A 43468-nucleotide genomic window follows, 5' to 3' on the forward strand; every position below is an offset into this window, starting at 1 on the left:
GCCGCCGCGCGGGCCGCGCGAAGCCCGCCCGCCGCGCGAACCGCGTGAGCCCCGCGAGCCCCGGCCTGGCGCCGCGCCGCGCCCGGCCACGCCCATTCCGCCCATCACCTTCCCGGAGAGCCTGCCCGTCAGCGCCCGGCGCGACGAGATCGCGCGCGCGCTGCGCGAGCACCAGGTGATCATCGTCAGCGGCGAGACCGGCTCGGGCAAGACGACGCAATTGCCCAAGATCGCGCTGGCCCTGGGCCGCGGCCGCGGCAACGGCGGGCGCCTGATCGGCCACACCCAGCCGCGGCGCATCGCCGCCTCCAGCGTGGCCAAGCGCATCGCGCAGGAGCTGAACTCGCCGCTGGGCGACGTGGTGGGCTACAAGGTCCGCTTCCAGGACCGCCTGCAGCCCGGCGCGTCGGTGAAGCTGATGACCGACGGCATCCTGCTGGCCGAGACCCAGGGCGACCCCGAGCTGCGCGCCTACGACACCATCATCATCGACGAGGCCCACGAGCGCAGCCTCAACATCGACTTCCTGCTGGGCTACCTGCGCCAGCTCCTGCCGCGGCGGCCGGACCTCAAGATCATCGTCACCTCGGCCACGATCGACGCCGACCGCTTCGCCAAGCACTTCGAGTCCGCCAAGGGCCCGGCGCCGGTCATCCACGTCAGCGGCCGCCTCTACCCGGTGGAGCAGCGCTGGCGGCCCTTCGAGGACGGCAAGGAGTTCGACCTCAACGACGCCATCGTCGATGCCGTCGATGAGCTCTGGCGCCAGGGCCCGGGCGACGTGCTGGTCTTCCTGCCCGGCGAGCGCGAGATCCGCGAGGCCGCCGAGCAGCTGCGCGGCCACCACCCGCCCGGCGTGGAAATCCTGCCCCTGTTCGCCCGGCTGTCGCAGCAGGAGCAGGACCGCGTGTTCGAGACCGGCGCGCGCCCGCGCATCGTGCTGGCGACCAACGTCGCCGAGACCTCGCTCACCGTGCCCGGCATCCGCTACGTGGTGGACTCCGGCCTCGCCCGCGTCAAGCGCTACAGCTACCGCAACAAGGTCGAGCAACTGCAGATCGAGCCGGTGAGCCAGGCGGCGGCCAACCAGCGCGCCGGCCGCTGCGGCCGCGTCTCCAACGGCGTGTGCATCCGCCTGTACGACGAGACCGACTTCGCCGGCCGCACGCGCTTCACCGACCCGGAGATCCTGCGCTCGTCGCTGGCCGGCGTGATCCTGCGCATGAAGAGCCTGCACCTGGGCACGGTGGAAGACTTTCCCTTCCTGGAGCCGCCGCCCCGCAAGGCCATTGCCGACGGCTACGCGCTGCTGGCCGAGCTGGGCGCGGTGGACGACCTCAACGAGCTGACGCCCATCGGCCACGAGCTGTCCAAGCTGCCGCTGGACCCGCGCATCGGCCGCATGATCATCGAGGCCCGCCAGCGCCATGCGCTCACCGAAGTGCTGGTCATCGCCAGCGCCCTGAGCGTGCAGGACGTGCGCGACCGTCCCCTGGAGCAGCAGCAGGCCGCGGACCAAAGGCACAAGCCCTTCGACGACGAGAAGTCCGAGTTCAGCGGCTATTTGAAGCTGTGGAAATGGCTGGACACCTCCCGCGGCGGCGACGGCCAGGCCCACAAGCTCTCGGCGCGCAAGCACGAGGCGCTGCTGCGCGAGAACTTCATCAGCCCGCGCCGCGTGCGCGAGTGGCGCGACATCCACTCGCAGCTCCACACCGTGGTGGCCGAACATGGTTGGCGGCTCAACGACGCGCCGGCAACCTACGAGCAGGTGCACCTGTCCATGCTGGCGGGCCTGCTGGGCAACATCGGCTTGAAGAGCGACGAAGACGACTGGTACCTGGGTGCACGCGGCATCAAGTTCTGGCGCCATCCCGGCGCGCACCTCTCCAAGAAGCCCGGGCGCTGGATCGTCACCGCGGAGCTGGTGGAGACCACGCGGCTCTTCGGCCGCGGCATTGCCGCCATCGAGCCGCAGTGGCTGCCCGGCATTGCCGGCCACCTGATCAAGACGCAGTTGCTGGACCCGCACTGGGAGAAGAAGGCGGCCGAGGTGGTGGCGCTGGAGCGGGCCACGCTCTACGGCATCGTCATCTACAACAACCGCCGCGTGAACTACGCCAAGCTGGACCCGATGGGGGCGCGCGAGATCTTCATTCGCCAGGCCCTGGTGGCCGGCGAGTGGGACACCAAGCTCCCGTTCCTGGCCCACAACCAGAAGATGGTGCGCCAGGTGCAGGAGCTGGAGCACAAGTCGCGGCGCCAGGACGTGCTGGTGGACGACGAGCTGATCTTCGCCTACTACGACCGCCACATCCCCGCCGACGTGCACAGCGGCGCCAGCCTGGAGCGCTGGTTCCGCTATGCCGCCAAGGCCGATGCGCGGCTGCTGCAGCTCAGCAAGGAAGAGCTGATGCGCCACGAGGCCGCGGGCGTCACCAGCGAGGCCTTCCCCAAGACCATCCGCCTGGGCGGCATCGACTGCGCCGCGGCCTACCTGCACGAGCCCGGCGACCAGCGCGACGGCGTCACCGTCACCGTGCCCATTTACGCGCTCAACCAGGTGAGCGACGACCGCTGCGAATGGCTCGTGCCCGGCATGGTGGCGGCCAAGGTGCAGGCGCTGATGAAAAGCCTGCCTCAGCGTCCGCGTTCGCGGCTGGTGCCGCTGCCCGACACCGCGGCCGAGTTCGTGGAACTGGTGCCGTTCGGCGACGGCGGGCTGACTGATGCCGTCTTGAAATTCGTTCGCGAGCGCACCCAGTTGGCCGTGCAGCGCAACGACTTCAAGCTGGACATGCTCAGCCCGCACCTGTTCATGAACTTCAAGGTCGTGGACGAGCACGGGCGCCAGCTCGGCATGGGCCGCCACCTGCCCACGCTCAAGGCCGAGCTGGGCAGCCAGGCGCGCTCGGCCTTCCAGGCGCTGGCGGCGCTCAAGGTCAAGCAATCCGCCGCCGCGCCTGAAGCCGCACCGGCGCCCGCGCCGGGGAGTGGCGGCGGTGCGAAGGCCCAGCGCGTGCCGGCGCCCACGCCGGCGCCCGCCGCGCCGGTGGAGCCCGCGAAATACACCGCCTGGACCTTCGGCGAGCTGCCGGAGCTCATGGAGCTGCGCAAGGGCGCGCAGACGCTGGTGGGCTTCCCGGCGCTGATCGACAAGGGCACGCACGTCGAGATCGAGGTGTTCGACGAGCCGGAGGTGGCCGCCGCGAAGCACCGCGCCGGTCTGCGCCGCCTCATCGCGCTGCAGATCCGCGAGCCGCTGAAATACCTGGAGAAGAACATCCCCGACCTGCAGAAGATGGCCGTGGCCTACATGCCGCTGGGCACGCAGGAGGAGTTGCGGGCGCAAATCATCGACGTGGCGCTGGACCGCGCCTTCCTGGGCGAGCCGCTGCCCACCGACGAGCTCGCCTTCAAGGCGCGCATCGAGGAGGGCCGCAGCCGCTTGAACCTCATCGCGCAGGAGGTGGCGCGCCAGGCCGGCCTGGTGCTGGCCGAGTACGCCGCGGCGGCGCGCAAGCTCAAGGACACGCGCAACCTGCCCAAGGAGGCGGTGGACGACATCCAGGCCCAGCTTCAGCGGCTGGTGGACAAGCGCTTCATCGCCCGCACGCCCTGGGCCGCGCTGCAGCACCTGCCGCGCTACTTGAAAGCCGTGGTGATGCGGCTGGACAAGTGGCGTGCGGACCCCGCGCGCGACGCGCAGCGCCTGGCCGAGCTGCGCCCGCTGGAGCAGCGCTACCTGCGCCGCGTCGCGGAGCTCAAGGGCCAGCACGACGCGCGGCTGGACGAATACCGCTGGCTGCTGGAGGAGCTGCGCGTGAGCTTCTTCGCCCAGGAGCTGCGCACGCCGCAGCCGGTGAGCGTCAAGCGGCTGGACAAGGCCTGGGCGCAGATGTCGAGCTGAGCAGGGAGGGCGGCAGGCCTGCTCCTTGCCGCGCCGCCCCGAAACAGCCTGACACCGCTGCGCCTCCCCCTATAACCCTTAAAGCCTTAGGGTGCGCGCCTGCGGCACCGGCCGCGTCCAACCTCCGCATCCCGGCGACAGCCGGCACGCGGAAACCCCTCGCTACACTTTCAGGTTTGCCCGCTTCAGCCGCTACCGGAACACCGCCTTGATAGACCGCCTCACCGTCCTTGCCCAATACCTGTTGCCCAAGCGGGCGCTGACCGAGTTTGCCGGCAAGGTCGCCTCATGGCAGGGCGGGGCAACGACCACGCGCATCATCCGCTGGTTCGTCAAGCGCTACGCGGTGAACATGAGCGAGGCGCTCAACCCTGACGTCACCAGCTACGCCAGCTTCAACGAGTTTTTTACTCGCCCCCTGAAGCCCGGCGCGCGGCCCCTGGCGGTGGCCGACCTCATCTGCCCCGTGGACGGCGCGGTGAGCCAGTTCGGCGACGTCAACGCCGGGCGCATCTTCCAGGCCAAGGGCCACGACTACACGGCCACCACGCTGGTGGGCGGCGACGCCGCGCTGGCCGCCACCTTCAACGGCGGCAGCTTCGCCACGCTCTACCTCAGCCCGCGCGACTACCACCGCGTGCACATGCCCTGCGACGGGCGGCTGCTGCGCATGATCCACGTGCCCGGCGAGCTGTTCTCGGTGAACCCCGTCACCGCCCGCAACGTGCCCGGCCTCTTCGCCCGCAACGAGCGCGTGGTGTGCGTGTTCGAAGGCGCGCACGGCCCCTGGGTGCTGGTGCTGGTGGGCGCCACCATCGTGGGCAGCATGGCCACCGTGTGGCACGGGATGGTCAACCCTCCGCGCCCGGCCGGCGTGCGCGAGTGGACTTACACCGACGGCCCGCCTATAGAGCTCAAGCAGGGGGACGAAATGGGCCGCTTCCTGCTCGGCTCCACGGTGGTGATGCTCTTCCCGCAGCGCGGGCTGAAGTGGAACCCGGCCTGGGAGCCGCTGCGCCTGATCAAGCTCGGCGAGCCCATGGCCGTGCGGAGCTGATCCGCAGCACGTCAGGAGCGCCGCCGTGGATGACGCCCTCTGGTGGCCCGCGCCGCATCCTGCCCTGGGCGTGTGGCGTGACGCCGGCGGGGCGCTGCGCTGGCGCTGCAACCCGGCCGCCCAACATTGGGCCCGCCGCCTGGGTGTGGGCGAGGACCTCTGGCCGCGTTGGGCGCAGGCCTGCGCCGAGGCGGCGCCACCGCTTGCACCACCGTCTGCGCCGGCGTCCTCCTTGCCCGCCGCTCAGGGTGATGCCGGCGAAGCCGCCGCCCCTCTGCTGCGCCTGCCCGGTGCGCCGGCCGTGGACGCCACGCTGTGCCCGCAGGGCGAAGGCGTGCTGGCCTGGCTGGTGGCGGAGTCCGAGGCGCACAGCCGCCACGAGCTGGAGCGGCTGGCGCTAGCCGTGCAGGCCGCGGGGCTGGGCGTGTGGGAGTCCGACCTGGACGGCCGCACCCTCTACTGGAACGAGGCCATGTACCGCCTGCGCGGGCTGGACCCCGGCGATCCGCGCCCCGTGTGGCAGCTCTCGCGCCTGACCAACCACCCCGACGACCAGCGCGTGCTCAGCGAGCTGCCGCGCCGCCACGTCGAGGCCGGCGAGCCCTACGCCATGGACCTGCGCGTGCGCTGGCCGGACGGCAGCGAGCACTGGCTGGCGACGCGGGGGCGGGCCCTGTCCGGCGGCCCGGGCCAGCCCGTGCGCATGGTGGGCGTCAACGGCGACATCACCGACCGCATGCGTGCCCAAGCCGCCGAGCTGGAGCGCGAGCGCGCCGAGCAGGCCAGCCGCGCCAAGAGCGCGCTGCTGGCGCGCGTGAGCCACGAGCTGCGCACCCCGCTGAACGCCGTGCTGGGCTTTGCGCAGTTGCTGCAGTTGCGCGCCGGCCAGGTGCCGGGCCCGCAGCAGGCCGAGTGGGCGCGCCACATCGCCGAGGCCGGCCAGCACCTGCTGCTGCTCATAGACGACCTGCTGGAGCTGGCCGGCGCCGGCGAGCGCGGCCAGGCCGCGCCGCAGGCCCGCCCCGTGGCGCTGGCGCCGCTGGTGGAGGAGGCCCTGCACTGGAGCGCGGCCCAAGCCCGCCAGGCCGGCGTGCACGTGCTGCCGCCGCAGCAGCCCGTGGAGGGCAGCGTGTTGGGCGACGCGCGCCGCGTGCGCCAAGTGCTTCTGAACCTGCTGTCCAACGCCATCAAGTACAACCGCGCCGGCGGCGAGGTGCGCTTGAGCAGCTGCGGCCCGGACGACGGCGCGCTGCGCGGCCTGTGCGTGGCCGACACCGGTCCCGGCCTGGCGCCGGAGCAAATGCAGCAGTTGGGCGAGCCCTTCAACCGCTTGGGCGCCGAGCAGCGCGGCATTCCCGGCACCGGCATAGGCCTGGCCATCAGCCGTGAGCTGCTGCAGCGCATGGGCGGGCGGCTGGAGGTGCAAAGCACGGTCGGCCAGGGCAGCCGCTTCACCATGTGGCTGCCCGCGGCGCAGCCCTGAGCCCTGGAGAGCGCGGCTGGCGCGCCTGCCGCTGCGGTCAGCCGAAAGTGGAAGTGGCGCCGTTGCGCCGCGCAGTGCGGGCGCTGCTGCCGTGGCCGGCGCCGCGGTGGGAGGCCTTTTTCATCAGCTGGCGCACCGCGCGCACCGCCAGCACCAGGCCCATGAGCACCTCGGCGCAAATGGTGGCGTTGGCCCCCAGCGTGTGCTCGCTCCAGAAGCCCTGGGCGTAATGGCTCAGGCTGGTCAGGCCCAGCAGGCCGTACAGCGCCAGGCACAGCGTGGCGAGCACGCCCAGGTCCAATATGGCCAGCACCGCCGCCACCAGCGCCACGGCGTTCACGGCCAGCCAAGCCAGGTACATCGCCTCCTTGGTCGCGTCTTCCGGTGTGCCCGGATAAAACACCATGTATTCGGCGTTGTGGACCAAATGGATAAAGCCGGCCGCGCCATAAATCAGCGCCAAACCCCAAACACGTTTGGGCAGGTGCAGGCTTCTGGTCAAAAAGGGGCGGGATCTGCGTGTCATGAAAGTAAATCGCGTCCGTGCCCAACCCGCTTAGCAAAGGTCAAGCTTTCGAAGGTTTCCACATCATGCACCACCGCGTGATGACGGAATTCACGAAACCCACTGTCCATCCCGGCGCGCTGTCCGCTCGGTCATTTCCGCGCGGCGATTTCCGCGGCCATCAACAAACTCCAGCTCCCTGAAGAACCCAAAAAAGGCGCCGGCACTGGGCAGGCGGGCGGGCCGCCGCGCCCCGTCCCTGCGCATGCACGGGCGCAGTGCCGGGGCGGTGTGCATGCGTCGCCTTGGTGCGCCGTATCCGGCCTTGGTGCACACAAACCGGGGATTCACCGGTGGACGGCCGGCGAATCTTGCTGGCACAGGGCTTGCGAAGAGTTGAGCACTCTCAATGCAATGCCCCGGGGTGCGGCGCGAAAAGCGTTCAACACCCCCAGGCCACAACGACGTGGGCCTGCCTGAGTCACCGCAGACGCCAGGCATTGCAACGCTCCCCACCCACTCTTCATCCGTGAAAGCCGGCAAAGCCCGGTTGAGCCGCCGCATGGGCGCAACGGATTGAGGCGGTCCGGGGGCGATACCCGAATTCCTGTTTGACCCCATTCCGGACGCCGGCGCAGCCCAGGGCTTGCCGGCGCACTCGAAACCCCCGCATGGAGAAGCCCATGAAAATCCTCGTTATCGGCCACGGCATGGTGGGACAGAAGTTCCTGGAAAGCCTGTACGACGCCGGCATTCACCACGCCGAAGTCACCGTGTTGAGCGAGGAATCGCGCCCGGCCTACGACCGGGTGCACCTCTCCGAGTATTTTGCCGGCAAGTCGGCCGACGATTTGTCGCTGGTGCCTGCAGGTTTCTTCGAGCGCGACAACCTGCTGCTGAAACTCAATGCGCGCGCCACCATCATCGATCTGGAAAACAAGTGGGTCACCGCCTCCACGGGCGAAACGCTGACCTACGACAAACTGGTGATCGCCACCGGCTCTTACCCCTTCGTCCCGCCCATTCCCGGCAAGGACCGCACCGACTGCTTCGTTTATCGCACGATAGAAGATTTGGAAGGGATGGCCGAATGCGGCCGCCGCTCGCAAAGCGGTGTGGTGGTGGGCGGCGGTTTGCTGGGCCTGGAATGCGCCAAGGCGCTGCGCGACATGAAATTGCAGACCCATGTCGTGGAATTTGCGCCGCGTCTGATGGCGGTGCAAATGGACGAGGGCGGCGGCCGCATGCTGCGCACCAAGATTGAAGAATTGGGCGTGGGCGTGCACTTGCAGAAGAACACGGTGGAAATCGTCACCGGCGAAACCGCGCGCCACCGCATGGTATTTGCCGACGGTACGCATCTGGAAACCGACATGATCGTGTTTTCCGCCGGCATCCGCCCCCGCGACGACCTGGCCCGCCAGTGCGGTTTGAAAGTCGGCCCGCGCGGCGGCATCGTGATCGACAACCAGTGCCGCACCAGCCACCCGGACGTGTTTGCCATCGGCGAATGCGCATCCTGGAACGGCCAGCTTTTCGGCTTGGTGGCGCCGGGTTACGACATGGCCCGCGTGGTGGCCAAAACCCTGGCCAAACAGGCGGCGGATTTCAACGGTGCCGACCTCAGCACCAAGCTGAAACTCATGGGCGTGGACGTGGCCAGCATTGGCGACGCCATGGGCAATACCCCGCGAAGCCGCTCCTACCAATTCGTGGACGAGCGCAAGAAGGTCTACAAGAAACTCGTGGTCTCCGAGGACGGCAAGCAATTGCTGGGCGCCGTGCTGGTGGGGGATGCCAGCGAATATGGCAGCCTGCTGCAGCTGATGCTCAACCGCATCGACTTGCCGGAGTCTCCTGAATTCCTGATATTGCCGCAGTCGGACGGGCAGAGTAAGCCGGGCCTGGGCGCCGATGCCCTGCCGGACACCGCGCAAATCTGCTCCTGCAACAGCGTCACCAAGGCGCAGTTGTGCCAGGCCGTGGCCGGTGGCGTGAATACGATCGGCGAACTGAAGGCCTGCACCAAGGCCGGCATGACCTGCGGCGGCTGCGTGCCGCTGGTGACCCAGGTGATGAAGGCCGAGATGAAGAAACTCGGCGTCGCGGTCAACAACCACCTGTGCGAGCATTTTTCCTACTCGCGCCAGGAACTGTTCCACCTCGTCAAGGTCGGCAAGATCAAATCCTTCGATGAATTGCTGTCCAAGCACGGCCAGGGGCTGGGCTGCGACATTTGCAAGCCCACGGCGGCCAATATCCTGGCCTCGGTGTGGAACGATTTCGTGCTCAAGAAGGAGCATGCCAGCCTGCAGGATTCCAATGACTATTTTCTGGGCAACATTCAAAAGGATGGCACCTATTCCGTCGTGCCGCGCATGGCCGGTGGCGAGGTCACGCCGGACGGACTGATTGCCGTGGGCCAGGTCGCCAAGAAATACGGCCTCTACACCAAGATCACCGGCGGCCAGCGCGTGGACATGTTTGGTGCCCGCGTCGAGCAATTGCCGCTGATCTGGGAAGAGCTGATTGCCGCAGGTTTCGAATCCGGCCACGCCTATGGCAAATCGCTGCGCACGGTGAAATCCTGCGTGGGCTCCACCTGGTGCCGTTATGGCGTGGACGACAGCGTCGGCCTGGCCGTGGAGCTGGAAAATCGCTACAAGGGCCTGCGCGCGCCGCACAAAATCAAGTTTGGGGTTTCCGGCTGCACGCGGGAATGCGCCGAAGCCCAGGGCAAGGACGTGGGCGTGATTGCCACGGACAAGGGCTGGAATTTGTACGTCTGCGGCAACGGCGGCATGAAGCCCCGCCACGCGGAATTGCTGGCCTCAGATTTGTCCAAGGCCGATCTGCTCCGCTTCATCGACCGTTTCCTCATGTTCTACGTGCGCACCGCCGACCGGCTGCAGCGCACCAGCGTGTGGCGCGACAACCTGGAAGGCGGGCTGGACTATCTCAAGCAGGTCGTGGTCAACGACAAGCTGGGGATTGCCGCCGAATTGGAAGCCGACATGCAGCACGTGGTGAACACCTACCAGTGCGAATGGAAGAGCGCCGTCACCACGCCGGAAACCCGCAAGCGCTTCCGCCAATTCGTCAACAGCGAGCAGGGCGACCGCAACGTGATTTTCATCCAGGAGCGCGGGCAAATCCGGCCGGCCACCGTGGAGGAGAAAAGGGCGCAATTGGAAGGTGCTTCCGAAACCGCGGTTGAAAACGAGACGGCCTGAAACCAGGACATTGAGGACAAGGATTCAAACCATGGACAACACCACCTGGACCCCCGTGTGTGCCGTCGAGGACATCGTGCCCAATACCGGCGTTTGCGCCCTGGTGCAGGAAAGGCATGTGGCGGTATTTCGCGTCGAGGACGACGTGCAGCGCCTGTATGCCATAGACAATTTCGACCCCAATGCCCAGGCCAGCGTGTTGTCGCGCGGCCTGGTGGGTAACCTGGGTGCGCGCATCGTCGTGGCCTCGCCCATCTACAAGCACCATTTCGATTTGAGCAATGGCGAATGTCTGGAGGTGCCGGGAAACTCCGTCAAGGCTTATGCCGTGCGCGTGCAGGACGGCCTGGTGAGCGTCGCCGTCTGAGCCCAAGATAAAACACTGCAGGCAAAAACCAATATCCAGCCAAAGGAATTGTCGTGGCTTATCTCGTCCCTTCTGAATTCGTGACCAAAATGGTCGATGCCGGTGAATCCAAGATTCACATGGCCACGCGCGACGCGCTGATTCGCGCTTACATGGCCGGTGCCATCCTGGCCCTGGCTGCCGTGTTCGCGGTGACGGTATCGGTGCAGACCGGCATGCCCATCGTCGGCGCCATTTTGTTCCCCGTGGGTTTTTGCATGCTCTACCTGCTGGGTTTTGACCTGCTCACCGGGGTGTTCGTGCTCACGCCGCTGGCACTGATTGACAAGCGCCCGGGCGTCACCGTCCAGGCCGTGTTGAAAAACTGGGGAATTGTCTTTCTCGGCAATTTCCTGGGCGCGCTGACCGTGGCCGTGCTCATGGCCATCGTCTTCACCAACGGTTTCCAGACCGAGCCCAGCAAGGTGGGCCATGCCATTGGCGTGATTGGTGAAAGCCGTACCCTGGGTTATGCGCAATATGGTTTCTACGGCATGCTGACCCTTTTCGTGCGCGGCATGCTGTGCAATTGGATGGTGTCCACCGGCGTGGTCGGTGCCATGATTTCCACCACCGTGGGTGGCAAGGTGATTGCCATGTGGATGCCCATCATGCTGTTTTTCGGCATGGCTTTTGAACATTCCGTGGTGAACATGTTCCTGTTTCCCTCCGGCCTGCTCATGGGCGGCAATTTCTCGCTGCTGGATTATCTGATCTGGAACGAGATTCCCACCGTGCTGGGCAACCTGGTCGGCGGCCTGGCCTTCACCGGCCTGACCCTGTACGCCACCCATATCAAGACCGCTCCCAAGCGCAAGCTGGCCTGATGTTCACACATTAAAATAAAGAGAAACACGCACCCCCATGTTGCCAGCCCCAGCCCTTCCAGGGTCGGGGCTGTTTTTTTATGCCCAAACAAAAACAGCTCCAGGTCAGCACAGGCCAGTATTCGGACAAGGGCCGCAAGGACGGCAACCAGGATTTCCACGGCATTTGCCTGCCGCGCGAGCCGCAATTGAGCAGCAAGGGCATCGCGGTGGCGATTGCCGACGGCATCAGCAGCAGCGAATTCGGCTTGGTGGCCAGCCAGTCGGCGGTGCGCAGCTTGCTGGAGGACTATTACTGCACCTCGGACGCCTGGAGCGTGAAAACCTCGGTGGAGCGGGTTTTGACAGCCACCAATTCCTGGCTGTATTCGCAAACCCAGCAGGGGCAAGGCCGTTATGACAAGGACCGCGGCCATGTCTGCACCTTGAGCGCGCTGGTGCTCAAGTCCACCACCGCCCACATTTTCCACGTGGGCGATTGCCGCATTTACCAGGTGCAGGGCCAGGCGCTGGAGCAGCTGACGCAGGACCACCGCGTCCGCATGTCCTCGGCCGAGAGTTATCTGGGCCGTGCCCTGGGTATCAGCGGCCGGCTGGAAATCGACTACCGCACTTTCAGCATCGCCCCTGGCGATACTTTTATTCTGGCCACCGATGGGGTGTACGAGCATGTCTCGCCGGAATTCATGCTGGGTGCGATGGCCAGGCACCAGGATGATCTGGACACGGCGTCCAAACTCATTGCGGCCGAAGCCTTCAGGGCCGGCAGCGCCGACAACCTGACCGTGCAGATCGTGCGCGTCGATCAATTGCCGGCGGCGCAAGCGGGTGATATCCAGCAGCAGGCCGCGGAATTGTCAGCGCCGCCGCTTTTGGAGCCGCGCATGGTGCTGGACGGTTACCGCATCGTCCGCGAAATCCACGCCAGCAACCGCAGCCATGTCTACCTGGCCGTGGACGAGGCGTCCGGCCAGTCCGTGGCGCTGAAAACGCCGTCCATAGACCTGCAATCCGACCCGGCCTACCGCGAACGTTTTCTCATGGAGGAGTGGATTGCCCGCCGCATCCACAGCGCGCACGTCTTGAAACCCTGTCCGGCCACCCGGCCACGGCAATACCTGGCCGTGGCCATGGAATATGTGGAAGGGCAAACGCTGGCGCAGTGGATGCGCGACCACCCCCATCCCGGCCTGGACGCGGTGCGCGGCCTGGTGTCGCAAATCGCCAAGGGTTTAAGGGCCTTTCACCGGCTGGAAATGCTGCACCAGGATTTAAGGCCGGAAAACATACTCATCGATGCGACGGGCACGGCCAAGATCATCGATTTCGGCGCCGTGCGCGTGGCCGGCTTGATGGACGGGGCACCGGGGCAGGGCCACGAAATCTTGGGCACGGCGCAGTACGCGGCGCCGGAGTATTTCGTGGGCGAGGAGGGGACGGCGCAGTCGGACTTGTTTTCGCTGGCGGTGCTGGCTTATCAAATGCTCACCGGCCAGCTGCCTTATGGGCTGGAAGTCGCCAAGACGCGCACGCGGGCGGCGCAGCGGAAACTGAGTTATGCGCCGCTGTCCGAAACCCGGCGCGATGTGCCGGGCTGGGTGGACGAGGCCTTGTGCAAGGCTTTGCAGGCGCAACCGCAGGAGCGGCAGGCGGACGTGGCGGAATTCGTGCACGAGTTGCACCACCCCAGTCCGGACTATTTGAAGCGCCGCCGGCCGCCCTTGATCGAGCGGCATCCGGTGGTGTTTTGGAAAGGGGTATCGCTGGTGCTCTTTGTGCTGCTGATAGGGGGGCTGACCGCTTACTGCACCACTTTCATCTCATCCCGCTGATCCAATAACTCCTCAATATCCTTTTTCATGAATATTCCGGTGTGGGGATCCAGGCTTTCCAGCGGCAATTCGCACCAGAACTCCGAGCCCTGGCCCGGCGTGCTGCGGGCGTGGACGGTGCCGCCCAACAGCAGCACCAGGCTCTGCACCGTGGACAGGCCCAAGGTGCTGCGCGGCTCGCCCAGGGCCGCGTCGGACCGGGGCGCGGCGCCGTCCGGCGCGTTGGGCTCGAACAGGGTCTCGTGCTGCCGCCGCGTCAGGCCGGTGCCGGTGTCATGCACGCTCAGCCGCCACAGGCCCGCGCCGGTGTGGGCGATGCGCAGCGTCACGCCGCCCGCGGACGTGAACTTCACGGCGTTGGACAGCAGCAGGTTCACCACCTGGCTCAGCCGCAACGGATCGGCGCTGACCAGGCTGCCGCGGCCGCCATCGTCCATGTCCAGGTGCAGCACCACGCCCTTGAGGCGGGCCTGCGGCTCGAACAGGGCGATGCAGTCGCGCCCAAGCCGCGCCAGGTCCACGGGCACGGGCTCCAGCGCGGGCTGGCCGGCGGCGGCGTGGGAGAAGTCCAGCACCTCGTCGATGGAGCCCAAAACCAGCCGCCCGGTGCGCTCGATGATCTGCGCCTGCTGGCGTTGCGCCGGCTGCAGCGGCGACTGCAGCATGCGCTGCGCCATGCCCAGCAGCCCGTGCAGCGGCGTGCGTACCTCGTGGCTGAGGTTGGCCAGGAAGCGCGACTTCTCGGCCGCTGCGGCCTCGGCGGCGGCGCGCGCGGCGTCGAGTTGCCGCAGCGCGGCGTGGCGCCGGCGCAGCAGCAGGTACAGCTTGATCGTCATGCCGGCAATGGCGGCGTCCAGCAGCAGCACGCCCAGCGCGCATAGCCAGGCCGTGCGCCGCCACGGGGCGAGCATCAGTTGCTCGCGCGTGGTGATGCTGACGGCCAGCGGGAAGCCCTCCACCCCATGCGCCGTGACCATGCGGGGCAGGGTGTCGCTGGGGTCTATGGTGCGCGGCGCCGAGGTTTGGACGGTGGCGGCACTGCGGCCCTCGGCGCGCGCCTGCGTGAGCGCGCGCATGGAGGGCGCCTCGCGGTAGGACTGGCCCAGCGCCTGCGGGCGCGGCGGGTGGCGCGCCAGCAGCGTGCCGTCGCTGCGCAGCAGCAGGATGGCGGTGTCGTCCTCGCTGAGGTTGATGGAGCGGTAAAAGCGCTCGAAGTAGCTGGACTGGATGCCCGCCAGCGCCAGCCCAATGGTCTGCCCCGCGGGCGTGCGTATCTTGCGGGCCAGGTAGAAAGTCCAGCGCCCGGTGCCGCGGTTCTTCACCGGCGAGGAGACGAAGAGGGTGAGCGCGGGGTCGGACAGATGGGCCTGGAGGTAGTCGCGGTCGGCCAGGTTGATGGCCGGCGCCGGGAAGGTGCGGCTGAAATTGAGCACCTCGCCGTCCAGGGCCACGATGGCGGCCACGTCCAGCAGCGGCAGCTCGGCGGCGCGCTCGCGTATGAACTCGAACACGGGCCGGGTGCGCGCCACCTCGCGCAGCCGCTCGGGGCTGTCCACGCCCAGGGACTGCACGTGGTCCACGACGCTGCCCAGCGCGTAGTCGGCGCTGCGCAGGGTCTGCGAGGCGTGCTCGGCGGCGGTGGCGGAGAAGTTCTCCATGTACAGCCGCCAGGTGTCCAGGCTGTCCTCGCGGGCGCGCCACAGCACGAGCGCCGCCGCCACGGTGAGCGCCACGATGAGCAGCGCGCCAAAGGCCAGCACCATCGGCTCGCGCCGGGACCCGTGCAGGGGCGTGTCGTGCTCGGTGGCCGGGGAAACGGCGGTGGACATGGGGGTACGGCAGGGATGTCCGCCACGGTGGCCGGCGGGAAGGCGGGCCATCGTAACGAGGCGTGCCTCCCCGCCCCCGGAAAAAGTGGCGCCGCGGCCGGCGTTGCAAACGCCTGCGTGCCGGCACCGTGAACAAGGTCACGGTGCCGCGGATGCAAGCGGCTCAAGAAGTCCGCTGGCCTGCCGAACGACCGCCCGCACCGTGCACGCCGCGCACGCCACGGGCGCCGGGGTGTTCAGGCGTGCAGCACTTCCAGCAGCCGGTCCAGGCCGCCTTGCTCGATGGAGACCATGGCCTGCTCGCGCACCTTGGGCTTGGCGTGGTAGGCCACCGAGAGGCCCGCGGCGCCCATCATGGGCAGGTCGTTGGCGCCGTCGCCCATGGCGATGGCCTGCTCGGGGCGCAGGCCGAGCCGCTCGCAGGTGGCCAGCAGCATGCGGCGCTTCTCGGCGCCGTCGCAGATGTCGCCCCAGTCCTGGTCCACCAGGCGGCCGGTGAGGTGGCCGTCCACGATCTCCAGCACGTTGGAGCGGGCGTAGTCGATGCCCAGGACCTGGCAGACGCGCTCGGCGAAGAAGGTGAAGCCGCCGGAGACCAGCAGCGTCTTGAGGCCGGCGGCGCGGCAGGCGTCTATCAGCGCCTTGGCGCCGGGGTTGGGTTTCAGGCGCTGCTCGAACACCTCGTGCAGGAACTGCTCCGGCACGCCCTGGAGCATGGCGACGCGCCGGCGCAGGCTTTCCTTGAAGTCGGTGATCTCGCCGCGCATGGACGCTTCGGTGATGGCCGCCACCTCGGCCTTGCGCCCGGCGGCGTCGGCGACTTCGTCGATGCACTCGATGTTGATGAGGGTCGAGTCCATGTCGAAGGCGATGAGGCCGAAGTCCCCCAGGCGCAGCGGCGGCGTGAAGCCGCGAAGGGTCAGGCCGGGGGCAAAGGCGATGGCGGGGGCGGTGGACATGGGCGGGACGGTTCAGCGGCAAAACCCGTGATTATCCGGGGCGGCTCGGCCCCCGGTTTCTGGCCTCACGCCTCCTCCTTCACCGGCGTCCCCAGCGACCTCAGCACGTCGCGTATGAACTGCGCGCGGTCGCGCGGCTCCGGCGTGCTGCGCTCTATGCGCAGCTTGTCGTTGCCCGCCAGCTTGATGTGCCGGTTCTTCTGCACCAGCTCGATGATGCGCATCGGGTCCACCGGCGCGTTGGGCCGGAACGTGATCACCATGGCCGCCGGCGCCGCATCGATCTTGAGCACCCCATAGGGCTTGGCCAGCACGCGCAGCCGGTGCGTGTCGAACAGGGTCTGGCCTTGCGCGGGCAGCTTGCCGAAGCGGTCCGTCACCTCCTCCAGCAGCTTGTCGATCTCGTCGCCGCGCTCGGCGCAGGCCAGCCGCTTGTACAGGTTCAGGCGCACGTGCACGTCGCCGCAGTAGCTGTCGGGCAGCAGCGCCGGGGCGTGCAAGTTGATCTCGGTGGTGGCGCCGAAGGGGCTGAGCAGATCCGGCTCGCGCCCGGCCTTGAGCGCCTTCACGGCCTCGGAGAGCATGTCGTTGTAGAGCTGGAAGCCCACCTCCTGCATGTTCCCGCTCTGGTTCTCGCCCAGCACCTCGCCCGCGCCGCGAATCTCCAGGTCGTGCATGGCGAGGTAGAAGCCGCTGCCCAGTTCCTCCATGGCCTGGATGGCCTCCAGCCGCTGGCCGGCCTGTTTGGTGAGCCCTTCCACGTCCGGCACCAGCAGGTAGGCGTAGGCCTGGTGGTGGCTGCGGCCCACGCGGCCGCGCAACTGGTGCAACTGCGCCAGGCCGAACTTGTCGGCGCGGCTGATGACGATGGTGTTGGCGCTGGGCACGTCGATGCCGGTCTCGATGATGGTCGAGCACAGCAGCAGGTTGTGGCGCTGGGCCACGAAGTCGCGCATCACGCGCTCCAGCTCGCGCTCCGGCATCTGGCCGTGTGCCACGGCAATGCGCGCCTCCGGCAGCAGCTCGGCCAGCTTGGCCCGGCGCGCCTCGATGGTCTCGACCTCGTTGTGCAGGAAGTACACCTGCCCGCCGCGCTTCAATTCGCGCAGCACCGCCTCGCGGATCACGCCCTGGTTCTCGCTCCTCACGAAGGTCTTGATGGCCAGCCGCCGCTGCGGCGCGGTGGCGATCACCGAGAGGTCGCGCAGGCCTTCGAGCGCCATGCCCAGCGTGCGCGGGATGGGCGTGGCGGTGAGGGTGAGCACGTCCACCTCGGCGCGCATGGCCTTCATCGCCTCCTTGTGGCGCACGCCGAAGCGGTGCTCCTCATCGATGATCAGCAGGCCCAGGCGCTTGAACTTGACGTCCGAGCTCAGCAGCTTGTGGGTGCCGATGACGATGTCTATCGTGCCGTCGGCCAGCCCGGCCATGGCGGCCTTGATCTCCTTGGCCGAGCGGAAGCGGCTCATCTCCGCCACGCGCACCGGCCACTTGCCGAAGCGGTCGCTGATGTTCTGGTAGTGCTGCTCGGCCAGCAGCGTGGTGGGCGCCAGCAGGGCCACCTGCTTGCCGCCGGTGACGGCGACGAACGCGGCGCGCAGCGCCACCTCCGTCTTGCCGAAGCCCACGTCGCCGCACACCAGCCGGTCCATGGGCTTTGGCGAAATCAGGTCCTGGATGACGGCATGGATGGCGGCGCGCTGGTCCGGCGTTTCCTCGAAGCCGAAGCTGGCGGCAAACGCCTCGTAGTCGTGCGGCGAGAAGCGGAAGGCGTGGCCCTCGCGCGCGGCGCGGTGGGCGTAGAGGTTGAGCAGCTCGGCCGCGGTGTCGCGCACCTGCTCGGCGGCCTTGCGCCTGGCCTTGTCCCACTGGTTGGAGCCCAGCTTGTGCAGCGGCGCCTCGTCGGGGCTCACGCCGGTGTAGCGGCTGATGAGCTGCAACTGCGACACGGGCACGTACAGCGTGGCCTTGTCGGCGTACTCCAGGTGCAGGAACTCCGAGGGGCCGTCGCCCAGGTCGATGTTCAAGAGGCCCTGGTAGCGGCCGATGCCGTGATTGGCATGCACCACGGGGTCGCCGACCTTCAGCTCGGACAAATCCTTGATCAGCGCATCGACGTTGCTGACCTGCTCCTGCTTGCGCCGCCGCCGCGCGCCGCCGCCCGCGGCGGCGAACAGCTCGGTTTCGGTCAGGAACTCCAGCAGGCGCTGGTCGGCCGGCTCGCTCCAGGTGAAACCGGCGGCCAGCGGCGCGGCGGTGATGGCGACCTTCTCGTCGCTGGCGAGGAATTCGGCCAGCGTGGCGACGCTGGGCACGTCGATGCGGTGGTCGCGCAGCAGGTCCAGCAGGCTTTCGCGGCGGCCTTCGCTCTCCGCCACCAGCAGCACGCGCGCGGCGGTGTCGCGCAGGTGGGCTTCCAGCCGGGCCAGGGGTTCCGTGGCGCCGCGGTCCACGCTCACGTCCGGCGCCGGCCGCGCCCACTCCAGCTCGCCCGCGCCGCGCAGCGACAGCGTGGCGTGGGTGTTGGCGCGGGCATAGAAATCGTCGACGCGCAGGAAGAGGGCTTCCGGCGGCAGCAGCGGGCGTTCGGCGTCGTGCTGCAGGAAGCGGTGGCGCTCGCGCGTGTCGGTCCAGAAGCGCTGCAGCGCCTCGTCCACCTCGCCGTGCAGCACCACGGCAGCGGCGTCGCCCAGGTATTCGAAGATGTCGGCGACCTCGTCGAAGAAGAGGGGCAGCCAGTACTCGATGCCCGCGCTGGCCACGCCCGCGGCCATGTCCTTGTAGATGCGCGAGCGGGTCGGGTCGCCTTCCATGCGCTCGCGCCAGCGGGCGCGGAAGGCCGTGCGCGAGGCCTCGTCCATGGGGAACTCGCGCCCGGGCAGCAGCCGCACTTCCGGCACGGGGTAGAGGCTGCGCTGGCTGTCGGGGTCGAAGGTGCGGATGGAGTCCACCTCGTCGCCGAACAGGTCCACGCGGTAGGGCACGGCCGAGCCCATGGGGTAGAGGTCTATCAATCCGCCGCGCACGGCGTACTCGCCGGGCGAGACGACCTGGCTCACGTGCGTGTAGCCGGCCAGCGTCAGTTGCGCCTTGAGCGAGGCCTCGTCGAGCTGTTGCTTTTGCTGGAAGTGGAAGGTGTAGGCGGCCAGGAAGCTCGGCGGCGCCAGGCGCGCCAGCGCCGTGGTGGCGGGCAGCAGGACGACGTCCACGTCTTTCTGCAGCACGCGCCACAGCGTGGCCAGGCGCTCGGAGATCAGGTCCTGGTGCGGGCTGAAGCTGTCGTAGGGCAGCGTTTCCCAGTCGGGGAAGACGGCCACGCGAAGGTCGGGCTCGAAGAAGGCGAGCTCGTCGGCCAGGCGCGGGGCGTCGGCGGGGTCGGCGGTCACGATGGCCGTGAGGCGCTTGGCGTCGGCGTGGCGGCGGGCGTCGCGGGCCAGCAGCAGCGCGTCGGCCGAGCCCGGCGGGCGCGGCAAGGTGAATCGTTTGCCGGGGGCGATGGCGGGCAGTTGCATCGTGAGGAGGCTTGCAGCAGGAGGCACGCCCAGGGAGGGCGGAGGCCAAATTCTAGAATCCGGCTCCGATGACCACCCTCGTTCATGGGCCTGTGCCACGCTGCTACGCGCTGGTCCCTTGCGCCGGAACCGGCAGCCGTGCCGGGGCCGACCGCCCAAAGCAGTACGTTCCACTGGCGGGCCGTCCGCTGGTGGCCCACACCCTGGCCGCCCTTGGGCGCGTGCCGCGGCTGCAGGCCACGCTGGTCGTCCTGTCGCCGGACGACACGCTGTTCGACGCCGCCCTGCCCAACGCCGCCGCCGACTCCCGGCTGTGGACGGCCCGCAGCGGCGGCGCCACGCGTGCCGCCACCGTCACGGCGGGTTTGGAGGAGTTGCTCTCGCGCGGCGCTGCCGAGGACGACTGGGTGCTGGTACACGACGCGGCGCGCTGCCTGGTCCGCCCCGAGTGGGTGACGCAGCTGATTGAAACCTGCGAGCACGACGCCGTGGGCGGGCTGCTGGCGCTGCCGGTGGCCGACACGCTCAAGCAGGCCGAGGGCGGCTGCGTGGCGGCCACGGTGGACCGCAATGGCAAATGGGCGGCGCAGACGCCGCAGATGTTCCGCATCGGATTGCTGCGGCGCGCGCTGCGCGAGGCGGGCGACGCCGTCACCGACGAGTCCAGCGCGGTCGAAGCCCTGGGCCTGCGCCCGCGGCTGGTGCCCGGCTCCCTGGAAAATTTCAAACTGACCTGGCCCGGCGATTTCAGCCTGGCGGAAAGGCTGCTCATGGTTCCCGTGTCCAACCCGTCTTCGTCCCAAGGGAGCGCGACGTGATCCCGGCGCTGCGCATCGGCGAGGGCTGGGACGTGCATCAGCTCGTGGAAGGGCGGCCGCTGGTGCTGGGCGGGGTGGCCATCCCGCACACCCACGGGCTGCTGGGCCATTCGGACGCGGATGTACTGCTGCATGCGCTCACCGACGCGCTCCTGGGCGCGGCGGGCTTGGGCGACATCGGCCGCCACTTCCCGGACACGGACGCGGCCTTCAAGGGCGCCGACTCCGCCGTGCTGCTGGCCGAGGCCATGCGCCGCGTGCGCGCGGCGGGTTGGGAGGTGGTGAACGTGGACTCCACCATCGTGGCGCAGGCGCCCAAGCTCGCGCCGCACATCCCGGCCATGCGCGAGCGCATCGCGCAGGTGCTGGGCGTGGCGCCGGAGCAGGTGAACGTGAAGGCCAAGACGGCCGAGAAGCTGGGGCCCGTGGGCGAGAAGCGGGCAATGGAGGCGCGGGCGGTGTGCCTGCTGTACAGGGGCACGGCCGCCGGCTGAGCGGACGCGGGCTACGGGCGCCCGCGTCCTCTCACGGGGCCCGCTTGAGCCTCACGTGCGCGACCAGCCCGCCGTCCGGCGCGTTGGCCAGCTCCAGCCGGCCGCCCATGCGCTGCAGCGACTTGTCGACGATGGCCAGGCCCAGCCCCGCGCCCGTGGCCGCGGTGCGGGCGGTGTCGCCGCGGTAGAAGGGCGTGGTCAGTTGCGCCAGGCGTGCCGGGGGCACGCCGGGGCCGTGGTCGCGCACGCTCACCACCACCCAGGGGCCGCTGCGCGTGTAGCTCACCAGCACCAGCGCGGGGCCGCTGCTCTCGGTGCGGCCGTAGCGGCGGGCGTTCTCGAACAGGTTGGCGAAGACGCGGCCCAGCTCCGTGTCGTCGGCCAGCACCATCAGGTCTATGGCGATGCGGGCACTGATGCGGATCTGCGTCGGGTCGCGGAAGGCCGAGGCCTCGCGTTCGATCAGCGCCGACAGGTTCACGGGCACCAGCGGCGCGTCGCCCGGGCGGGCGTAGTCCATGAACTTGTCGATGATGGCGTCGAGCTGGTCGATGTCCATGGCCATGTTGCGGCGGGCTTCCTCGTCCTGCACGCTCATCTCGGCCTCCAGCCGCAGCCGTGCCAGCGGCGTGCGCAGGTCGTGCGAGATGCCGGCCAGCATCACGGCGCGGTCCTCCTCCACCTTGGCCAGCTCGCGCGCCATGCGGTTGAACCCCATGTTCACCTCGCGGATCTCGCTGGTGAGGGTGTTCTCGTCGAGCTGCGATTCGTACTCGCCCTCGCGGATGCGGCTGGCGGCAAACGAGAGGTCGCGCAGCGGCTGGTTGATCAGCCGGGCGATCGCCGCGGAGCCCAGCAGCGTGGCGATGAGCGCGATGCCCACCCAGACGAACCAGGTGCCGCTGGTGAGCGGGTACACGCGCGTGGCCTCGGCCTGCAGCCAGTAGGCGTCGCGCTCGATGGTGAAGCCCACCCACAGGCCGTCCACGCCGTTGACGCTGCGGGCGAGGATGGTGTCCTCGTCCAGCCGCGCGCGTAGCTCGCGGCCTATGCGGCGCGTGAAGCGGTCGGTCTCGAAGGGCTCCCAGCGGTGGCCGGGCTCGCGCGGCAGCACCTTGACGGCTTCCTCCTCGCTCATCGTCTTGACGACGGAGACGCGGTGGATGCTGTCCGAGAAGCGCAGCGCCGCGCGCGAGAGGTTGACCAGGCTGGCGATCTGCTGCGCGGACTGCACCGCGCGCGGTTCCAGCTCCAGCGCGCGCAGCGTCTGCACCCACGCGAAGATGCCACCGCCCAGGAGCAGGGCGAGCAGGAAGAAGGTGCGCCAGAACAGGCTCAGCGCCAGCGACTGCCGCGGCCGGCTGTTGGCCTTGCGCGGCAGCAGCCGGCGCAGCCGTCGGCGCAGGCCGCGCAGCTTGCCGGGTGCGGGAGACTGCCGCGTGGCGTCGTCCTCGCCCGTGGGCGTAGGCACGCCGATCTCAGCTTGCGCCATCGGGTACGAACACGTAGCCCACGCCCCACACCGTCTGGATGTAGCGCGGCTGCGCGGGGTCGGGCTCGATCATCTTGCGCAGGCGCGAGATCTGCACGTCCAGGCTGCGGTCGAAGGGCTCGAACTCGCGGCCGCGCGCCAGTTGCGCGAGCTTGTCGCGCGACAGCGGCTGGCGCGGGTGGCGCACCAGGGCCTTGAGCATGGAGAACTCGCCCGTGGTCAGCGCCATCTGCTCGCCGTCCTTGGTCAGGCGGCGCAGCGACAGGTCGAACTCGAAGGGGCCGAAGTTCACGACCTGCGGCTCCTTGGACGGCGCGCCCGGCGCCTCCAGCGCGGGGCGGCGGCGCAGCACGGCGTGGATGCGCGCCAGCAGCTCGCGCGGGTTGAAGGGCTTGGGCAGGTAGTCGTCGGCGCCGACTTCCAGGCCCACGATGCGGTCCACGTCCTCCACCTTGGCGGTGAGCATGATGATGGGCGTGGAGTCGTTGGCCGCGCGCAGGCGGCGGCAGATCGACAGGCCGTCCTCGCCCGGGAGCATCAGGTCCAGGACGATCAGGTCAATGGTTTCCCGCGTGAGCACGCGGTTGAGCGCCTTGGCGTCTTCGGCCAAGAGCACTTCGAAGCCCTCCTGCGTCAGGTAGCGGCGCAGCAGGTCGCGGATGCGGGCGTCGTCGTCAACGACGACAACGCGGTCGGGGCGGGGATTTGCAGGGGTGTTCATAGCGAGCTCCCTATTTGTAACGGCGGCATTGTGAACATGTTGGCAAGATGGTTCTGGCGCGATCGGCACCTCTGTTACATCTCTTTCGGCATCCGGACTGGCGCTTAAAGCGTTACAGAGTGTCTCTCGGTGACCCGTGTTCGCGGCCCGCACCCCCCCTTTTTGGAGTGTTCCCATGAGAGCTTTCACCTTCGTGCCCTGTTTGACGCTGGCCGCGTGGCTGGGCGCCGTACAGGCGCAAACCCTGCCGGCGCCGCCACAGCGCGTGGTTCAGCTGAGCGCCAGCGCCAGCATGGACGTACCCAATGACTGGCTGACGCTGGCCTTCAGCACCACGCGCGAAGGCGCGGACGCCGGCGCGGTGCAGTCGGCACTGCGCCAGGCGCTGGATGCGGCGCTGGTGGAAGCTCGCAAGGTGGCCAAGCCGGGGCAGGTGGAAGTGCGGGCAGGCAACCTGTCGGTGTACCCGCGCTACACCGCCAAGGGCGCCATAGGCGGTTGGCAGGGCAGCACGGAGTTGCTGGTCGAGGGCCGAGACATGGGGGCGATTTCGCAGCTCGTCCCTCGCATCAACAGCATGAGTATCGCCCGGGTGGCTTATTCCTTGTCTCGGGAGGCCCGGGAGCAGGTCGAATCCGAGGTCGGCGCGCGCGCCATCGAGCGCTACAAGGGCCGCGCCGGCGAGATCACGCGGCAGTTCGGCTTCAGCCGCTGGAGCCTGCGCGAGGTGCAGGTGCAGACCGATACGCCGCCCGTGGGCATGCCGGTGCTCATGCGGGCCAAGGCGATGGCAGCACCGGCCGACGAGTCGCTGCCCGTGGAGCCCGGCCGTGGGCAGGTGACGGCCACGATCAGCGGCTCCGTCCAGATGGAATGAGCCGCGCGGCCCTCTAATTAATAAATAGAGGGCCCGCGCCGCAGCGGCCTTTCTCTTTTTTTATTGGGCGACCCAGCCGCCGTCCACGTTGAAGGCCGCGCCGCGGATGTTGTCGGCCGCGCCGGAGCACAGGAACACCGCCAGCTCGCCCAACTGCTCGGCCGTGGTGAACTGCATGGAAGGCTGCTTGTCGCCGAGCAGCCGGCGCTTGGCTTCTTCGAGCTCGATGCCGTCGGCCTGTGCGCGGGCCTGCACCTGTTTTTCCACCAGCGGCGTGAGCACCCAGCCCGGGCAGATGGCGTTGACGGTCACGGGCGTGGTGGCCGTCTCCAGCGCCACGCTCTTGGTGAAGCCCACCAGGCCGTGCTTGGCCGCGACGTAGGCCGACTTCTGCGCCGAGGCCACCAGGCCGTGCACGGAGGCGAGGTTGATGATGCGGCCCCAGCCGCGCTGCTTCATGCCCGGCAGCGCCAGCCGCGTGGTGTGGAAAGCCGAGCTGAGGTTGATGGCGATGATGGCGTCCCACTTCTCGGCCGGGAAATCCTCCACCGCCGCCACGTGCTGGATGCCGGCGTTGTTGACCAGGATGTCCACCGCGCCGAACTCGGCTTCGGCGGCTTGCATCATCTGTTCGATCTCCGCGGGCTTGCTCATGTCGGCGCCGTGGTAGGCCACGCGCACGCCCAGTTCACGCACCTCGGCCAGTGCCGCTTCGCTGTCGCCGAAGCCGTTGAGCATGATGTTGGCGCCCTGGCGCGCGAGGCATTTGGCGATGCCCAGCCCGATGCCGCTGGTGGATCCGGTGACGAGCGCAGTCTTTGCCTTGAGCATGAATGGCCTCCTTAGGTTGATACGATGGTCCAAAGACAAACGGGAGCCATCATGAACGATTCGCCGAGGCTGATTCACGTCCCGTGCCTGCGCCCCGGCGCCATGTACCGCATGGCGTGCTGGGAATGGGGTGATCCGGCCAACGACCGCGTGCTCATTTGCGTGCACGGCCTCACGCGCCAGGGGCGCGACTTCTCCACGCTGGCTCGTGCCATGAGCAGCGAATACCGCGTGGTCTGCCCGGACGTGCTCGGCCGCGGGCACTCCGACTGGCTGCACGACTCCGCCGGCTACAACGTGCCGTTCTACGTGTCGGACATGGTCAACCTGCTGGCGCGGCTGAACGCACGCGAGGTGGACTGGGTCGGCACGTCCATGGGCGGGCTCATAGGCCTGAGCCTGGGTGCGCTGGCCAACGCGCCGCTGCGCCGCATGGTGCTCAACGACGTTGGTCCGACCATTGAAGGCGAGGGCCTGCAGCGCATTGCCGACTACGTGGGCGTGCCGCGCCACTGGGCCAACGAGCAGGAGGCCGCGGCCTTCCTGCACGACATCTCCGAGAGCTTCGGCCCGCACACGGACGAGCAGTGGATGGAGATTTGCCGTCCGCAACTGCGCCCCGACGGCGAAGGCGTCACGCTGCACTACGACCTGCACATTGCCGACGTTTTCAAACAGCTCACACCCGCAGTGGCCCAGGCCGGCAGCGCCGCGCTGTGGCAGGCCTACGACGCGCTGCGCTGTCAGGTGCTGCTGCTGCGCGGCGCGCAGTCCGATTTGCTGTCGCGCGAAACCGCGCAGGCCATGACGCAGCGCGGCCCGCGCGCGCGCGTGGTGGAGTTCGAAGGCGTGGGCCACGCGCCCATGCTGGTGCAACTTGATCAGGTGCAGGCGGTGAGGGAGTTCTTGTTGTCGCCATGAGAAGCCTGCAATCCGAATGGGTCACCGCACGGCCCGCCACCATCGTTGAACTGGCCGAGCTGCCTTCTTCCCCAGGCGAAGGCGCTCTTTCTCCCGAGGATGCCGGCTTGCTCGCCCTGCAGCGCGCGCGGGCCTTTGCCGAGCCGCTGCTGTGGCAGCGCGAGCTCGACACCGGCGAGGACGCACTCGCCCACGCCGACGGCGTCTGCGCCGTGCTGCGCAGCATCGGCGCGGCGCCGGCCATGCAGGCCGCGGCCTACCTGGTCTACGCCGGGGACTTCCTACAAAAGCCCGAGGAGGTGGTCGCCAAGGCGTTTGGCGAGTCCTACGCCAGTCTGGTGAGCCACACGCGGCAACTGGTGCAGATACAGCGCGCGGCGCGCCAGGCCCGCGTCGAGGAGCCCGCGCGCGCGCAGCAGACCGAGCGCGTACGCAAGATGCTGCTGGCCTTCTCGCGCGACCTGCGCGTGGTGCTGCTGCGCCTGGCCTCGCGTCTGCAGACGCTGCGCTGGTACGCCGCGAGCAAGCTGCCCTGTCCGCAGGACCTGGCGCTGGAGTCGCAGCACGTCTTTGCGCCGCTGGCCAACCGGCTGGGCATCTGGCAGATCAAGTGGGAGCTCGAAGACCTGTCCTTCCGTTTCCTGCAGCCGCAGGAATACAAGCGCATCGCCACGCTGCTGCACGAAAAGCGCAGCGAGCGCGAGCAGGGCGTGGAGCGTTTCCGGGCCGAGCTGGCGCAGGAGCTGGCCGAGGTGGGCATTCAGGCCACCGTGCAGGGGCGGCCCAAGCACATCTACAGCATCTACAAGAAGATGCAGGGCAAGCGCCTGGGCTTCGAGCGCGTGCTGGACCTGCGGGCGCTGCGCGTCATCGTCGAGGACGTGCCGCAGTGCTATGCGGCGCTGGCGCGTGTGCACGAGCGCTACCGGCCGCTGGAAGGCGAGTTCGACGACTACATCGCCAAGCCAAAGCCCAACGGCTACCAGTCGCTGCACACCGTGGTGCTGGACGACGAGGACCGTCCCGTGGAAGTGCAGATCCGCACCCGTCCCATGCACGAGCACGCCGAGTACGGCGTGGCCGCGCATTGGGCCTACAAGGAGGCGGGCGCGCGCGGCTATGCCGGCGTGAGCGCCGCGGGCGCTTTCGAGGAGCGCGTGGCCGAGGCCCGCAAGGCCGTGCTGCGCCAGCTGCTCGAATGGGAGCGCGACTACGTGCAAGGCGGCGACAACGCCGCCTTCGACGACCGCATCTACGTCTTCACGCCGCAGGCCACGGTGGTGGAACTGCCCGCCGGCGCCACGCCCGTGGACTTCGCCTACAACGTGCACACCGACTTGGGCCACCGTTGCCGCGGTGCCCGCGTGGACGGTGCGCTGGTGCCGCTGAACACGCCGCTGCGCAGCGGACAGACGGTGGAGGTCAACACCTGCAAGGAGGGCGGACCGTCGCTGGACTGGCTCAACCCCGAGCTGGGCTATCTGGCCAGCGCGCGGGCACGCTCCAAGGTCCGCGCCTGGTTCAACGCACTGGCGCAGCGCGACACCATTGCGCGTGGCCGCGATGCGGTGGAAAAGCTGCTGCAGCGAGAAGGGCGCACGGCGCTCAAGCTCGACGACCTGGCCGCACGGCTGGGCTTCAAGAGCGCGGACGCACTCTTCGAGGTGGTCGGCAAGGACGAGTACTCCCTGCGCAACATCGAGCAGCTGCTGCGCCCGGCCGAGCCCGCGCCGCCGCTGGACGAACTGGTCACCAAGCGTGCCACGGCGCCGGAGGGCGGACCGCGCGGGGGCATCCTGGTGGTGGGCGTGGAATCGCTGCTCACCAGCTTGGCGCGCTGCTGCCGCCCGGCGCCGCCGGATGCCATAGGCGGCTTCGTCACCCGTGGCAAGGGCGTGGCCGTGCACCGCGTGGACTGCACCAACTTCCGCCACGCGGCGCAGCAGTCGCCGGAGCGCGTCATTCCCGTCACCTGGGGACGGCCGCGCAGCGACCGGGACGCGCTCTATCCCGTGGACGTGACTGTCGAGGCCGCCGACCGCCCCGGACTGCTGCGCGACATCTCCGAGCTCTTTGCCAAGGAGAAGATGAAGGTCACGGACATGAAGATGCAGTCCGTGAAGGACGCGCACGGTGGCAGCACGCGCATGAACTTCACCATCGAGGTCCATGACGCGGCGCGGCTGTCGCAGGTGCTGGGCCAGGTGCAGCGCATCGGCGGCGTGAGGCGTGCGGCGCGGCGCTGATGCGCTGCCGGGGCAGGGCGCCATGGCGGCGTTCTGCCCGCCTCATGGGCTGGCGCCAAGGCCCGTGGCGCCAGGGCAAATGACCGTCCAAAAGCCCGCGCAGCACTTTCTTCAAATTTTTCGAGAGAACCGCTTGCGCAACTGAAAAAACTGCTGCTAGAATGGCGTTCTTCGCAAGCAAGCAAACGCTTTCAAGCGAAGACAACAGGCGCGTAGCTCAGCTGGTTAGAGCACCACCTTGACATGGTGGGGGTCGTTGGTTCGAGTCCAATCGCGCCTACCAATCGCAAGCCCCTGACGGGTGATCTCGTCAGGGGCTCTTTGCTTTTGGGGTGCACGAAAAGGCCGCGTGTCGCCATGACGTGCGAGGAGCGAACGCTTGGCTTGCGATGTCCGGCGCTGCCCAATGAGAAACGGCGGCCGGGCTGCCGTTGCAGCCGGACCGCCGTCGTGTGGCGGGGAAGAGGCGAAGCGGTTTCAGCGCACGGCGACGGCCTGCGTGTCCGGCTCGGCAGCGGCCACAGGTGCGGAGCGCGGCTGAATCACGGGCATGGGCGCGTTGGTGGGCACGCCGCGGCCATTGGCCACTTGGCGCAGGTAGCCCTGCTCAGCCAGCACCTTCACGGCGTAGCCGCCGTCCTCGTCCAGGTTGGCCGCACCGACGTAGTAGCGCAGCCCGGCTTCCAGGCCACCGGCGCGCTGAATGCATTCCTTGAGCACCTGCACGCCCACGCGCAGGTTGGTGACCGGGTCGAAGGCCGCCAGCGTGCCGCCGAAGCGCTCGTACTTGTCGTCGTGCACACGCGTCATCACCTGCATCAGCCCCTGGGCGCCGACGGCGCTTTGGGCGAACGGGTTGAAGCTGGACTCCACGGCCATGATGGCCAGGATGAGCGTGGGCTCCAGCCCCGCGCGCTGGCCGACCTGCCACGCTTCCTGCACCAGGCGGCTGATGGGCTCCGGCGCCACGCGGTAGCGGCGCGAGAGCCATTTGGCGACGGCAGCCTGCTGGCGGTCGAGCTCGCGCGGGTCCGCCGCCGTGGCGCGGGCCACGCCTTGCGGGTCCGACAAGGCCACGAGCATGTTGCCTTCGCGCTCGGCGCGGGCCTCGTAGCGGGATTGCAGCCATCCGAAGGCCGCACGCTCGGCCTGATGGCGCAGATCGGCATGGCTGCCGGCAAAGGCCAGCAATGCCACGACGGTGAGGCCCACCAGGGCCAGCGTGTTGTGGCTGACCTGGAACAGGCCGGCAACGACGTCGCGCACAAAGACCGCGACTGAAGCGCGCACCGCGCGCACCATGACAAACGCTGTCATTGCTCTCCTTTCGTCCACCGGCGCGGCAATCCAGCGCCTCCCTCGGGAAGCGTTGAAAGTGCCACGCAAGGCGGCGGCGATAATGGTTCGGCAGCAGGCCCGCATGAATCGGACCCTTTCCGCAGCGTCCCCGACGCGACGGGCTGCAAGGCAGCGGTACCCTGTTGAGGGATCGGATCAACCCTGGTCTACGCCAGGTGAACCCATTCTAGGAAGGGTTCAAATAACCGGTCAAGAATATCAAATCCACTCTACATAGCTATTGGTAATGAAATACCGCGACCTGCGGGACTTTGCCGTGCAACTTGAACGACTTGGCGAGCTGCGGCGCATCAGCGAGCCAGTGTCACCAAAGCTTGAAATGACGGCCCTGAGCGACCGCGTGCTGCAGGCCGGCGGCCCGGCGCTGTGGTTCGAGAAGCCCACGGGCCACGACATGCCGGTGCTGGCCAACCTGTTCGGCACCCCGCGCCGCGTGGCGCTGGGCATGGGCGCGCAGGACACCTCGGAGCTGCGCGACATCGGCCGCCTGCTGGCCAGCCTCAAGGAGCCCGAGCCCCCGCGCGGCTTGAAGGACGCCGGGCGGCTGCTGCAAATGGGCAAGGCGCTGTGGGACATGAAGCCCGCGCGCGTTTCCTCGCCCGCCTGCCAGCAGCAGGTGCTTCAGGGCGACGAGGTGAACCTGCACCGGTTGCCCATTCAACTGTGCTGGCCCGGCGATGCCGGCCCGCTGCTGACCTGGGGCCTGGTGATCACGCGCGGCCCGCAGTCCGTGGCGCAGCCGCGCACGCGGCAGAACCTGGGCATCTACCGCCAGCAGCTCATCGGCCGGCGCGAGCTGATCATGCGCTGGCTGGCGCACCGCGGCGGCGCGCTGGACTTCCGCGAGTTCGCGCGCGCCAACCCGGGCCAGCCGTTTCCCATCGCCGTGGCGCTGGGGGCCGATCCGGCCACGCTGTTGGGCGCGGTCACGCCGGTGCCGGATTCGCTGTCGGAGTACCAGTTCGCCGGCCTGCTGCGCGGCAGCCGCACGGAGCTGGCCGACACCTCGGTGGGCGAGGGCCCTCAGAAGCTGCAGGCGCCGGCCAGTGCCGAGATCGTGCTGGAAGGCCACATCCCCGTGGCTGCGCCCGGCTACGAAGGCGTGAGCGAGGACGGCGTGCCGCTCAAGGAGCGCGGCGGCTACCTGCACGCGCTCGAAGGGCCTTTTGGCGACCACACCGGCTACTACAACGAGCAGGACTGGTTCCCGGTGTTCCGCGTCGATCGCCTCACGCAGCGGCGCGACCCCGTGTACCACTCCACCTACACCGGCAAGCCACCGGACGAGCCCGCGGTGCTGGGCGTGGCGCTCAACGAAGTGTTCGTCCCCATCCTGCAGAAGCAGTTCCCGGAGATCGTGGACTTCTACCTGCCGCCGGAAGGCTGCAGCTACCGCATGGCCGTCATCTCCATGCGCAAGGCCTACCCGGGCCACGCCAAGCGGCTGATGTTCGGCCTGTGGAGCTTCCTGCGCCAGTTCATGTACACCAAGTTCATCGTGGTGACGGACGAGGACGTGAACATCCGTGACTGGCGCGACGTGATTTGGGCCATCACCACGCGCATGGACCCGGTGCGCGACACCACGCTGGTGTCGGACACGCCCATCGACTACCTCGATTTCGCCTCGCCCGTGAGCGGCCTGGGCGGCAAGATGGGGCTGGACGCAACCAACAAGTGGCCGGGCGAAACCAGCCGCGAGTGGGGCCGCACCATCACCATGGAGCCCGCGGTGCAGGCGCGCATGGACCAAGTCTTCGAGCGTCTCATGGCTGGCGGCAAGGGCGCTTGAAACCCCTGCGCCCGCCGTCCCCAAGCTTGATGCGGGCAGGGCGCTGAGCTACCTTTGCCCTGCCTGCCTTGGCGCAGGTTCATGCAAGTGGCGCAGTCTTCTGCGCAACAGGAGCCCCGGACCGCCTACCTCCGGAGCCCCAGCGGCGGTGGCAATCGCCCGTCCCCTCCGCGCTTCGGCGCGGAGGGGTTCGCTTTTTTTGGGGCGGCTTCACGAGCCCTTCACGAGCCCATCAGCAGGCCTATGCGTTCGCGCACCACCCAGCGCATGAGCGTGAAGCCGGCGCCGCTGGGTAGCCAGCGCAGCAGGGGCAGGCTGTCGTCGCCGGCCAGACCCACCGGCGCCGGGACGACGCGCAGCGCCATGCCGGCCGCGGCACCCGCCTGCTCGAAGGCGCGCTGCGCGCGCGGCATGTGCCAGTCGTGCGTGACCAGGACGATGGTGGTGATGCCCTGCGGCTTGAGCAGCGCCACGCTGCGCGCGGCGTTCTCGCGCGTGTCGCGCGAGGCGTCCTCCACCCAGCGCAGCGGGTGGCGGAACTCCTCGGCCGCCAGCCGCGCCGCGATGGTGGCTTCCGCCTCGCCCTGCATTCCCGCATGGCCCACGCCGCCGCTGAAGCCCACGCCCAGGCCGCTGGCGCGCGACAGCCACAGGCCGTAGCGCAGCCGCTCCAGTGAATAGATGCCGAGGCTGGACGTGCCGTACTCCGGCGCGAAGGCCTCCCGCTTGCCGCCCAGCACGATGATGGCCGTGCCCGCCGGCGCCAGCCCCTTCAGCGCAGCCGCCTCCAGCGCCGGTGGCGGCTGCAGCAGCCAGCGCTTGGCCGGCTCCGCCACCGCCGTGCAGGCCTCCAGCCACAGCATCGCCACACCCAAGCCCAGCAGCGCCAGGCCCAGGCGCCGGCGCCACAGCAGGCCGCCCAAGACCACCACCAGCAGGGCAGGCAGCGGGGGCAGCAGCAGGGCACTCAGCAGCGGCTTCCAGGACTCCAGTCCAAGCCGCATCACAATCTCGTTCATTGGTTGTTCTCTCATCGCCGGACGGCGCGCATTGTGCGCAGGCCGCCGGCACGCAATTGCGCATTAATGAACATGTTGTTTGGCAAGCGTGCGGCAAGGCCCCTGGCCTTGGTCGCGATCACGCTGGGAATGTTGTGGCTGTTGGGCGCGCTGGCCCTGCCGCCTTTGCTGAAGTGGCAGTTGCAGCAGCGCGGCAGCGAACTGTTGGGCCGCCCGCTCAGCGTGGAGCGCATCACCTTCAAGCCCTGGAGCCTGGAGCTGGCGCTCGAAGGCGTCAGCCTGGCCGGCGCCTCTGCAGCGGCATCCCCCGGCGCACCCGCGGCCGACGTGCCGCCGCAGGCCAGGATAGAGCGCGTGCTGCTCAACCTGGAGGCCAGCTCGCTGTGGAAGCTCGCGCCCGTGCTCAGTGCCCTGGAGCTGCACGCGCCGCAGTTGCGCGTGAAGCAGCGCGCCGACGGCGGCACGGACCTCGACGACATCCTGCGGCGGTTGAGCCCTCAACCCCAGGCGCAACCCAGCGAGGGCCCGCCGCCGCGCTTTGCGCTGCACAACCTGCGCCTGGAGCGCGGCGAGCTGCTGTTCGAGGACGAGGCCCGCGGCGTGCGCCACGAGCTGCGCGCGCTGCAGCTCACGCTGCCCTTCATCTCCAGCCTGCCCGCCGACGTGGACACGCAGGTGCAGCCGCGCCTGGCCTTCGAGCTCGACGGCAGCCGCTTCGACAGCGGCGCCAGCGCCACGCCCTTCTCGCGCCACCGCGACAGCACCCTGGAGCTGCGCCTGGACGCGCTCGACCTCGCCCAATTCAGCCCCTACCTGCCCGCGCCGCTGAAGCTGCAGCGCGGCCGCCTGGACACGCAGTTCCAGCTGCGCTTTCGACTGGCCGACGACGGCACGCCGCAACTGGACGTGCAGGGCCAGCTCAAGGCCGAGGACGTGTCCCTCACCGCCGCCGGCGACGCGCCCGCGCTGGCCTGGCAGTCGCTGCGCGTGGACGTGCAGCCCTCGCAGCCCCTGCAGCGCCGCGTGGCCCTGGCCGCGGTCACGCTGGAGGGCCTTGCCGTGCATGCCGGGCGCGATGCCCAGGGCCGCGTGTTGCCCGCGCTGGCCCAGGCGCAGACCCAGGCGGCTCCTCAACCTGCCAAGGCCGCCAAGCCCGCGGCGAGCGCCGCCACCGGTGCGGCCGGCGCGGACGGCGCCGGCTGGGCCGTCTCGCTGCAGGACCTGTCCGTCAAGGGCGCCGCGCTGCATTGGCGTGACGAGGCGCTCAAGCTGGCCTGGCGCGTCGAGGAGCTCGATGTCCAAGCCCACGGCGTGCACTGGCCCCTGCGCGAGGCCACGCGCTTCCAGGCCAGCGCCCGCCTGCGCCCGCAGGAGGGCAGCTACGAGCCCGCCACGCTGAAGCTCGAAGGCGAGGCCGCCGCCCAAGGCGGCACGCTGGGCTTCGCGCTGGAAAACCTGCCGCTGGGCCCGCTGGCCCCCGTGCTGGCCCAGGCCCTGCGCCCGCAGGCCGAAGGCCGCCTGGGCACGCAAGGCCGGCTGCGCTGGACGCCGGACGGCCTGCAGACCGTGGAAGTCGCCCAGGCCCGGCTGGACGGCCTGAAGCTGCTGGACCCGGCCGCCCGCAGCGCGCCGCCCCTGGCCGCCTGGGACTCGCTGGCGCTGGAGGCCGTGCGCGTGGAGCTGCCGCGCCGGCAGGTGGACATCGGCCGCCTGCGCCTGCAAGCGCCCGCCGCGCAACTCAGCCGCGACGCCCAAGGCCAGCTCAACGTGGCCTCCTGGTTCCCAACGCCCGCGGCATCCACGCCTGCTCCCGCACCGGCGGCCGCTGCGGCCCAGGGCGGCGGCTGGCAAGTCAAATTGGGGCGCTTGCAGGTGGAGGAGGGCCGCATCCTCTGGCGCGACGCGTTGCCCGCCCCCGGCAGCCCGCCCGCGCGGCTGGACGTGAGCCGGCTGCAGCTCGCGCTGCAGGACCTGCAATGGCCGCTGGCCGCCGGCGCGCGCCAGGGCAGCCTCAGCCTGCAGCTCGCCGAGGCCGACCGCCCCGCCGGGCGCACCGCCGCCCCAACGGGCCGCGTGCAGTGGAGCGGCCGCGTGCAGCCCCAGCCGCTGATGCTGGACGGGCGCTGGCGCATCGAACGCCTGCCGCTGCACCTGCTGCAGGACTACGCCGGTGCCGCGCTGCCCTTGCGTCTGCTGCACGCCGAGGGCGGCTTCGACGGCGAGGTCTCGGTCAACACCGCCGCCCCGGGGCTGCGCGTGCAGGCCCGCGGCGACGTGCTGCTGGGTGGCGTGCACGTGGTGGCCGTCGGTGCGCCGAACGACGAGCTGCTGAGCTGGCAGGCCCTCTCGCTCAAGGGCCTGGATGCCGCTGTGCAGCCCGGCGCCAAGCCGCGCGTGCAACTGCAGGCCGCGACGCTGTCGGACTTCTATGCCCGCCTGGTCATCACCGAGCAGGGCCGCCTCAACCTGCAGGACTTGAGAGGCCGCGCCGTGCTCGACACCGCCGGCGCATCGCCCGCGGCCGCCGAGGCGGCATCGCCCGCGGCGTCCGCTGCGGCCGCCACCACGCGCGGCGGCGTCACCGTCGGCCCGCCCGTGAGCCGCACCCGCGAGCTGCCCGTGGACCTGGTGCTGGGCGCCACCACGCTGGTCAACGGCCGCATCGACTTCAACGACCGTTTCGTCCGGCCCAACTACAGCGCCGAGCTCACGGGGCTCAACGGCGCGATGGGCGCGCTGCGCTCCGACCAGCCCGGCCTGGCGCCGCTGTCGCTGCAGGGCCGTGCCGCCGGCAGCGCGCTGCTGGACATCCAGGGCTCGCTCAACCCGCTGGCCAGCCCGCCGGAGCTGGACATCACGGCCCGCGCCACCGGGCTGGAGCTGCCGCCGCTGTCTCCCTACGCCGGCAAGTACGCCGGCTACGCCATAGAGCGCGGCAAGCTCAGCGTGGACCTGGGCTACCGCATCGACAAGGACGGCCGGCTGCAGGCGCGCAACCGTCTCACGCTCAACCAGCTCACCTTCGGCGAGCGCGTGGAGTCGCCCAGCGCCACCAAGCTGCCCGTGCTGCTGGCCGTGTCGCTGCTCAAGGACCGCGACGGCAACATCGACCTGGAGCTGCCCATCAGCGGCAGCCTCAACGACCCGCAGTTCAGCATCGGCGGCATCGTCCTGCGCCTCATAGGCAACCTGCTGCTCAAGGCCATCACGTCGCCCTTCGCGCTGTTGGCCGGCGCCCACGGGCCGGACCTGAGCACGGTGGCCTTCGACCCCGGCAGCCCCCAACCCGCCGAGGCCGGGCGCGACGTGGTGAAAAAGGCCGCGCAGGCGCTGGTCGATAAAACCTCGCTGCAGACCACCATCACCGGCGAAGCCGACCCGGTGGCCGAGGAGGACGCCCTGCGCCGCGCCCGGCTGGAGGACAGCATCCGCGCCGAGCAGCGCCGCCAGGCGCTGCGCGCGGGCACCTCCACCGGCCAGGAGGCGCTGCCCGAACCCACCCCCGCGCTGCGCGAGGCGCTGTTGCGCCGCGTCTACGCCGACACCCCCTTGCCCGGAAAGCCCCGCAACTTCATAGGGCTGGCGCGCGAGCTGCCCGTGGCCGAAATGGAACAGCGGCTGCTGGCGGCCATGAGCGTCACGGCCGAGGACGCGCGCCAGCTCGCCGTGCGCCGCGCCCTGGCCGTGCGCGACGCGCTCATGGCCGAGGGCGTCCCGGGCGAGCGGCTGTTCGTGGCCGCGCCCAAGCTTCACACGCCCGCCGAAGGGGGACAGGGCGAGGACGGCGGCGGCAAGCCCGCCGCCGCTTGGGCGCCGCGGGTGGAGCTGTCGTTGCGCTGAGCCGCACGCGGCTGTCGGCAACGGGGCGCCACGGGGCGCGGCCGGCTCGGGCCGCGCCGCGCCGCCGTCCGTGCTCAAGCTGGTACATGCGCTGAAACGGCACGCCCGCCCGATTTGGCGAGGCGGGCGACATTGGGGCTTGCCCCATCTGCACCCCTGGTAGTGGCGTGCTCACAGTGGCTCGCCTGGCGCCGGGCCGCCCGTGTTGCAGTGGCCCCGGCGCGCCAGTGGAAGGAGACAGCGACGTGAGAGCAAGCAAGAAACCGCTCGTCCTGAGCCTGCTGGCCGGCGCGATGCTGCTGGCCGGTGCCGTGCAGGCCCAACCCGCCGCCGGCCCCGGCAACATCGAAAAACTCAAGCAGTTCAAGGTGTCGGGCACGGACCTCAACATCCCGCCCGTGCCGCAGGAAGGGCGCAACGCCAACGCCATCCGCGACAACCTCAAGCGCGTCAAGCTCCCGCCGGGCTTCAAGATCGACCTCTTCGCCATCGTCCCCGACGCCCGCCACATGGCCGTGGCGCCCAGCACCAACATGCTGTTCGTGGGCACGCGCAAGACGATGGTGTGGGCCGTCACCGACCGCAACTCCGACGGCGTGGCCGACGAAGTCAAACCCTTCGCGCCCAGCCTGAAGTTCCAGAACCCCAACGGCGTGTGCTGGACCAAGGACGGCTTCCTCATCGTTGCCGAGCACAACCGGGTGCTGAACTTCCCGGCGGCCGAGTTCTTCTACGAGAGCCCGGACGTGGCCGTCATCGAGGTGGTGCCGCAAGGCGGGCTGATCCCGGTGGAGGAGGAGTCCTTCAACCACGGCGCGCGCACCTGCCGCGTCGGCCCCGACGGCATGCTCTACGTCACCCTGGGCCAGCCCTTCAACGTGCCCCCGCGCGAGAAGCTGGACCTCTACAAGAAGTGGGGCATAGGCGGCATCGTGCGCATGAACGCCTTCGACGGCAGCAAGCGCGAGGTCTACGCCACGGGCATACGCAATTCCGTGGGCCAGGACTTCAATCCCAAGGACGGCACGCTCTGGTTCACCGACAACCAGACCGACGGCATGGGCGACGACATCCCCGCGGGCACCATCAGCCGCATCACCAAGGCGGGCCAGTTCTTCGGCTACCCATGGATCAAGGGCAAGACCCGCGTCACCGAGAACGGCTACGACAAGGACCCGCTGCCCAAGGACATCGTGGCGCCGCAGGTGCTCACCGAGGCGCACGCGGCCGACCTGGGGATGGCCTTCTACGCGGGCAAGCAGTTCCCGGCCAAGTACCAGGGCGGCTTCTTCTCGGCGCAGCACGGCTCGTGGAACCGCACCAAGCCCAACGGCGCGCAGGTGCTGTTCACCTCGCTCAAGCCGGACGGCACGGCCGACAAGACCGAGGTCTTCGCCAGCGGCTGGCTGGACGGCGACACCGGCACCTTCCGCGGCCGCCCGGTGGACGTGGCGGTGATGAAGGACGGCTCGCTGCTGGTGTCCGACGACTACGCCGGCGCCCTCTACCGCATCACCTACCAGCCGTGATGACGCAGCGCCCCGGAGTGAAAGGCCGCCGGGCTGCGCCGGCGCTGCTGCTGGCCGCCGCGCTGGCCGGCGTGCTGCCTGCGGTGGCTTGGGCGCAGCCCGCCGACAAGGACGCCCGCGGGCGCCAGCTCGCCGGCGCCTGCGCCGTCTGCCACGGTCCGCGCGGCATAGGCGCGGCGCCGGATGCGCCGCACCTGGCCGGGCAGCCGGAAGGCTACTTGCAGCGCCAGTTGCGCGCCTTTCGCGGCGGCGAGCGGCGGCACGAGATCATGAGCGTCATCGCCAAGCCGCTGTCCGACGCCGACATCGACGCGCTGGCCGCCTTCTACGCCGCGCAGGCCATCGAACTGCGTGACCGATAGGGTTGCCGCCCCGGCCGCAGAATCCACGCCTCGCGGCCGGGGGCGGCTGCTTGCGAAAGGACGGCGTACATGGCTTCTGAAACCATCACCCTGGGCGGCGGCTGCTTCTGGTGCCTGGAGGCGGTGTACGAGCTGGTGGACGGCGTCCTGGCCGTGGAGTCGGGCTACAGCAACGGCCACGTCCTGCATCCCAGCTACGAGCAGGTCTGCGAGGGCGACACCGGCCATGCGGAAGTCGTGCGCGTGAGCTTCGACCCCGAGCGCATTGCGCTGCGCGAGGTGCTGGAGATCTTCTTCACCATCCACGACCCCACCACGCGCAACCGCCAGGGCAACGACGTTGGGCCGCAATACCGCTCCGGCATCTACACCCACAGCGAAGAGCAGGCCGCCGTCGCCCGCGAGGTGATGGCCGAGGTCAACGAGGCGCTGGGCGGTCGCGTGGTGACGGAACTGGTTCCCGAGCGCAACTACTCCCGCGCCGAGGCCTACCACCAGCACTATTTCGCCAACAACCCCGGGCAGGGCTACTGCGCCTTCGTGGTGGCGCCCAAGGTGGAGAAGTTCAGGAAGACGTTCAAGTCGCGGGTGAGGGCGGCTTGAGCGAGCCGGCGTCCCGTACCCGCCGGGGCGCCCTTGGGGCAATGGGTCAGGGCGCCAGCCGCTCCCGCACCCACGCCGCGTCCTGCAGCCGGTAGCGCAGCCGGTCGTGCAGGCGCGACTTGCGGCCCTGCCAGAACTCCCAGCCGTCCGGCACCAGCCGGTAGCCGCCCCAGTGCGGCGGGCGCGGCGGGTTGAGGCCGAAACGCACGCCGGCCTTGGCCGCGTTGGCCACCAGCACGGCGCGGCCGGAAATCACTTCGCTTTGCGGTGAGGCCCAGGCGCCCAGGCGCGAGTCCAGCGGGCGCGAGGCGAAATAGGCGTCCGACTCCTGGTCGCTGACCTTCTCCACGCGGCCCTCGATGCGCACCACGCGCTCCAGCTCCACCCAGTGGAACTGCAGCGCCGCGAAGGGGTTGCCCGCCAGCTCGCGGCCCTTGCGGCTGTTGTAGTTCGTGTACCAGACGATGCCGCGCTCGTCGCAGCCCTTGATCAGCACCACGCGCGTGGACGGCCGTCCATCGGCGCCCACGGTGGCCACGGTCATCGCGTTGGGCTCGGCCAGTTGCGCGTCCAGCGCGTGCTGCAGCCACAGCTCGAACTGCTTGATCGGATCGGCCAGCGAAGCCTGTTCATCGAGCTCCGCGCGTTCGTAGCTCTTGCGCAAATCTGCAAGTCGGGTATCCATGAACCGAGGATAAACCCTTGAACAGGGTGTTCCACATAGGAGGTCGGCCCTAGGGGGAGTTCCCACTTTGATTTTTGTTGCACCGCAACGAGACTGCCCCTTCTTTGACGGCCGCTCACTTGACGGAGGTGACTCGATGGTGCTTGACACGGCGTTCTGCCCCACGGTCGTCGTACTGGGTGCTGGTCGGGGAAGTCGTTTCTACGGGCCGCTGCGCTCGCCGCGCCAGCTCGATGACGGCGACATGCTGGAGGCCTCGCTGCGCGTGGCCGTGGCCAGTGGCCTGCCGGTACTGGCGGTGACCCGGGAAGCCCTGGCCACACGGGCGTGCACGCAACTGGCCGCGCGCGACGTGGTGGTGGTACCGGACGTGCTGCTGCCCGACGGCCGCGACGGCACACCGGGCCTGAGCGAATGCATTTCCGCCGGCGTGAGCGCGCGCCCCGGCTCGTCCGGCTGGGTGGTGCTGCCGGCGGACATGCCGCTGGTGCTGCCCTCGACGCTGGTGGCCGTGGCGCAGGCGCTGCGCGTGCACGCGGTGGCCTATGCGCAGCACGCGGGGCGGCGCGGGCATCCGGTGGGCTTCGGCGCCGAGCTGTATTCGGAGCTGGTGCTGTTGCCCGACGACAGCGCCGCGCGGCGGCTGGTGGCCCGCTATCCGTCCTGTGGCGTGGACGTGGACGACCCCGGCACGCAAATGGACGTGGAATCCCTGCGCGACGCCGCCAGCCTGCAGGCCCCGCCCGGCCCCCGCGCCTTCGCGCCCGCGCCGCCCGCCTGGTGAGGCGCACCGCCCGCCCAAAAGCAGACAAGGCCGCGCAAGCGGCCTTTTCGTTTTCAGCGCTCCTCGATCAGCCGATGCCGCCGCGCCAGGGCCAGCAGCTTTTCGCTTTCCCGGTCGGCCATGCCGTGGCGGCGCAGCGCCGTGGCGGTATGCAGCAGGTAGTCCATCGTGCTGCCGTAGCGCCCGCGGGCGTGGCGCAGCACCTCCAGGATCTCCTCCTCCGACAACTGGCCCGTGTAGTTTGGGCTGCGCCGGCTCAGCGTGAAGGCCAGCGCGCGCACCGTGCCGCTGGCCGTGCGGCACTGCAGCCAGCGCGGGTCGTAGACGCCGGTGGGCATCTCGCGCGCCCACAGGCGGGGCAGCTCGTCTTCCACCCGCGCGGCGGCCAGCCGGTAGGCCATGCCGCGGCAGCAGCCGCCCGGCACCAGCGCATAGACCAGCCCCGGGCGCTCCGGCGTGCCACGGTTGATGCGCGAGCGCATGCGCAGCGCCCGGTGGTAGCCGTGCACCTGCGCGGGGCGGTGCTCCTCGGCCTCGAACTCCGGGCGCCAGATCAGCGAGCCGTAGCCGAACACCCACAGGTCACCCCGGCCCGCGCGCTCCCATTCCTGCCGCACCTGCTGCAGCAGCTTGAGCGGATCGCGCAACAGCAGGCTCTCTTGCAGCAGGGCCTCTTGCGACAGCGTCTCGTCCATGGCCAAAAGCGTAGCGGGTGCCCCGCTTGCCCGCCCCGGGCTTCTACGGATTTGACGCTGTAACCTGGTTACTTCAGAATGGGTAACCGAGTTACATGAAGCCCCGCACGCCCATGAAGACCGCCATCCTCGACATCACCGAACGCATACGCGAGCGCAGCGCCGCCACGCGCAGCGCCTACCTGGCGCAGGTGCGCCGCCTTGGGGGCCGCCAGCGCGGCAGCGACCGCCTGGGCTGCGCCAACGTCGCCCATGCCTTTGCCGCGCTGCCCGGCAACGACAAGCTGAAAGTGGTCGTGGAGCGGGCACCCAACATCGGCGTGGTCACGGCCTACAACGACATGCTCTCGGCCCACCAGCCCTACGAGAGCTACCCCGCGCTGCTGCGCGACGAGGCCCGCCGCAGCGGCGCCACGCTGCAGGTGGCCGGCGGCGTGCCCGCCATGTGCGACGGCGTCACGCAGGGCACGCCGGGCATGGAGCTGAGCCTGTTCTCGCGCGACACCATCGCCATGGGCACGGCCATCGCGCTCAGCCACGACGTGTTCGACGCCGCGCTGCTGCTGGGCATCTGCGACAAGATCGTCCCCGGGCTGCTCATAGGCGCGCTGCACTTCGGCCACTTGCCCTGCGTCTTCGTGCCCGGCGGTCCGATGAGCAGCGGCCTCTCGAACACCGAAAAGTCCCACGTGCGCGAGGAATACGCGCAGGGCAAGGTGGGCCGCGACGCGCTGTTGAAGGCCGAGAGCGCCGCCTACCACGGCCCAGGCACCTGCACCTTCTACGGCACGGCCAACAGCAACCAGATGCTGATGGAGGCCATGGGCCTGCACGTGCCCGGCGCCGCCTTCATCCATCCGCACGACGGCCTGCGCGACGACCTCACCCGCGAAGCCGTGCGCACCGCCGTGTCGCTGGCCAAGCGCAAGCAGTGCATCGGCGAGCAGGTGGACGAGCGCGTCATCGTCAACGCCATGGCCGCGCTGCTGGCCACGGGCGGGTCCACCAACCATCTCATCCACTGGGTGGCCGTGGCGCGCTCGGCCGGCATCCTCATCAACTGGAGCGACTTCGCCGAGCTCTCCGCCGTGGTGCCGCTGCTGGCGCGCGTCTACCCCAACGGCAGCGCCGACGTGAACGATTTTCAAAGGGCCGGCGGCCCCGGCTTCGTCCTGCGCGAGCTGCTGGACGCCGGCTGCATGCACCCGGACGTCATGACCGTCGCCGAAGGCGGCATAGGCCACTACACCCAGGTGCCGGCGCGCGACGAGCAGGGGCGCTTGTCCTGGCGCGCGCTGCCGCCGTCGCCCATCGACCCGGCCGTCGTCCGCACCCATTCGGCGCCGTTCTCGGAGACGGGCGGGCTGAAGCTGCTCACCGGCAACCTGGGCCGCTCCGTCATCAAGGTCTCGGCCGTGCCCGGCGACCGGCACGTGGTGGAGGCGCCCGCGCGGGTGTTCGACTCGCAGGAAGCCCTCATGGCCGCCTTCAAGGCCGGCGAGCTGGAGCGCGACCTCATCGCCGTGGTGCGCTTCCAGGGCCCGCGCGCCAACGGCATGCCGGAGCTGCACAAGCTCACGCCGCCGCTGGCCGTGCTGCAGGGCAAGGGTTTCCGCGTCGCGCTGGTCACGGACGGGCGCATGAGCGGCGCCTCCGGCAAGGTGCCGGCGGCCATCCACGTGACGCCCGAGGCCTTGGACGGCGGGCCGCTGGCCCGGGTGCGCGACGGCGACCTGATCCGCATGGACGCCGTCGCCGGCACCTTGGAAGTGCTGGTGGACGACGCCGACTGGTCGGCGCGCGAGCTGGCCACCATCTCCCCGGCGCATGCCGAGGACAACGCTCACGGCCTGGGCCGCGAGCTCTTCGGCGGCATGCGCCGCAACGTCAACAGCGCCGAGGAGGGCGCCTGCACATGGCTGTGAACAACGCACTTGAGCTGGCCGGCTACGGCCCCGTCATTCCCGTCATCGTCATCCAGCGGCTGGAAGACGCCGTGCCCATGGCGCAGGCCCTGGTCGAAGGCGGCGTGCGCGTGCTGGAAGTGACGCTGCGCACCCCCGTGGCGCTGCAGTGCATGGAAGCCATTGCGCGCGAGGTGCCGGATGCCATCGTCGGCGCCGGCACCGTGCGCTCGGTGGCGGACGCCCGCGCCGCGCGCGACGCCGGCTGCCAGTTCGCCGTGACGCCGGGCTACGTGTCCGAGATCAGCCTGGAGTGCCGCGAGATCGGCCTGCCGCTGCTGCCCGGCGTGGCCACGGCCAGCGAAGTGATGGCCGCCAATGCGGACGGGCTGAGCTTCCTGAAATTCTTCCCGGCGACGGCGGCCGGCGGCATTCCGATGCTCAAGGCGTTGGGCGGGCCGTTCGGCGACGTGGTGTTCTGTCCCACCGGCGGCCTCACGCCGCAGAACGCGCCGGACTTCCTGGCGCTGCCCAACGTGAAGGTCTGCGGCGGCTCCTGGCTCACGCCGGCCGATGCGGTGGCCTCCGGGGACTGGAAGCGCATCACGCAACTGGCGCGGGAGGCGCAGGCGCTGAGGAAATAAGGGGCGCAGGGGCAGGGCTGCTTGATCAGAACCGGGGGGCTGCAGCCTGGAGATGGCATCCCGTCAGCCGAGGTGCCACGCCTTCTACCCCGTCATGCCCGCGGAAGCGGGCAGCCACGAGCGGCGGTCCGTGGCCTGGGGGCGGCACCCCTGCATCCCGGCAGCGAAGGCGTTTCGCCTTCTACCCCGTCATGCCCGCGAAAGCGGGCATCCACGAGCGGCGGTCTGCAGCCTGGCGACGGCAGCCCGTCAGCCGAAGCGCTTCGCTCTCTACTTCGTCATTCCCGCGAAGGCGCACT

At 69.5% G+C, this 43468-nt stretch carries 31 protein-coding genes and 1 tRNA gene; 21 read left to right on the forward strand and 11 right to left on the reverse strand.

Features of this window, described 5'->3' with window-relative positions; all coding sequences use genetic code 11:
- From hrpA to ALA01S_RS18730, 3 genes are all read left to right on the forward strand, one after another.
- A partial coding sequence (hrpA, locus tag ALA01S_RS18720) for an ATP-dependent RNA helicase HrpA (protein ID WP_373863003.1) occupies positions 1-3910 on the forward strand: 3910 nt, incomplete at its 5' end.
- 208 nt (positions 3911-4118) lie between these two features.
- Complete coding sequence (gene asd, locus ALA01S_RS18725) at positions 4119-4967, forward strand: archaetidylserine decarboxylase (RefSeq protein WP_066339425.1); 849 nt, start codon at positions 4119-4121, stop codon at positions 4965-4967.
- 25 nt (positions 4968-4992) lie between these two features.
- Entirely contained in the window at positions 4993-6450 is a 1458-nt protein-coding gene (locus tag ALA01S_RS18730) for a PAS domain-containing sensor histidine kinase (protein ID WP_066339426.1), read from the forward strand.
- Positions 6451-6487: 37 nt separating this feature from the next.
- Here the strand turns inward: ALA01S_RS18730 and ALA01S_RS18735 are convergent, their stop codons facing one another.
- A complete protein-coding gene (locus tag ALA01S_RS18735) occupies positions 6488-6856 on the reverse strand; it encodes a hypothetical protein (protein ID WP_157119117.1) in 369 nt (122 codons plus the stop codon).
- 782 nt (positions 6857-7638) lie between these two features.
- On the opposite strand from ALA01S_RS18735, the gene nirB reads away from it, so the two are divergent.
- The 4 genes from nirB (at position 7639) to ALA01S_RS18755 (ending at position 13253) form a co-directional block, all read left to right on the forward strand.
- Positions 7639-10188, forward strand: a complete 2550-nt coding sequence (gene nirB / locus ALA01S_RS18740; RefSeq protein WP_066339431.1) for a nitrite reductase large subunit NirB — start codon at positions 7639-7641, stop codon at positions 10186-10188.
- Between the two features lie 31 nt (positions 10189-10219).
- On the forward strand, positions 10220-10555 hold the full coding sequence (gene nirD / locus ALA01S_RS18745; protein ID WP_066339434.1) for a nitrite reductase small subunit NirD: 336 nt from the start codon (positions 10220-10222) through the stop codon (positions 10553-10555).
- Positions 10556-10608: 53 nt separating this feature from the next.
- The gene (locus tag ALA01S_RS18750) at positions 10609-11421 is read left to right on the forward strand and encodes a formate/nitrite transporter family protein (protein ID WP_066339436.1); all 813 of its coding nucleotides are present in this window, start codon (positions 10609-10611) and stop codon (positions 11419-11421) included.
- A gap of 80 nt (positions 11422-11501) precedes the next feature.
- Positions 11502-13253, forward strand: coding sequence for a bifunctional protein-serine/threonine kinase/phosphatase (locus tag ALA01S_RS18755; protein ID WP_066339437.1), 1752 nt, complete (start codon positions 11502-11504; stop codon positions 13251-13253).
- Here the strand turns inward: ALA01S_RS18755 and ALA01S_RS18760 are convergent.
- From ALA01S_RS18760 to mfd, 3 genes are all read right to left on the reverse strand, one after another.
- Complete coding sequence (locus tag ALA01S_RS18760) at positions 13223-15082, reverse strand: sensor histidine kinase (RefSeq protein WP_066339439.1); 1860 nt, start codon at positions 15080-15082, stop codon at positions 13223-13225. The two genes, ALA01S_RS18755 and ALA01S_RS18760, sit on opposite strands and share 31 nt — an antisense overlap.
- 236 nt (positions 15083-15318) lie before the next feature.
- Entirely contained in the window at positions 15319-16041 is a 723-nt protein-coding gene (gene serB / locus ALA01S_RS18765; protein WP_066339442.1) for a phosphoserine phosphatase SerB, read from the reverse strand.
- 65 nt (positions 16042-16106) lie between these two features.
- Entirely contained in the window at positions 16107-19553 is a 3447-nt protein-coding gene (gene mfd / locus ALA01S_RS18770; RefSeq protein ID WP_066339443.1) for a transcription-repair coupling factor, read from the reverse strand.
- A 68-nt stretch (positions 19554-19621) separates the two neighbouring features.
- Between mfd and ispD the strand changes: the two genes are divergently transcribed.
- Both ispD and ispF read left to right on the forward strand, forming a co-directional pair.
- Positions 19622-20371: a 2-C-methyl-D-erythritol 4-phosphate cytidylyltransferase gene (ispD, locus tag ALA01S_RS18775; protein ID WP_066339445.1), complete on the forward strand. Its 750-nt coding sequence runs from the start codon at positions 19622-19624 to the stop codon at positions 20369-20371.
- The gene (gene ispF / locus ALA01S_RS18780) at positions 20368-20865 is read left to right on the forward strand and encodes a 2-C-methyl-D-erythritol 2,4-cyclodiphosphate synthase (protein WP_066339463.1); all 498 of its coding nucleotides are present in this window, start codon (positions 20368-20370) and stop codon (positions 20863-20865) included. The genes ispD and ispF overlap by 4 nt, the downstream gene beginning before the upstream one ends.
- Positions 20866-20896: 31 nt before the next feature.
- Here the strand turns inward: ispF and ALA01S_RS18785 are convergent, their stop codons facing one another.
- Together ALA01S_RS18785 and ompR are read right to left on the reverse strand one after the other, a co-directional pair.
- Positions 20897-22204 carry a sensor histidine kinase family protein gene (locus ALA01S_RS18785; RefSeq protein WP_238455855.1) on the reverse strand — a complete coding sequence of 436 codons (1308 nt, stop codon included), beginning with the start codon at positions 22202-22204 and terminating at the stop codon, positions 20897-20899.
- Positions 22205-22343: 139 nt separating this feature from the next.
- Positions 22344-23078 (reverse strand): osmolarity response regulator transcription factor OmpR, encoded by a 735-nt coding sequence (gene ompR, locus ALA01S_RS18790; protein ID WP_028999127.1) that lies wholly within the window; start codon positions 23076-23078, stop codon positions 22344-22346.
- 175 nt (positions 23079-23253) lie between these two features.
- Between ompR and ALA01S_RS18795 the strand changes: the two genes are divergently transcribed.
- Positions 23254-23955, forward strand: coding sequence for an SIMPL domain-containing protein (locus ALA01S_RS18795; protein ID WP_066339464.1), 702 nt, complete (start codon positions 23254-23256; stop codon positions 23953-23955).
- A 60-nt stretch (positions 23956-24015) separates the two neighbouring features.
- On the opposite strand, the gene ALA01S_RS18800 is transcribed toward ALA01S_RS18795, so the two are convergent.
- Positions 24016-24786, reverse strand: coding sequence for a 3-hydroxybutyrate dehydrogenase (locus ALA01S_RS18800; protein WP_066339466.1), 771 nt, complete (start codon positions 24784-24786; stop codon positions 24016-24018).
- A gap of 51 nt (positions 24787-24837) precedes the next feature.
- Here ALA01S_RS18800 and ALA01S_RS18805 point away from each other — a divergent pair, with 51 nt between their 5' ends.
- The 3 genes from ALA01S_RS18805 to ALA01S_RS18815 all read left to right on the forward strand — a co-directional run bounded on the left by ALA01S_RS18805 (position 24838) and on the right by ALA01S_RS18815 (position 28236).
- Positions 24838-25707, forward strand: a complete 870-nt coding sequence (locus ALA01S_RS18805; protein ID WP_066339468.1) for an alpha/beta fold hydrolase — start codon at positions 24838-24840, stop codon at positions 25705-25707.
- Positions 25704-27953: a RelA/SpoT family protein gene (locus ALA01S_RS18810; protein ID WP_066339470.1), complete on the forward strand. Its 2250-nt coding sequence runs from the start codon at positions 25704-25706 to the stop codon at positions 27951-27953. Before ALA01S_RS18805 ends, ALA01S_RS18810 begins: the two co-directional genes overlap by 4 nt.
- A gap of 206 nt (positions 27954-28159) precedes the next feature.
- Positions 28160-28236 (forward strand) — tRNA-Val (locus ALA01S_RS18815).
- A gap of 194 nt (positions 28237-28430) precedes the next feature.
- Here ALA01S_RS18815 and ALA01S_RS18820 read toward each other — a convergent pair.
- Positions 28431-29270, reverse strand: coding sequence for a lytic transglycosylase domain-containing protein (locus ALA01S_RS18820; RefSeq protein WP_066339472.1), 840 nt, complete (start codon positions 29268-29270; stop codon positions 28431-28433).
- Between the two features lie 268 nt (positions 29271-29538).
- Here ALA01S_RS18820 and ubiD point away from each other — a divergent pair, with 268 nt between their 5' ends.
- Positions 29539-31104, forward strand: coding sequence for a 4-hydroxy-3-polyprenylbenzoate decarboxylase (gene ubiD, locus ALA01S_RS18825; RefSeq protein ID WP_066339473.1), 1566 nt, complete (start codon positions 29539-29541; stop codon positions 31102-31104).
- Between the two features lie 221 nt (positions 31105-31325).
- Here the strand turns inward: ubiD and ALA01S_RS18830 are convergent, their stop codons facing one another.
- Entirely contained in the window at positions 31326-32123 is a 798-nt protein-coding gene (locus ALA01S_RS18830) for a YdcF family protein (protein ID WP_066339476.1), read from the reverse strand.
- A 72-nt stretch (positions 32124-32195) separates the two neighbouring features.
- Here ALA01S_RS18830 and ALA01S_RS18835 point away from each other — a divergent pair, with 72 nt between their 5' ends.
- The 4 genes from ALA01S_RS18835 (at position 32196) to msrA (ending at position 38457) form a co-directional block, all read left to right on the forward strand.
- Positions 32196-35963 (forward strand): DUF748 domain-containing protein, encoded by a 3768-nt coding sequence (locus ALA01S_RS18835; RefSeq protein ID WP_444979084.1) that lies wholly within the window; start codon positions 32196-32198, stop codon positions 35961-35963.
- A gap of 293 nt (positions 35964-36256) precedes the next feature.
- Positions 36257-37492 carry a PQQ-dependent sugar dehydrogenase gene (locus ALA01S_RS18840; protein WP_066339507.1) on the forward strand — a complete coding sequence of 412 codons (1236 nt, stop codon included), beginning with the start codon at positions 36257-36259 and terminating at the stop codon, positions 37490-37492.
- The gene (locus ALA01S_RS18845; RefSeq protein WP_066339481.1) at positions 37492-37854 is read left to right on the forward strand and encodes a c-type cytochrome; all 363 of its coding nucleotides are present in this window, start codon (positions 37492-37494) and stop codon (positions 37852-37854) included. Before ALA01S_RS18840 ends, ALA01S_RS18845 begins: the two co-directional genes overlap by 1 nt.
- A gap of 69 nt (positions 37855-37923) precedes the next feature.
- Positions 37924-38457 carry a peptide-methionine (S)-S-oxide reductase MsrA gene (msrA, locus tag ALA01S_RS18850; protein ID WP_066339483.1) on the forward strand — a complete coding sequence of 178 codons (534 nt, stop codon included), beginning with the start codon at positions 37924-37926 and terminating at the stop codon, positions 38455-38457.
- A 46-nt stretch (positions 38458-38503) separates the two neighbouring features.
- Here the strand turns inward: msrA and pdxH are convergent, their stop codons facing one another.
- Positions 38504-39142, reverse strand: a complete 639-nt coding sequence (gene pdxH / locus ALA01S_RS18855) for a pyridoxamine 5'-phosphate oxidase (RefSeq protein ID WP_066339485.1) — start codon at positions 39140-39142, stop codon at positions 38504-38506.
- A 136-nt stretch (positions 39143-39278) separates the two neighbouring features.
- On the opposite strand from pdxH, the gene ALA01S_RS18860 reads away from it, so the two are divergent.
- A complete protein-coding gene (locus ALA01S_RS18860; protein WP_066339491.1) occupies positions 39279-39926 on the forward strand; it encodes a nucleotidyltransferase family protein in 648 nt (215 codons plus the stop codon).
- Positions 39927-39979: 53 nt separating this feature from the next.
- On the opposite strand, the gene ALA01S_RS18865 is transcribed toward ALA01S_RS18860, so the two are convergent.
- On the reverse strand, positions 39980-40621 hold the full coding sequence (locus tag ALA01S_RS18865) for a gamma-glutamylcyclotransferase (RefSeq protein ID WP_066339509.1): 642 nt from the start codon (positions 40619-40621) through the stop codon (positions 39980-39982).
- 113 nt (positions 40622-40734) lie between these two features.
- On the opposite strand from ALA01S_RS18865, the gene edd reads away from it, so the two are divergent.
- Both edd and eda read left to right on the forward strand, forming a co-directional pair.
- Entirely contained in the window at positions 40735-42546 is a 1812-nt protein-coding gene (edd, locus tag ALA01S_RS18870) for a phosphogluconate dehydratase (RefSeq protein ID WP_066339495.1), read from the forward strand.
- The gene (gene eda, locus ALA01S_RS18875; RefSeq protein ID WP_066339497.1) at positions 42537-43169 is read left to right on the forward strand and encodes a bifunctional 4-hydroxy-2-oxoglutarate aldolase/2-dehydro-3-deoxy-phosphogluconate aldolase; all 633 of its coding nucleotides are present in this window, start codon (positions 42537-42539) and stop codon (positions 43167-43169) included. The genes edd and eda overlap by 10 nt, the downstream gene beginning before the upstream one ends.
- Positions 43170-43468: the final 299 nt, after the last annotated feature.

The organism is Azohydromonas lata NBRC 102462 (genome assembly GCF_001571085.1).
GTDB lineage: Bacteria > Pseudomonadota > Gammaproteobacteria > Burkholderiales > Burkholderiaceae_C > Azohydromonas > Azohydromonas lata.

Excerpts from the sequence above, each read along its gene's own strand:
- ALA01S_RS18830 (WP_066339476.1), bottom strand. The coding sequence starts at position 32,123 with ATGAACGAGATTGTGATGCGGCTTGGACTGGAGTCCTGGAAGCCGCTG.
- ALA01S_RS18820 (WP_066339472.1), bottom strand. The coding sequence starts at position 29,270 with ATGACAGCGTTTGTCATGGTGCGCGCGGTGCGCGCTTCAGTCGCGGTC.
- ALA01S_RS18810 (WP_066339470.1), top strand. The coding sequence starts at position 25,704 with ATGAGAAGCCTGCAATCCGAATGGGTCACCGCACGGCCCGCCACCATC.
- eda (WP_066339497.1), top strand. The coding sequence starts at position 42,537 with ATGGCTGTGAACAACGCACTTGAGCTGGCCGGCTACGGCCCCGTCATT.
- pdxH (WP_066339485.1), bottom strand. The coding sequence starts at position 39,142 with ATGGATACCCGACTTGCAGATTTGCGCAAGAGCTACGAACGCGCGGAG.
- ompR (WP_028999127.1), bottom strand. The coding sequence starts at position 23,078 with ATGAACACCCCTGCAAATCCCCGCCCCGACCGCGTTGTCGTCGTTGAC.
- ubiD (WP_066339473.1), top strand. The coding sequence starts at position 29,539 with ATGAAATACCGCGACCTGCGGGACTTTGCCGTGCAACTTGAACGACTT.
- mfd (WP_066339443.1), bottom strand. The coding sequence starts at position 19,553 with ATGCAACTGCCCGCCATCGCCCCCGGCAAACGATTCACCTTGCCGCGC.
- ispD (WP_066339445.1), top strand. The coding sequence starts at position 19,622 with ATGACCACCCTCGTTCATGGGCCTGTGCCACGCTGCTACGCGCTGGTC.
- ALA01S_RS18805 (WP_066339468.1), top strand. The coding sequence starts at position 24,838 with ATGAACGATTCGCCGAGGCTGATTCACGTCCCGTGCCTGCGCCCCGGC.
- ALA01S_RS18845 (WP_066339481.1), top strand. The coding sequence starts at position 37,492 with ATGACGCAGCGCCCCGGAGTGAAAGGCCGCCGGGCTGCGCCGGCGCTG.
- nirD (WP_066339434.1), top strand. The coding sequence starts at position 10,220 with ATGGACAACACCACCTGGACCCCCGTGTGTGCCGTCGAGGACATCGTG.
- ALA01S_RS18835 (WP_444979084.1), top strand. The coding sequence starts at position 32,196 with ATGTTGTTTGGCAAGCGTGCGGCAAGGCCCCTGGCCTTGGTCGCGATC.
- serB (WP_066339442.1), bottom strand. The coding sequence starts at position 16,041 with ATGTCCACCGCCCCCGCCATCGCCTTTGCCCCCGGCCTGACCCTTCGC.
- ALA01S_RS18840 (WP_066339507.1), top strand. The coding sequence starts at position 36,257 with ATGCTGCTGGCCGGTGCCGTGCAGGCCCAACCCGCCGCCGGCCCCGGC.
- ALA01S_RS18865 (WP_066339509.1), bottom strand. The coding sequence starts at position 40,621 with ATGGACGAGACGCTGTCGCAAGAGGCCCTGCTGCAAGAGAGCCTGCTG.
- ALA01S_RS18735 (WP_157119117.1), bottom strand. The coding sequence starts at position 6,856 with ATGGTGTTTTATCCGGGCACACCGGAAGACGCGACCAAGGAGGCGATG.
- ALA01S_RS18795 (WP_066339464.1), top strand. The coding sequence starts at position 23,254 with ATGAGAGCTTTCACCTTCGTGCCCTGTTTGACGCTGGCCGCGTGGCTG.
- ALA01S_RS18860 (WP_066339491.1), top strand. The coding sequence starts at position 39,279 with ATGGTGCTTGACACGGCGTTCTGCCCCACGGTCGTCGTACTGGGTGCT.
- msrA (WP_066339483.1), top strand. The coding sequence starts at position 37,924 with ATGGCTTCTGAAACCATCACCCTGGGCGGCGGCTGCTTCTGGTGCCTG.
- edd (WP_066339495.1), top strand. The coding sequence starts at position 40,735 with ATGAAGACCGCCATCCTCGACATCACCGAACGCATACGCGAGCGCAGC.
- ALA01S_RS18755 (WP_066339437.1), top strand. The coding sequence starts at position 11,502 with ATGCCCAAACAAAAACAGCTCCAGGTCAGCACAGGCCAGTATTCGGAC.
- nirB (WP_066339431.1), top strand. The coding sequence starts at position 7,639 with ATGAAAATCCTCGTTATCGGCCACGGCATGGTGGGACAGAAGTTCCTG.
- ALA01S_RS18800 (WP_066339466.1), bottom strand. The coding sequence starts at position 24,786 with ATGCTCAAGGCAAAGACTGCGCTCGTCACCGGATCCACCAGCGGCATC.
- ALA01S_RS18760 (WP_066339439.1), bottom strand. The coding sequence starts at position 15,082 with ATGTCCACCGCCGTTTCCCCGGCCACCGAGCACGACACGCCCCTGCAC.